This is a genomic window from Ruminococcus sp. (assembly GCF_024684275.1).
Genome location: NZ_JAIKXF010000055.1, coordinates 115,343 through 172,669, shown reverse-complemented (window position 1 = coordinate 172,669; position 57,327 = coordinate 115,343). Strand labels below are relative to the sequence as shown.

General features: G+C 45.5%; 59 protein-coding genes and 2 tRNA genes (1 of these 61 running past the window's edge). 53 read left to right on the top strand and 8 right to left on the bottom strand.

What is annotated here, in order from left to right:
• Positions 1–258 precede the first annotated feature (258 nt).
• On the bottom strand, positions 259–786 hold the full coding sequence (locus tag K5677_RS06705) for a hypothetical protein (RefSeq protein WP_296726080.1): 528 nt from the start codon (positions 784–786) through the stop codon (positions 259–261).
• Between the two features lie 375 nt (positions 787–1,161).
• On the opposite strand from K5677_RS06705, the gene K5677_RS06700 reads away from it, so the two are divergent.
• The 23 genes from K5677_RS06700 (at position 1,162) to K5677_RS06590 (ending at position 21,110) form a co-directional block, all read left to right on the top strand.
• A complete protein-coding gene (locus tag K5677_RS06700) occupies positions 1,162–1,410 on the top strand; it encodes a TM1266 family iron-only hydrogenase system putative regulator (protein ID WP_296726078.1) in 249 nt (82 codons plus the stop codon).
• 25 nt (positions 1,411–1,435) lie between these two features.
• Positions 1,436–1,861: an NUDIX domain-containing protein gene (locus K5677_RS06695; RefSeq protein ID WP_296726076.1), complete on the top strand. Its 426-nt coding sequence runs from the start codon at positions 1,436–1,438 to the stop codon at positions 1,859–1,861.
• Positions 1,862–1,876: 15 nt separating this feature from the next.
• Positions 1,877–2,347, top strand: coding sequence for a pyridoxamine 5'-phosphate oxidase family protein (locus K5677_RS06690; RefSeq protein ID WP_296726074.1), 471 nt, complete (start codon positions 1,877–1,879; stop codon positions 2,345–2,347).
• A gap of 15 nt (positions 2,348–2,362) precedes the next feature.
• A complete protein-coding gene (hydG, locus tag K5677_RS06685) occupies positions 2,363–3,814 on the top strand; it encodes a [FeFe] hydrogenase H-cluster radical SAM maturase HydG (RefSeq protein ID WP_366849063.1) in 1,452 nt (483 codons plus the stop codon).
• Positions 3,815–3,930: 116 nt separating this feature from the next.
• Positions 3,931–4,098, top strand: a complete 168-nt coding sequence (locus K5677_RS06680; RefSeq protein ID WP_296726070.1) for a hypothetical protein — start codon at positions 3,931–3,933, stop codon at positions 4,096–4,098.
• A 139-nt stretch (positions 4,099–4,237) separates the two neighbouring features.
• Positions 4,238–5,773, top strand: coding sequence for a hypothetical protein (locus tag K5677_RS06675; RefSeq protein ID WP_296726068.1), 1,536 nt, complete (start codon positions 4,238–4,240; stop codon positions 5,771–5,773).
• An 18-nt stretch (positions 5,774–5,791) separates the two neighbouring features.
• Positions 5,792–6,091, top strand: a complete 300-nt coding sequence (locus K5677_RS06670; RefSeq protein WP_296726066.1) for a YlmC/YmxH family sporulation protein — start codon at positions 5,792–5,794, stop codon at positions 6,089–6,091.
• 159 nt (positions 6,092–6,250) lie between these two features.
• A complete protein-coding gene (gene rpsB / locus K5677_RS06665) occupies positions 6,251–7,000 on the top strand; it encodes a 30S ribosomal protein S2 (protein WP_296726065.1) in 750 nt (249 codons plus the stop codon).
• An 83-nt stretch (positions 7,001–7,083) separates the two neighbouring features.
• Entirely contained in the window at positions 7,084–8,001 is a 918-nt protein-coding gene (tsf, locus tag K5677_RS06660) for a translation elongation factor Ts (RefSeq protein WP_296726063.1), read from the top strand.
• Positions 8,002–8,066: 65 nt separating this feature from the next.
• The gene (locus K5677_RS06655) at positions 8,067–8,741 is read left to right on the top strand and encodes a hypothetical protein (protein WP_296726062.1); all 675 of its coding nucleotides are present in this window, start codon (positions 8,067–8,069) and stop codon (positions 8,739–8,741) included.
• A gap of 215 nt (positions 8,742–8,956) precedes the next feature.
• Positions 8,957–9,892: a MoxR family ATPase gene (locus K5677_RS06650; RefSeq protein ID WP_296726059.1), complete on the top strand. Its 936-nt coding sequence runs from the start codon at positions 8,957–8,959 to the stop codon at positions 9,890–9,892.
• 2 nt (positions 9,893–9,894) lie between these two features.
• Entirely contained in the window at positions 9,895–11,064 is a 1,170-nt protein-coding gene (locus K5677_RS06645) for a DUF58 domain-containing protein (RefSeq protein ID WP_296726056.1), read from the top strand.
• 2 nt (positions 11,065–11,066) lie between these two features.
• Positions 11,067–13,379, top strand: a complete 2,313-nt coding sequence (locus K5677_RS06640; RefSeq protein WP_296726053.1) for a transglutaminase-like domain-containing protein — start codon at positions 11,067–11,069, stop codon at positions 13,377–13,379.
• 21 nt (positions 13,380–13,400) lie between these two features.
• Positions 13,401–14,600 (top strand): dockerin type I repeat-containing protein, encoded by a 1,200-nt coding sequence (locus tag K5677_RS06635; RefSeq protein WP_296726050.1) that lies wholly within the window; start codon positions 13,401–13,403, stop codon positions 14,598–14,600.
• Between the two features lie 15 nt (positions 14,601–14,615).
• Positions 14,616–15,581 carry a 50S ribosomal protein L11 methyltransferase gene (gene prmA / locus K5677_RS06630; RefSeq protein ID WP_296726045.1) on the top strand — a complete coding sequence of 322 codons (966 nt, stop codon included), beginning with the start codon at positions 14,616–14,618 and terminating at the stop codon, positions 15,579–15,581.
• A 48-nt stretch (positions 15,582–15,629) separates the two neighbouring features.
• Positions 15,630–16,826 (top strand): DUF6348 family protein, encoded by a 1,197-nt coding sequence (locus tag K5677_RS06625; protein ID WP_296726044.1) that lies wholly within the window; start codon positions 15,630–15,632, stop codon positions 16,824–16,826.
• Between the two features lie 176 nt (positions 16,827–17,002).
• On the top strand, positions 17,003–17,314 hold the full coding sequence (gene rplU / locus K5677_RS06620) for a 50S ribosomal protein L21 (protein WP_028515978.1): 312 nt from the start codon (positions 17,003–17,005) through the stop codon (positions 17,312–17,314).
• Positions 17,315–17,316: 2 nt separating this feature from the next.
• Positions 17,317–17,628, top strand: a complete 312-nt coding sequence (locus K5677_RS06615) for a ribosomal-processing cysteine protease Prp (protein ID WP_296726041.1) — start codon at positions 17,317–17,319, stop codon at positions 17,626–17,628.
• A 2-nt stretch (positions 17,629–17,630) separates the two neighbouring features.
• Positions 17,631–17,915, top strand: coding sequence for a 50S ribosomal protein L27 (gene rpmA / locus K5677_RS06610; RefSeq protein ID WP_296726039.1), 285 nt, complete (start codon positions 17,631–17,633; stop codon positions 17,913–17,915).
• 67 nt (positions 17,916–17,982) lie between these two features.
• Positions 17,983–19,260 (top strand): GTPase ObgE, encoded by a 1,278-nt coding sequence (obgE, locus tag K5677_RS06605; protein ID WP_296726036.1) that lies wholly within the window; start codon positions 17,983–17,985, stop codon positions 19,258–19,260.
• 1 nt (position 19,261) lies between these two features.
• A complete protein-coding gene (locus tag K5677_RS06600; protein ID WP_296726035.1) occupies positions 19,262–19,684 on the top strand; it encodes a ribonuclease III domain-containing protein in 423 nt (140 codons plus the stop codon).
• A gap of 3 nt (positions 19,685–19,687) precedes the next feature.
• On the top strand, positions 19,688–20,422 hold the full coding sequence (locus K5677_RS06595; protein ID WP_296726034.1) for a YebC/PmpR family DNA-binding transcriptional regulator: 735 nt from the start codon (positions 19,688–19,690) through the stop codon (positions 20,420–20,422).
• Positions 20,423–20,540: 118 nt separating this feature from the next.
• Positions 20,541–21,110 carry a manganese efflux pump MntP family protein gene (locus K5677_RS06590; protein ID WP_296726032.1) on the top strand — a complete coding sequence of 190 codons (570 nt, stop codon included), beginning with the start codon at positions 20,541–20,543 and terminating at the stop codon, positions 21,108–21,110.
• A 40-nt stretch (positions 21,111–21,150) separates the two neighbouring features.
• Here K5677_RS06590 and K5677_RS06585 read toward each other — a convergent pair whose 3' ends face one another.
• Positions 21,151–23,244 carry an InlB B-repeat-containing protein gene (locus tag K5677_RS06585; protein ID WP_296726031.1) on the bottom strand — a complete coding sequence of 698 codons (2,094 nt, stop codon included), beginning with the start codon at positions 23,242–23,244 and terminating at the stop codon, positions 21,151–21,153.
• Positions 23,245–23,315: 71 nt separating this feature from the next.
• Entirely contained in the window at positions 23,316–23,492 is a 177-nt protein-coding gene (locus K5677_RS06580) for a DUF4250 domain-containing protein (RefSeq protein ID WP_296726029.1), read from the bottom strand.
• A gap of 678 nt (positions 23,493–24,170) precedes the next feature.
• Here K5677_RS06580 and K5677_RS06575 point away from each other — a divergent pair.
• The 5 genes from K5677_RS06575 to K5677_RS06555 all read left to right on the top strand — a co-directional run bounded on the left by K5677_RS06575 (position 24,171) and on the right by K5677_RS06555 (position 29,370).
• On the top strand, positions 24,171–24,665 hold the full coding sequence (locus tag K5677_RS06575) for an NAD(P)H-dependent oxidoreductase subunit E (protein WP_024859289.1): 495 nt from the start codon (positions 24,171–24,173) through the stop codon (positions 24,663–24,665).
• Positions 24,666–24,735: 70 nt separating this feature from the next.
• Positions 24,736–26,595: an NADH-quinone oxidoreductase subunit NuoF gene (locus K5677_RS06570; RefSeq protein ID WP_296726094.1), complete on the top strand. Its 1,860-nt coding sequence runs from the start codon at positions 24,736–24,738 to the stop codon at positions 26,593–26,595.
• A gap of 14 nt (positions 26,596–26,609) precedes the next feature.
• On the top strand, positions 26,610–28,358 hold the full coding sequence (locus tag K5677_RS06565; RefSeq protein ID WP_296726027.1) for an NADH-dependent [FeFe] hydrogenase, group A6: 1,749 nt from the start codon (positions 26,610–26,612) through the stop codon (positions 28,356–28,358).
• A 115-nt stretch (positions 28,359–28,473) separates the two neighbouring features.
• Positions 28,474–28,695 carry a hypothetical protein gene (locus K5677_RS06560; RefSeq protein ID WP_296726024.1) on the top strand — a complete coding sequence of 74 codons (222 nt, stop codon included), beginning with the start codon at positions 28,474–28,476 and terminating at the stop codon, positions 28,693–28,695.
• Positions 28,696–28,752: 57 nt separating this feature from the next.
• The gene (locus K5677_RS06555; RefSeq protein ID WP_296726021.1) at positions 28,753–29,370 is read left to right on the top strand and encodes a rubrerythrin family protein; all 618 of its coding nucleotides are present in this window, start codon (positions 28,753–28,755) and stop codon (positions 29,368–29,370) included.
• Between the two features lie 43 nt (positions 29,371–29,413).
• Here K5677_RS06555 and K5677_RS06550 read toward each other — a convergent pair whose 3' ends face one another.
• Both K5677_RS06550 and K5677_RS06545 read right to left on the bottom strand, forming a co-directional pair.
• Positions 29,414–30,784: an MATE family efflux transporter gene (locus tag K5677_RS06550; RefSeq protein WP_296726019.1), complete on the bottom strand. Its 1,371-nt coding sequence runs from the start codon at positions 30,782–30,784 to the stop codon at positions 29,414–29,416.
• Between the two features lie 85 nt (positions 30,785–30,869).
• Positions 30,870–31,505, bottom strand: a complete 636-nt coding sequence (locus K5677_RS06545) for a glycerol-3-phosphate acyltransferase (RefSeq protein WP_296726018.1) — start codon at positions 31,503–31,505, stop codon at positions 30,870–30,872.
• A 241-nt stretch (positions 31,506–31,746) separates the two neighbouring features.
• Between K5677_RS06545 and K5677_RS06540 the strand changes: the two genes are divergently transcribed.
• On the top strand, positions 31,747–32,307 hold the full coding sequence (locus K5677_RS06540; protein WP_296726016.1) for a sigma-70 family RNA polymerase sigma factor: 561 nt from the start codon (positions 31,747–31,749) through the stop codon (positions 32,305–32,307).
• Between the two features lie 11 nt (positions 32,308–32,318).
• Positions 32,319–34,286, top strand: a complete 1,968-nt coding sequence (locus K5677_RS06535) for a hypothetical protein (RefSeq protein ID WP_296726014.1) — start codon at positions 32,319–32,321, stop codon at positions 34,284–34,286.
• Between the two features lie 260 nt (positions 34,287–34,546).
• Here K5677_RS06535 and K5677_RS06530 read toward each other — a convergent pair whose 3' ends face one another.
• From K5677_RS06530 to K5677_RS06520, 3 genes are all read right to left on the bottom strand, one after another.
• Positions 34,547–35,500 (bottom strand): glycoside hydrolase family 5 protein, encoded by a 954-nt coding sequence (locus K5677_RS06530; RefSeq protein ID WP_296726012.1) that lies wholly within the window; start codon positions 35,498–35,500, stop codon positions 34,547–34,549.
• Between the two features lie 136 nt (positions 35,501–35,636).
• Positions 35,637–35,726: transfer RNA gene (locus tag K5677_RS06525), tRNA-Ser, on the bottom strand.
• Between the two features lie 36 nt (positions 35,727–35,762).
• Positions 35,763–35,851 (bottom strand) — tRNA-Ser (locus tag K5677_RS06520).
• A gap of 267 nt (positions 35,852–36,118) precedes the next feature.
• On the opposite strand from K5677_RS06520, the gene pyrH reads away from it, so the two are divergent.
• The 23 genes from pyrH to hisI form a co-directional block, all read left to right on the top strand.
• A complete protein-coding gene (gene pyrH / locus K5677_RS06515) occupies positions 36,119–36,829 on the top strand; it encodes a UMP kinase (RefSeq protein WP_296726010.1) in 711 nt (236 codons plus the stop codon).
• 21 nt (positions 36,830–36,850) lie between these two features.
• A complete protein-coding gene (gene frr, locus K5677_RS06510) occupies positions 36,851–37,405 on the top strand; it encodes a ribosome recycling factor (RefSeq protein WP_296726008.1) in 555 nt (184 codons plus the stop codon).
• 10 nt (positions 37,406–37,415) lie between these two features.
• Positions 37,416–38,165 carry a polyprenyl diphosphate synthase gene (gene uppS, locus K5677_RS06505; RefSeq protein ID WP_296726005.1) on the top strand — a complete coding sequence of 250 codons (750 nt, stop codon included), beginning with the start codon at positions 37,416–37,418 and terminating at the stop codon, positions 38,163–38,165.
• Positions 38,165–39,043, top strand: coding sequence for a phosphatidate cytidylyltransferase (locus tag K5677_RS06500; RefSeq protein ID WP_296726003.1), 879 nt, complete (start codon positions 38,165–38,167; stop codon positions 39,041–39,043). The genes uppS and K5677_RS06500 overlap by 1 nt, the downstream gene beginning before the upstream one ends.
• Before the next feature lie 104 nt (positions 39,044–39,147).
• A complete protein-coding gene (locus K5677_RS06495; RefSeq protein WP_296726000.1) occupies positions 39,148–40,299 on the top strand; it encodes a 1-deoxy-D-xylulose-5-phosphate reductoisomerase in 1,152 nt (383 codons plus the stop codon).
• Between the two features lie 26 nt (positions 40,300–40,325).
• Positions 40,326–41,390, top strand: a complete 1,065-nt coding sequence (locus tag K5677_RS06490) for a site-2 protease family protein (RefSeq protein ID WP_296725997.1) — start codon at positions 40,326–40,328, stop codon at positions 41,388–41,390.
• Position 41,391: 1 nt separating this feature from the next.
• Positions 41,392–42,306 (top strand): ribonuclease Z, encoded by a 915-nt coding sequence (locus K5677_RS06485; RefSeq protein ID WP_296725995.1) that lies wholly within the window; start codon positions 41,392–41,394, stop codon positions 42,304–42,306.
• Between the two features lie 13 nt (positions 42,307–42,319).
• Complete coding sequence (gene ispG / locus K5677_RS06480) at positions 42,320–43,357, top strand: flavodoxin-dependent (E)-4-hydroxy-3-methylbut-2-enyl-diphosphate synthase (RefSeq protein WP_296725994.1); 1,038 nt, start codon at positions 42,320–42,322, stop codon at positions 43,355–43,357.
• A gap of 37 nt (positions 43,358–43,394) precedes the next feature.
• Positions 43,395–47,720, top strand: a complete 4,326-nt coding sequence (locus K5677_RS06475; protein WP_296725990.1) for a PolC-type DNA polymerase III — start codon at positions 43,395–43,397, stop codon at positions 47,718–47,720.
• A 73-nt stretch (positions 47,721–47,793) separates the two neighbouring features.
• Positions 47,794–48,990, top strand: a complete 1,197-nt coding sequence (gene hisZ, locus K5677_RS06470) for an ATP phosphoribosyltransferase regulatory subunit (protein ID WP_296725987.1) — start codon at positions 47,794–47,796, stop codon at positions 48,988–48,990.
• A complete protein-coding gene (gene hisG, locus K5677_RS06465) occupies positions 48,987–49,616 on the top strand; it encodes an ATP phosphoribosyltransferase (RefSeq protein WP_019678602.1) in 630 nt (209 codons plus the stop codon). The genes hisZ and hisG overlap by 4 nt, the downstream gene beginning before the upstream one ends.
• Complete coding sequence (gene hisD / locus K5677_RS06460; RefSeq protein ID WP_296725986.1) at positions 49,616–50,902, top strand: histidinol dehydrogenase; 1,287 nt, start codon at positions 49,616–49,618, stop codon at positions 50,900–50,902. Before hisG ends, hisD begins: the two co-directional genes overlap by 1 nt.
• Positions 50,903–50,967: 65 nt before the next feature.
• Positions 50,968–52,026, top strand: a complete 1,059-nt coding sequence (locus K5677_RS06455; protein ID WP_296725985.1) for a histidinol-phosphate transaminase — start codon at positions 50,968–50,970, stop codon at positions 52,024–52,026.
• 14 nt (positions 52,027–52,040) lie between these two features.
• Positions 52,041–52,622, top strand: coding sequence for an imidazoleglycerol-phosphate dehydratase HisB (gene hisB / locus K5677_RS06450; RefSeq protein WP_296725982.1), 582 nt, complete (start codon positions 52,041–52,043; stop codon positions 52,620–52,622).
• A complete protein-coding gene (gene hisH, locus K5677_RS06445; RefSeq protein ID WP_296725980.1) occupies positions 52,622–53,224 on the top strand; it encodes an imidazole glycerol phosphate synthase subunit HisH in 603 nt (200 codons plus the stop codon). The genes hisB and hisH overlap by 1 nt, the downstream gene beginning before the upstream one ends.
• Positions 53,221–53,910 (top strand): tyrosine-protein phosphatase, encoded by a 690-nt coding sequence (locus K5677_RS06440; protein ID WP_296725978.1) that lies wholly within the window; start codon positions 53,221–53,223, stop codon positions 53,908–53,910. Before hisH ends, K5677_RS06440 begins: the two co-directional genes overlap by 4 nt.
• Before the next feature lie 4 nt (positions 53,911–53,914).
• Positions 53,915–54,448, top strand: a complete 534-nt coding sequence (locus K5677_RS06435; RefSeq protein ID WP_296725975.1) for a flavodoxin domain-containing protein — start codon at positions 53,915–53,917, stop codon at positions 54,446–54,448.
• Between the two features lie 2 nt (positions 54,449–54,450).
• Positions 54,451–55,176, top strand: coding sequence for a 1-(5-phosphoribosyl)-5-[(5-phosphoribosylamino)methylideneamino]imidazole-4-carboxamide isomerase (hisA, locus tag K5677_RS06430; RefSeq protein WP_296725974.1), 726 nt, complete (start codon positions 54,451–54,453; stop codon positions 55,174–55,176).
• Position 55,177: 1 nt separating this feature from the next.
• A complete protein-coding gene (locus K5677_RS06425; RefSeq protein ID WP_296725971.1) occupies positions 55,178–55,381 on the top strand; it encodes a hypothetical protein in 204 nt (67 codons plus the stop codon).
• Between the two features lie 14 nt (positions 55,382–55,395).
• On the top strand, positions 55,396–56,151 hold the full coding sequence (gene hisF, locus K5677_RS06420) for an imidazole glycerol phosphate synthase subunit HisF (RefSeq protein WP_296725968.1): 756 nt from the start codon (positions 55,396–55,398) through the stop codon (positions 56,149–56,151).
• A 23-nt stretch (positions 56,152–56,174) separates the two neighbouring features.
• Positions 56,175–56,561: an SdpI family protein gene (locus K5677_RS06415; RefSeq protein WP_296725965.1), complete on the top strand. Its 387-nt coding sequence runs from the start codon at positions 56,175–56,177 to the stop codon at positions 56,559–56,561.
• A 3-nt stretch (positions 56,562–56,564) separates the two neighbouring features.
• A complete protein-coding gene (locus K5677_RS06410; protein ID WP_296725963.1) occupies positions 56,565–56,963 on the top strand; it encodes a cytidine deaminase in 399 nt (132 codons plus the stop codon).
• A 17-nt stretch (positions 56,964–56,980) separates the two neighbouring features.
• A protein-coding gene (gene hisI, locus K5677_RS06405; protein WP_072951279.1) for a phosphoribosyl-AMP cyclohydrolase crosses the window boundary here: on the top strand, positions 56,981–57,327 show its 5' portion. Its footprint extends 4 nt past the window's final position; the window shows 347 of its 351 coding nt (coding positions 1–347); the start codon lies at positions 56,981–56,983; its stop codon lies beyond the right edge, outside the window.

The window sequence follows — 57,327 nt, the reverse complement described above, 5'->3', positions numbered from 1 at the left end:
CGTATCGTGAACGAAATCTGGTGCGTATGCCAATTTCGCCATACCCGCATATTAAATTAAGACTGTCGAATTGAACTGCCGACAGGGAGCAGTTTTATAAACCAATGACGTAGCGCGAACGAAATCTGGTGGGTATGCCAATTTCGCCATACCCACATGAATCAACAAATGTAATTATACTCTAAAATATATATTTTGTCAAGAGAAAAAATGAGGAGCTTAAATAGCTCCTCATGTATTTTATTAAATTCAAGCCTTTTAGGTGTTTTCCGCTTTTGCAGCTGTCTCTGCAGCAGAAGCATTTTCAGTATTATCATTAGCTTCGTTTTCGGCAGTCTTTTGTTCCTTCGGCTGTTCAGGTTTATCAGCCTCATCTGCCTGTGGGGCAGGAGTGTTCTGAACAGGCTGAGCGTTCTGAGCAGGCTGTTCAGCAGGAGCGGCAGGAGCTGACGGTGCAGGAGCCGATGGCTTAGATTCAGTTTTTTTGTTCTTAGCTGAAGTCTTATTTTCAGCCTCTTCCTTTTCTGTACGGTCGCCCTTTGACTCGATATAGAGGTCATCATCAGCAATACTGCCAACAAATCTGAGCTGTTTTACAGGAATTCTCTTTAATGGAGAATATATAAAAGCTTTACATGAATAATTTTGTTCAACGAGGCCTCTTTTTTCGCAAAGAACTCTGTTACCGTCCTTTGTCCTCTTACCGTACATACAGTAATCGCACTTAGGCTCTATTTTTTTATCAAAATATTTAGCCCCGCCCTGGAAAAATGAGAATAAACCCATTAATAATCACCTCAAAAATAAATCTAACAATAGTATATCACAAATAAAAGATTTTGTCCAGTGATTTTTGAAAAATTATATAAATTCTTTAAAAAACGGGTATGGCATTGTATAAGCTGAACAAAATGAGACCAACACAGTTTTATTATGCTAACAATTATAGATTGACAAATGTATATCAAAGTGTTACAATAATTACAGCGAAGGTCAGGATTTATTCTGATTTCGGCTCTTAAAATTTATTGTTTTCGGGCAGCAGGGTGCAGAACCTTGTTATCGGATAGCAGTTATGCAATATATTTTTGCGCAGATACTATCCGTCCGTCTATGGGCGGATTTTTTATTGGCTGCTTTTCTGCCTGCAAAGGAGGAATAATGGAAAACAAACGAATCGCTGTGACGGCTATAGTTATTGATGAGCAGTCTGCGGCAGTAGAGGTGAACAATGTGCTTCATGACTACAGCGATATAATCATCGGAAGAATGGGGATACCTTACAAAGAAAGGGGAATATCGCTCATTTCAGTTGCACTTGACGCAGAACCCGATGTGATAAGCAGTCTTACGGGCAGACTCGGGCAGATACAGGGGGTATCCGTTAAAGCTGCGATATCGAAGAAGTAACCGCGTGATGCAAGGAGATGATATCATGCACAAAGTCTTTGGAACAAAGGAAGATCATGTATACACTGACAGAGAGGGAGCATATCTTATCCTTGTCTGCGGTGATAAGGTAGGTGTGATACGCACTCCAAAAGGGTATTTTTTAGTCGGCGGCGGAATAGAAGACGGTGAATCACATATTGCCTGTATTGAAAGGGAATGTACAGAAGAAACAGGCTATGCGGTTACGGTCAAAGGCGAAGTGTGCTCTGCGGAAACTTACTGTTTCCATAATGAAATAGGCTTCTTTCACCCGATACAGACCTATTATGTCGGGAAAATGGTATCAAAGACAGCTGATCCTACAGAAAAAGACCATGAATTCCTGTGGGTAAAATACAGTGATATCAAGGGTAAAATGTACTGGGAGATGCAGAGCTGGGCTTTAGAGATGATTTTTGAGAAACGATAACGATAGGAGGAGTTTATGCGCAGGAATGATCGTGAAATAACGGATAAAGCTGAAATAGAGCGCTTTATCTCAGGTGAGAAGATACTTCGTGTGGGCTTCTGTGATAATGGAGAGGTATATATAGTACCTGTCAATTACGGATATACTGTTGATGATGAGAAATACACGTTTTATTTTCACGGTGCGAAAGCAGGAAGAAAGTACGAGCTTGCAAAGGCGTGTCCGTCAGTCGGATTTGAGATAGACGGCAGATATGAGCTGGTCGAAGCTGAAAAAGCCTGCGGACATTCTGCGAAATATCAGAGTGTTATCGGAAACGGCACAATTTCAGTCATAAACGGAACTGATGAGAAGAGAAATGCTTTCAGCTGTATTATGAAGCAGGCGACAGGCAGAGCAGAGTGGGAGTACGATGATGCTGTACTCGAACGAACTGCTTTATTCAAAATTGAAGTGAAAACAATGTCTTGTAAGGCAAGATCATAAAGGAGAAAAATGAATATGTATGATGTAAAATCCCTTAAAGCAGAAGAATTTATCAATGATGAGGAGATACTGGCTACACTGGAATATGCTGAACAGAACAAGCATAACCGCCAGCTTATCGAGCAGATACTCGAAAAGGCAAAGCCGAGAAAAACAGGAAGGGGAGTTGAGTGCGCAGGGCTTACTCACCGTGAGGCAAGTGTGCTTCTTGCCTGTGATATCCCGGAGATGACAGAGAAGATGTACGAGCTTGCAAAGGAGATAAAGCAGGCATTTTACGGCAACAGAATAGTTATGTTTGCTCCGCTTTATCTTTCAAATTATTGCGTAAACAAGTGCGTATACTGTCCATATCATATGCAGAATAAGGAAATACCGCGCAAGAAGCTGACTCAGGAGGAGGTCCGTCAGGAGGTCATTGCTCTTCAGGATATGGGACACAAGCGCCTTGCGATCGAATCGGGCGAGGATCCTGTAAACAATCCTATCGAGTATATCCTTGAATGTATCAATACTATCTACTCCATAAAGCACAAAAACGGAGCTATCCGCCGTGTAAACGTTAATATCGCCGCAACAACCGTTGAAAACTACCGCAAGCTCAAGGAAGCAGGTATTGGCACATATATCCTGTTCCAGGAGACCTACCACAAGGAGAGCTATGAGAAGCTTCACCCGGCAGGACCAAAGCATAACTACGCATATCACACAGAGGCTATGGACAGAGCTATGGAGGGCGGTATTGACGACGTAGGTCTTGGTGTTCTCTTCGGACTTGACAAGTACAAGTACGAATTCGCAGGACTTCTCATGCATGCAGAGCACCTTGAAGCTGTTCACGGCGTAGGACCGCACACTATCAGTGTTCCGCGAATCAGAAGAGCCTCGGATATTGACCCTTCCGTATTTGACAACGGCATCGACGATGATACATTTGCAAAGCTTGTTGCTTGTATAAGGATAGCAGTTCCTTACACAGGCATGATAATCTCAACACGTGAGAGCGAAGCCTGCCGTGAAAAGGTGCTCGGACTTGGAGTATCCCAGATATCAGGCGGTTCAAGAACCTCTGTAGGCGGCTATGCAGGCTATACTCCCGAGGACAGACCTCATGATACAGAGCAGTTCGATGTATCCGACCAGCGTTCACTTGATGAAGTAGTAAAGTGGCTCATGGATGGCGGCTATATCCCGTCGTTCTGCACAGCCTGCTATCGTGAGGGCAGAACAGGCGATCGTTTCATGGCGCTGTGCAAGGTGGGACAGATACAGAACTGCTGCCACCCAAATGCGCTTATGACATTGCAGGAGTACCTCTCTGACTATGCTTCGCCGGAAACAAAGGCAGTAGGTGAGACTCTTATCGCAAAGGAGATACAGAATGTTCCCGATGAAAAGCGCCGTCAGCGTGCTATCGAATACCTTGACAGCATAAAGAATGGCGGTCAGCGTGATTTCAGATTTTAATCTAAAGCCTGAGAGTGAAAAGCTCTCAGGCTTTTTTGCAAAAATATATTTGACAAATAAGATATATTATGCTAAAATAAACCATGATACATTTATAACATAAAGGAGACCTTATAATGTTTGCAGCATTAATGCTTTTAGCATCAAATGTACCACAAACGGGAGACAGATTCCCGAGAGGTGTACTGTTCATAATTATCGCAGCTGCGATTATTCTTGCAGTTGGAACTGCTATCTTTGCCAAGAAAAAAGGTGACGACAGCGACGATGATGAAGAAGAATGATCCCGCGGCAGCTGCATAAGCAGCTGCCCGATCTTTTATACGGGGTATCTGTGATGTAAAACAAAATTTTGCGAAGCCAAATTTTGATTCTTTTCAGCGGATGACGCTGCATATATTATAATGAAAGGAGGCGGAGCCTGTGGAGCTTTTATGCAGAATTTGCGGCGAAATATTACAGTCCGAGGACGATACGGGCGTATGCGAGTGCGAGAGCTGCGGTTCAAGACAGACATATCCTAAAAAATATGACAGTGAAAAACTCGGAATATTCAATAAAGCACGCAGACTTCGCCAGAAAACAGATTTTGAAGGTGCAGAAAAGCTTCTATCACATCTATGTGCAGAAGCTGACGATGAGCCCGAGGGCTTCTGGGAGCTTGCCATGTGCCGCTGCGGTATAGTATATGAGGACAACGGATCCGCTGTAAAGGTCCCTGTTTGCCGCAGAGTTTCCCTGACGCCTCTCACCGAAGATGTGAATTTTCTCACCGCTGTCGCTTATGCGACTGACGAGCAAAAGGCTGTATATTGCCGGGAAGCGGCAGCTATTGACGTTCTGCGCCGTGAATATGCTGAGCGAGTCGGAAACGGTGAGCGCTATGATGTGTTTATTTGCGGCGGTTCGTCTGAAAAAGGCAGAAATATAGCTGCTCAGATATACGATCAGCTCTGCGCGGAGGGCTTCATAGTTTTCTTTGCGCCTAAGTCGATTAAGGAGGTCAGCGGCAGAGCAGGTGAGCTCTACATAAGTGCTGCTGTAAATTCAGCAGATACTTTGCTTGTTGTCTGCACTGAGTCAGATGATTTTGCAGAGCTTCACATGAAAAGACAGTGGAGCAGATGTGCATCGGCTGTCCGTAAGGACGGAGATAAGCTGCTTATTACCTGTATCAGCGGCGTTTCTGAGGGAGATATACCTGATGAACTCTCGGATTATCCTGTTATGGATATGGAAAAGCTGGGCTTCGTGGCTGAGGTTATAAGGCTTATACGCCGTAAAGAAAGCGGTCACAGCGTTTCTGCACGGAATGCTCCCGAAAAGCTTATCCGCAGAATGAATATTTTCCTTGCAGACGAGGATTTTGAAGCTGCCGAGGAGTACTGCGGCATAATACTTGATGCTTCTCCTGAGTGCTGGCAGGCTCACTGGACTCGATTTCTTGCTTATAATGGTTGTCGGAACAGCGGCGACCTGCTGCTTGAAGAGGTGGTCGAGAGCTTTGCTTCCGATTATATAGAGCGTTTTGGCTTTGATTTTGCTGAGGACGATATATTCGTTGCACAGCTTTCACAGCTTTTAGGAGAATCGCCGCGAAAAGCTATCGAATATTCCGAGGGTGACGAAAAGCTCAATCTCGAAACGATGTATGATCGGTTTATTAATGCTGTCAGAGACGCAGTTTTTGCCCGTGAACAGGAAAACATCGAGGCTGAGGAAAAGCAGGAGTTAGCGGCTATCCGACGCCGTCATGATGAGGAGGAGGAGCGGAAAACTGCTGCTGAGATAAAAAAGCAGACTATACGGAACCGTTTCCTGACGTATGATGCTGTGATCTTTACCGTTCTTATCATTCTTTTTGTAAAATTTAAGTTCGTTTGGGCGGCTGTTCTTATAATAATAATGATATTTGTCACGATACTTGTTCTGGAAGGACTTAACCAAAAGGACAGATGACCGCTTGGGAGTGATGATATGCTTCTTGGATTTGAGGAATTATGCAGAAAGGAAGTTATAGAAATCTCTACGGGAGAGAGACTGGGCTTTATTGATGATATAGAGCTTGATATGGAAAGCGGTACTGTGAAGTCACTTATAATATACGGCGGAGCTCGGTTTTTAGGCTTTTTAGGCAGAGCTGAGGACACAGTGATAGCCTGCTCGGAGATAAAGGTAATTGGCGAAGATGTGGTGCTTGCTGAGCGTTCCCATGAGAATCAGCGTGTAAAATCACTAAAAAACAGAAAAAATAGTTTTTTAAGTTTGTTGAAATAAACATCGATAAAATGCTTGAAATATCTGCCTTGAAATGATATAATATTAAGGCAATTCGCACGGCTGTACTTTCAGCGGTTGGTGCGCAGGGACCTGCGTTGCTGTTGAGCTAAGTTGGTCGGAGGATTAATATTAACCAATTTTAAGGAGGACTACACCATGGGAGTAGTATCAATGAAGCAGCTTCTTGAGGCTGGCGTACACTTCGGACACCAGACAAGAAGATGGAACCCGAAAATGGCACCATACATTTTCACAGAAAGAAACGGAATCTACATCATCGACCTTCAGAAGACAGTTAAGAAGCTCGAGGACGCTTATATGTTCGTTCGCGACATCGCTTCACAGGGCGGCGAGGTACTTTTCGTAGGTACAAAGAAGCAGGCTGGCGATTCTGTTAAGGAAGAAGCTACAAGAGCCGGCGCACACTATGTAAACGCAAGATGGCTGGGCGGTATGCTCACAAACTTCAAGACTATCCAGACAAGAATCAAGAGACTTGAGCAGCTCCATACAATGGAAGAGGACGGCACATTCGCTCTTCTCCCTAAGAAGGAAGTTGTTAAGCTCAACCTTGAAATAGAAAAGCTTGAGAAGTTCCTCGGCGGTATCAAGACAATGAAGAAGCTCCCAGCAGCACTTTTCATCGTTGATCCCCGCAAGGAAAAGATCGCTGTTGCTGAGGCTAAGAAGCTCAATATCCCGATCGTTGCTATCGTAGATACAAACTGCGATCCTGATGAAGTTGATTACGTTATCCCAGGTAACGATGACGCTATCAGAGCTGTAAAGCTTATCGCAGGCACAATTGCTAACGCTGTTATCGAAGGCAGACAGGGCGATGACGCTGCAGCTGCACAGGAGGCTCCTGCTGAGGAAGCTGAGAGCGCTGAGGCTGACGCTGAATAATCATAAAACAATGAAAACAATCAAAAACCCGAACTAACCCTTCGGGTTTTTGCGGATTTAATATATAATAGGAGGTATTTACAATGGGTAAGGTATCCGTTGCTGAAATTAAAGAACTCATGAAGTCCACAGGCGTTGGTATGATGGACTGTAAAAAGGCTCTCGAAGAAAACGATGGCGATATGGACAAGGCTATCGAGTTCCTCAGAGAAAAAGGTCTTGCTACACAGGCTAAGAAGAGCGGCAGAGCTGCTGCTGAGGGCGTAGTTACAGCTGTTGTAAAGGGTGAGACAGGCGTTCTCCTCGAAGTAAACACAGAGACAGACTTCGCTGCTAATACAGACGATATCAGAAATTTCGTTGCAAATGTTGCAAACACTATCATCGAAAAGAACCCTGCTGATGTTGAGGCACTCAAGAATCTGCCTATCAGCGGCGGCAGTGGTACAGTAGGTGAGGCTCTTACAGAGCTGGCTGGCATGAAGATCAGAGAGAATATCGTTATCCGTCGTTTCGTAAGACTTGAGGGCAAGCTTGCTTCTTATATCCACAATGGCGGAAGCATCGGCGTTCTCGTAAAGATGGATACAGATCTTTCTGCTGATCAGGTAGCTGCTATCGGTAAGGACGTTGCTATGCAGTCCGCTGCTCTCAACGCTCCATACGTAAGAAGAGAGGACGTTCCTGCTGAGGTTATCGAGAATGAGAAGAAGATCATGCTCGCTCAGATGGCTGAAGATCCTAAGATGGCTTCCAAGCCCGAGCAGGTTCGCGTAAAGATCGTTGAAGGCAAGGTTGGCAAGTACTACAGCGAGAACTGCCTCCTTGAGCAGGCTTTCGTTAAGGATGACAAGCTTACAGTTCAGGGCTATGTTGATGCTGAGGCTAAGAAGCTCGGCGGTTCTATCAAGGTCGTTGACGTTGTTCGTTACGAGCGCGGCGAAGGCGTTGAGAAGAAGGAAGAGAACTTTGCTGACGAGATTGCTAACATGATCAAGTAATAAAAGCTTTTACAAACAGCGGTGGATTTTATTCTGCCGCTGTTTTTTGATATAGGGAGAAAATTATGTATCGTATAATTAGATCTGCGTATATGATACTGATAGTTGCAGCTGCTGCCATTTTTGTGCTGGGGATCATGGAAATAGCTATGTACTTCAAGGGGGAGCCTTATTATGTGCATATTGATGACCTGAAATACTGTAATGAGCAGAAGGCTATAGAGGGCAATGCCGGGCGTGTGTTCTGTATGTACAGAGTGGAGAAAGTAAGCACAGGCAGAAAAAAGTACTCCAAAAATGCTTACAAATACCTGAACTATTATATGCTGGATAATGCAAGCCCCGATGAAATTGAAAAAATTAGAGTCGATAAGAGCTACAGACCTGAGAATTACTGCGTATATTCATATTATACAAGTGATGAGACAAAAAAACAAAAGCTTGACGAGCTATGTATAAGTTGGGAAAACTATATGAATGGCAGAACGAATACTATGCCTGAAATATTTTACATAGATGGGCGGGTTTCGCCAAAGTCATTTTACGAATACGATGTTGCAGAGTTCAAAAATGCTGCAAGAAAGTACGGCTTTTCAGAAAATGAAATAACATCACTTCTGATATTTGACAGCCCTGTCGAAGAGATATGGCTGTTCCTGACGCCTTTATCGGGTTTGTTTCTGGTGGGAACAATAATTTACCTGTTAAGGAAGAAAAGAAGAAATATGGGGTACTATTGATATTATCTTTTGCTGATATTATGGTAAAAATCAGCGGCAACTGCTGTTGAAAACAATTAATTGGACAAATTTTCCACATTCCAACACCTGTATTATTGTAAGATGTTACAATAATACAGGCTTTTTTTCGTATGGATTTCCCTTGAAGTAATTTTGAAAATATGTTATAATAGTTTTAACTGGATAATATGCTCAAAAGTATGAGGTAAAATAATATGAATGAAAGAATAAGTAAACTCGCTGGTTCTGTCGGCAAAGTCATTGTAGGTAAAAAAGACACAGTAATCAAGCTGATAGCCGCACTGTTATGTGAAGGCCATGTTCTTCTTGAGGACGTTCCCGGCGTTGGCAAAACTCAGCTGATAACCGCTCTATCACGTTCAATAGGCGGAAAATTCAACCGTATCCAACTTACTCCTGATGTTATGCCGTCGGATATAGCGGGATTTACTATGCTTGATTCAAATAAGGGCGATTTTGTTTACCGTGACGGTGCGGTAATGTGTAATTTCCTTCTCGCGGACGAGATAAACCGTGCCTCGCCGAAGGTACAGTCGGCTCTCCTTGAGGCTATGGAGGAACGCCAGATAAGTCTTGACGGTGTTACACATAAGCTTCCTAAGCCGTTCCTTGTTATGGCAACTCAGAACCCTGTAGAGACCTATGGCACATTCCACCTTCCAGAGGCGCAGATGGACAGATTCTTTATGAAGCTGTCTATGGGCTATCCCTCACTGGAGGAGGAAGTCCAGATACTTGAAAGAACAGAACTCAACAATCCTATTGTTAATATAGAAGAGCCTGTAATGCACGTCGATGACATTATCGCTATGCAGCAGGAGGTAAAACAGGTACGTGTCAGCGATGCTGTCAAGGAGTATATCGTTGATATCGTTGCTGCGACAAGAGCAGACAGAAATACTGTTCTCGGCATAAGTCCCCGCGGAAGCATAGCGCTTTTCAAGGCTGCAAAGGCTTATGCGTACATCTATGAGAGAGACTATGTAACTCCCGATGATATTAAGAATACAGCGGTTTCCGTGCTTGCTCACAGGATAATACTTTCACCCCAGGGCAAGACAGCCTTTGGCACAGGTGAGGCATATGTTGAAAATGTCCTCAGAAACTGCGCCGTTCCTGCTATGAGCTGAGTATGAAGCATTTCAAGAGTATCATAAGCGTACTTGCAGTTGCTTTTCTGGTCTATATCTTCACTTTTTATATTGACGGCGAAATGGGTATCATTCTGCTGGCTTTTGTAGCATTTGCCCCTCTTGTGTCGCTTTTTATCACTCTTTATGCAAGAAAGCGCATAAAGGTCAGCTTCAGCTGTGACGCCTATGTCCCAAAGGGAAGCAAGCTCACCGTTGATGTAAAGGTTGAGAAAACAGGAGTATTTCCTCTTTCTATAGTGGAGATCAGTCCCTATGCTACAGAGATATTTGCTCAGAACATAAAAAAGCACAAGCTCAGTATGTTTAACGAAAACAAACGAAGCTTCAGGCTGGAGATAGACGCTCTTGTGGGCGGAAACGGCGAAATAGGCATAAATTCAGTTTATTCCTGCGGATTTCTCGGATTTATGAGGTTTAAGATCAAAACTCCGCTTCCTCAGCCTGTTTCTGTAGGTGTTATACCGCCTATTCCCGAGGTCAAGTCCTCGACTCAGCTTTTCCGTGCTATTGCGGACGTTGTGCTCACAAGCGACGATGATGAGGAAAACGATACGGCAATGCTGTTTTCAGCGAATACCTCTCCCGGTTATGAGCACCGTGAATACGAGCAGGGGGATCCGCTGAAGCGTATCAACTGGAAGCTTTCCTCAAAAAAACAGAAGCTCATGGTACGTCTGGACGAGGCTGCTGCTTCGGTGCAGCCTGTTCTGGTGCTTGATCTTTACCGCAACGGAGCGATACCGCCTGCAAATGCTGTGAGAGGCGAGGAACAGCTTATCCGCTCAGTGTTCGGATTGCTTGATCTGCTGGTAAAACAGGGCATTGCCTGCAATTTTGTATACCGTACAAGTACAGGTGAGGTCGCCTGCGAAAGTGTGGATAATCCTGATTATTCTAATCAGCTTTTGCTGAAAATACTGGCAATAAAGGTAGTTCCCGACAAGCGTATTGATCTTTCACATAATACAGGTTCATTTTGTGCCTGTGTGATCGCTACTACCGACGCAGGTCCCCGCTTTGCTGAGGTCACCCGTTTTATTGAGGAACCTGATAATGCAAGTATAATCGGGCTTTCCATTGCGTCTGTAAATTCCACACCTCTCAAGATGTGGTATCTTGATGAAGATAATAATTTCAAACTGGTATAAATATGAATGAGACCAAAAATAAAAATTTCGATCTGAAGGCGTTCCTGCTGAGAACGCTCACAGATCCTGTACTTTGGTACACGGTGCTGATAATGACAGCACTCATGTATCATTATCGTAACCGCGACACTACAAAGACCGATGATCAGGGCTATATCTATGCGCTGGGCTGGGGGCTGTGCAGCTTGTTCCTCGGCTGGATCATGTTCAGAATATTCGATTTCATGAAGAAGCATAATTTTCTTGGCTTCTTTATGTACGCGGCGCTCGTTGTCGTGTTCGGAGCGGGAGTTCGTGAAGCGATCAACATAGGCAAAAAGGATTATCAGATCATATGGGGACTCTGGTTCCTTACACCGCAGGATTCCGTGGACTTCAACTTCTGGTATGCGGCAGCTTTTTACCTTTTGTTTATGCTGTTCATGGGTTCGGTCATATACTATTTCACGCGAATAAGATACAGGATATTCATGAATTTCCTGATTTTCATCATTCCTTTCTCTATTTACGGTAAGGAATATGAAAAAATGCCTACGGTATTCATAATCCTGCTTGCTGTGGGATATATACTTCTCATGGTTTACTACAGGCAGCTCACAGATACCGAAAATACGGTGTTCATTGACAGAAGAAGCTCATGGAAGCCTATTGCGGTATACGCAGTTATCTTTGCTGCCGCAGCAGCTGTTTTCCCTAAGCCTGCTGTTGTTGCGGACAGAACTGTGCTGGAAACTCTCATCGCCGCCGATCAGTTCACTGATAAGCTCAATGCGATGATCGATATTTTCCGTGATACCACTACGGGAGATCAGTTCCGTTCAAATGACGATGATACTCTCATATATGAGGTAAGATCAAACGGACCACTGCGTATCAAGACTGCCACTCATTCCACCTATAGCTTTGAAGGTGACAAGTGGAGCGTCGAGGATATGGACAGCAGGTTCAGCACTAAGGCAGGAGATACTCCTGTTGATATAGGCTGTCATATGGGAATCGCAGGAGCTGTTCTTGAAGCGGCATCTATTGACAGTGATTTTGCCGAAAAATACGAACTTACCGAGTTTGTAAAAAACGGGCTTGATGAGCCTGATGTCCGAGAGGCTGAATTCTACAGCTTATTTGGACGCGCAGGTATAACTAAGGGTACTGACATGGCTCCTGTGCCTCAGTTTGCCATTGCAATGACCAATTCTACAAGAAAGCACGATGTAGTTCGTCTTCGCGGCGGCACGGTGTATGCTGTTGATAAGTATTTTGCCACAGATGAAGTGTTTTCCTTTGCTTATGATGAGGACACCTTCTTTATGAGCCCTAAAAATAACGAATTCATCAATAAGCTGGCGGAATGCGATTATGAGGAGCTTCTCCTTGACGCAAGCTATATCCTTGACGAGAATCTTACTGACGAAAGCTCAGAGGATTATGTTCAGAAATGCAGATATATCGATATAGACTATATGCTTTATGACGATTATCTGGAGTATCTTCTTGATTACGGCGGAAAGGCTGATATAAAGGCACTTTCCGATGAGATAACAAAGGACTGTGTTACAGAATACGAAAAGGCTAAGGCGATAGAGAGCTATTTTTACGATAATAACTACATCTATGACCTTAAATACAAAAAACAAAAGGGCGAAAACGCAGAGGATTTCCTGTTCAGAACAAAAACAGGCGTCTGCTACGAATACGCCACAGCTATGGTGCTTCTTGCACGTGCCGCAGGCATCCCCGCAAGATACTGCGAGGGCTATAATATGAATCACAATGAAGGCGGCAGGTTCATAGACAGTACCAATTATTCCATTCGTGCAAAGGATCTGCACGGCTTCCCCGAGCTTTATATTAAGGGCTACGGCTGGGCAAGCTTTGAGCCTACCGTTGCCGATGTATTTGAAAAGGGGGAGAAAAAAGCCTCGACTGCTACGGATATGCTCTCTTATGCAGGTCTGATGATACTGGCAGGTGCAATGCTGGTATTGCTGTGTGCATTCGTATATCCAATGCTGTCACATAAATGGTTCATTTTCAGAGGTGCAAAACGCAGCCCGAATGACGCTGTCAGAGCTGTTATGCACAGGATATGCAAGGTCTATGGTATCGAAAACGTCAATACCTCAAAAGAGGCGGCGGCTCTCGTACATGAGATGTCGGGCGCAGATATCAAGGATACTGCTGAGTTATTCGACAGAGCGGTCTACGGTGACGCAGCTCTGAGTGAACAAGAAAAAGAAAAAGCGATGAACGAATATATCAGAGCATATGATGAGTTCAGAGAATCCAAGAAAAGGAGACGCATAAAAAGCCGATAACGTTTGTTCGGAGGTTTGATTATGCGAACTGTAAAAGAAAAAGGAATATTTTCTTTCCTGCTTGCGTTTTTTATCCTTATCGGAATGCTGGCAGGATCATGTCAGACGAATATCAAGGCTCATGCAGCCGACGACTTCAGACTCTGGAGACAGAATGATGAGCGCTGGGGCAGCTATGCTATCGGCGGCTCTACAGTGCGCAGCTCAGGCTGCTACATAACCTCTATCGCAATGGCTGCGGTGGCTTCGGGAGCAAAGGATACCGAAAGCTTTGATCCGGGTGTATTTGCAAAGACTCTCAATGATTTGAAGGCTTTCAATCAATGGGGCGGACTCAGCGCGTGGGCTTCCGTCAACAAGGCTATCCCCGAGGTAAGCATCGCCACAGCAAATCTGAGCTTCAAGTCAGATACTCAGAGCGGAAAGGCTTCTGAGATAAAGGAATATCTCGACAAGGGACTTTACGTTATATGCAATGTAGGCGGACATTGGGTGTATATCGACGGTATCATCGGTGACGACGTGTATATGGCTGATCCTGCAAAGGACGAGATACTCATGTTTGAGGCATATGATAACAAGAATATCACAGTTTTTCAGGCTATAAAGGGCAAGAATCCTTACAGCGGGTTCACACCTCTTAAAATAGCTGAAAAAGACTCCACGGCTTCAGCAGTGGCTTCCTCTGTGACGACTGCATCTGCTGCGCTGACAACAACTGCACCGAAAGTGCAGACAACAGTAAAAACAACTGTCACAACTACAAAAGCTCAGACCACACCGCGCCTTGCTGTTACTACAGTTACTTATAAAGTAGGAGAGTATTACTGCTCAGATACCGTACCGGTCAAGGTATGGGCGGACGCTAAGACACAAAAGGAAACTATAGCTTCACTTAAATACGGAAACGTAGTTAAGGTGCTCAGCGTCAGCGGTACATTGGGTGAGGTGAATATTGACGGCAGGAGCGGATGTGTTGAGCTTACAAAGCTTAAATACGCAGGCGAGCCCGAGAAGCATGAAGCAGGTGACGTCAATAATGACGGCAGCTTCGATACCTATGACTTAGCGCTTATAAACGAGTACCTCAACAGCCTCGGCAAGCTGCCCGACGGTATCTCTGTGCTGACAAGCTCGGAGATAGCTGCTGCTGATATCAGCGGCGATGGCATTGTTGATAACAATGATGTGCTCTTATATCTAATGCTTATTTGCAATTAAGGAGTAATTTAACTAATGGAATGGACAGAAGTCAACATTTATACGACTACCGAGGGAATAGAGCTTCTATGCTCAAAGCTCGGAGACATCGGCATCAAGGGATTTTCTATAAAGGACTCAGAGGACTTTAAGGAGTTCCTTGAAAATAAGAACGGTCAGTGGGATTATATTGACGACGACCTTATGGGGCTGTCTGAGTGTGAGACCTGCGTTACGGTCTATATCCCTACAAACGGTCAGGGCGCTGAAATGCTCATCGCTATCAAGTCTATGCTTTCAGAGATGAAGGCGGCAGATACCGAGGGCGCTTACGGAAGGCTCGAAGCTGAGATGTCAAGTATCCGCGAGGAGGACTGGGCTAACAACTGGAAGCAGTATTTCAAGCCCTTCAAGGTGGGCGAGAAGCTTGTTATTAAGCCCTCGTGGGAGGAATATGACAATTCAGACGGAAGGATAATCCTTGAAATTGATCCTGCTTCAAGCTTCGGTACCGGCAAGCATCATACCACAAGGCTTTGTCTTGAGGTGCTTGAGAAATACCTGAACAAGGGAGATAAGCTTCTGGATATGGGCTGCGGAAGCGGTATACTATCTATCGGAGCTATGCTTTTAGGTGCAAAGAGTGCGGTGGCGGTTGATATTGAGGAGAATGCGTCGGCAACTGCTCTTGAAAATGCAGTCAAAAACCACATTTCGCCCGATGTCTACAAGACCTACTTCGGTAATATCCTCACCGACGAGAAGCTTGCCGACGAAATCGACGATAAGTACGACATAATCGCAGCAAATATAGTTGCGGACGTGCTCATTGCCATGAAGGAGAGCTTCTTGCGCTACCTGAAAAAAGGCGGTATACTCATTGTTTCGGGTATCATTGAGGAGCGCATGGACGAGGTCATAGACGCACTGAAGTCCGTTGGCTTTAAGGAGCCTGAGCCTGAGGTCCGCGAGGGCTGGGCAGCAGTTAAATTCACAGTTTAATATTATGCAGAGCATATATTGATATCATCAGATTAAGGAGAATAGAAAATGGGAATTTTCAAAAAGAAGAACAATCAGAAGACAGAGGAAGTTCAGACAACTGATATAAGAGCCGACATCAAGAGCACTGTGCTTGAAAGCCTCAATGATAAGCTCAAGGGCACTCTCTATGATGATTGTATCATTATGCCAAAGGGCTTTACTATCGATGTACAGGTAGGCAGGATCGAGGAAAGCGACGGCATAAAGATACTTCAGACTATCTTTATCGTAAAGCACGATGACTTTGACGAGCCCCTCATCGAGCCAGTTGACTCTCAGGGCAAGGACGAGGAAGAGGCTGCAAAAATGGCTGTAGAGATATTCTGCGGCGGCGTATGGCACCCCCTCGACCAGTCTATCAGCAAGAAGAATCCGCAGCACGTTCCTGTTGATTTTCTCAGACAGCACTACGATTTCGATATGTACTGCCAGTCTGTTGTAAGAATCGGCGTTAAGGACAAGCCTCCGACGATGCTGGTGAATTATCTGAGAACAGAGATACCAAAGTACCTCGGCTCAAAGAAGTACTACTGGCTGAGAATATACCTTGCAAAGTACAAGGAAAAGAAGATAATCGAAGTTCGTATGAACGGCTCTGTCCTTGTAGAGCTGCCTAAGTACTTCGAGGAATACGTTGAAAAGGAAATGTTCGCTGAGGAGACCTTTGTTTCCGAGAAGCAGTATGCTATCTTCGTACAGCGTGAGGACGACCAGTGCCCATTCAAGAAAGAGCTTGTAATGAACGCTGCAAAAGAGACTATCAGCATGATGGAGAAGATAAATAATCACGATGAGTATGTTGCTATGGCTGACAAGCTTGTAGAGCTGGTAGAGGGCGACAAGGGACTTGCAGGTGAGATAAGAGTATTTATCCCCGAGATATTTGCTAAGCTCACCCTGGGCTACCGTGAGGGCGACAGCCTCTTCCTTCTCGAGGGCGAGGGAGATGAACAGCAGAGCATTGAGTTTAAGAAGACTCAGCTCCGCACCTATTTCTACCTCCAGCAGGCTGTGCTCGAATACCTCAGCACAAATCCAAGTCAGGAGAACGTGACACGCATCGTTACAAACAGTGTTGCGTTCAGAGAGCTCAAGAGAGCTATCGATACCGCTAAGGAGAACGGTAAAGAGCTGAAGCCAAGCGATCTCTATGTGCCAGGTACCTCCTACAAGATAGGCGAGAGTGACTATAGAGTCTGGTAATGAAATCATACTTCCTCTGTGAAAAGCAGAGGAAGTTTTTTCGGAATATTGCAAAAAAATGCTTGACAAAGAAGATACTTTGTGATAAAATATTATTGCCGCTTGTAAACAGGCTTTAAAGTTGTGCGTTCACACGCCTGTAACAGCGAGTTTATTGAAAAGGCAGGTGCCACAATATGTACGCAGTTATCGAAACCGGCGGAAAGCAGTATCAGGTAAACGAGGGAGATATCATCTTCATCGAGAAGCTCGCAGCAGAGGCTGATGAGACAGTTACTTTCGACAAGGTAGTAGCTCTCGGAGCAGACGATGGTCTCAAGATCGGTACACCTTATGTTGACGGTGCAGCTGTAAGCGCAAAGGTTCTGAAGAACGGCAAGGCTAAGAAGATCACTGTTTTCACTTACAAGCCTAAGAAGGGTGAAAAGAGAAAGCAGGGACACAGACAGCCTTACACTCAGGTCAAGATCGAAGCTATCAAGGCTTGATCATGATCCGCGCAGAATTTTATGAAAAGCAGGGGCTACTTACAGGCTTCAGGTTCAGCGGTCACTCAGGCTATGCCGAGAGCGGCAGTGACGTTGTCTGTGCAGCTGTATCATCAGCGGTGCAGCTTACTGCAAATATACTCGATGAATTTGGTTTAAAGCCGCAGGTAACTGTGGGGGATAACGTCATCGAATGTATCTGTATGGACGGGGGAGAGATATCTCCGCGTCTGCTGAATGTTTTAAAACAGCATTTTGAGGCTATACTGGAAGAGTTCCCTAACACGATCAAAATCACAATTTCGGAGGTGTAAGTATGTTAAAGATCAGTATGCAGTTCTTTGCTCATAAGAAGGGCGGCGGTTCCACAAAGAACGGACGTGACTCTGAGGCTAAGAGACTTGGCGTTAAGAGAGCAGACGGTCAGTTTGTTAAGGCTGGCAACATTCTCGTTCGTCAGAGAGGAACACATATCCATCCCGGTAACGGTGTCGGCATCGGTTCAGATGATACATTATTCGCTACAGTAAGCGGTAAGGTAAAGTTTGAGCGTTACGGACGTGACCGTAAGAAGGTTTCTGTTTACGAGATTGAGCAGTAACAGCCATAACGTGACAATAAATCCCGAGCGTTTGCTTGGGATTTTTCTTTAGAAACGGAGGTCGGAAATGTTCGTTGATCAGGCGAAAATAAAGATCAAAGCAGGTGACGGCGGCGACGGCGCTGTATCGTTTCACCGCGAAAAGTATGTAGCGGCAGGCGGTCCCGACGGCGGCGACGGCGGACGCGGCGGAGATGTCATTTTTCAGGTCGATGATAATTTTTCGACTCTGATAGATTTCAGGTATAAGAGGAAATATGTGGCTGACCGCGGCGAAAACGGCAGCGGAAGAAACTGCACGGGAAAAAGTGCCCAGCCGCTTATTATAAAGGTACCGAGAGGTACTGTTATACGTGATGCAAAAAGCGGAAGGATAATGGCGGATATGTCCACGGACGAGCCGAAGGTCCTTGCAAGAGGCGGACAAGGCGGCAAGGGAAATGTACATTTTGCTACTTCCACCCGTCAGATACCTAAATTCGCAAAACCGGGTTATCCCGGAGAGGAATTTGAGGTCACTCTTGAGCTTAAACTCCTTGCGGACGTAGGTCTTGTGGGATATCCAAATGTCGGAAAATCCACACTTATCTCTGTTGTCAGCGCAGCAAAGCCAAAGATAGCAAATTACCATTTTACTACTCTCACTCCTGTTCTCGGAGTTGTAAGGGTAGAGGAGGAGAAGTCCTTCGTAATGGCTGATATACCGGGACTTATCGAGGGCGCAGGCGACGGTGTAGGCTTGGGACATGAGTTCCTCAGACACGTTGAACGCTGTAGGCTTATAGTTCATGTGGTCGATGTTTCGGGCATTGAAGGCCGTGATCCCTGTCAGGATTTCGACGTAATAAATTCAGAGCTTGCCAAGTTCAACGAGGAGCTTGCAGAGCGTCCTCAGATCGTAGCTGCCAACAAGTCGGATATGGCGTCAGAGGAGCAGATAGAAAAGTTCCGCAAGTACATTGAGGATAAGAATATACCATTTTTCTGTATATCGGCTGCAACCACTCAGGGCACATCAGAGCTTATCAAAAAGGTCTCTGAGGTGCTTGATACACTGCCGCCAATAAAGGAATTTGAGGCAGAGCCAATATCTCAGGAAGAGCTTGATGAGATGCTGGGCGTTGACAAGAAGTTCGAGATCACCGTTGAGGACGATATTTACTTCGTTGATGCGCCGTGGATACAGCCTATCATGCGTACTGTCGATCCTGATGACTATTCATCGCTTCAGTATTTCCAGCGTGTTCTTATCAACAGCGGCATTATCGCAAAACTTGAGGAAATGGGTATACAGGAGGGCGACACCGTAAGCCTTGAGGGCTTCGAGTTCGACTTTGTAAACTGATATGAGCACAGAAAAACTTACCGAGCGTGAAGCTAATTCATACAGTCCGCTGACTCTCGCTTTTTTAGGCGACAGCGTTTATGATACCCTTGTGAGAGAGCATCTGCTTCGTCAGGCAAATATGCCTGTTGCAAAGCTTCATTCTGCTAAAATAAAGCTTGTATGTGCAGAGTTCCAGTCGAAGGCATATGATATTGCGGCTGAGAAGCTCAGCGAACATGAGCTTGCAGTGCTGAAAAGGGGCAGGAATGCCACGGGAAACACAGTCCCCAAGCACGCGGACGCAGCAGAATACCGCAGAGCTACAGCTTTAGAGTGCCTTTTTGGCTATCTTTATCTCACAGGTGAAAATGAACGCATAAGAGAACTGTTTGAACTTATTATAAATTCAAATATAAATGAAAATGAACAAATAGGAGTGTAAACTATGTCAGGTCATTCAAAATGGAACAATATCAAGCGTAAAAAGGAAGCTACCGACGCTGCAAAGGGCAAGATCTTCACTAAGATCGGACGTGAGATCACTGTTGTGGTCAAGGAGGGCGGCCCCGATCCTAACAATAACAGCAAGCTCCGTGATCTTATTGCGAAGGCTAAGGCTAACAATGTGCCTAACGACAATATAGACCGTATAATTAAAAAGGCAGCAGGCGACGGTGACAAGAACAACTATGAGAATATCACATATGAGGGATACGGCCCTAACGGTGTAGCTGTTATCGTTGAGTGTCTTACAGACAACAGAAACCGTACAGCAGGCGAGGTTCGTCATTACTTTGATAAGTTCGGCGGAAACCTCGGTACTATCGGCTGTGTATCTTTCATGTTCACAAATAAGGGTATCGTTATCCTTGAGAACACAGGTCTTGATGAGGATAAGGTAATGGAGGATGTATTCGAGTTCGGCGGTGAGGACTTTGACATCAACGAGGAAACTGTTGAGATCGAGTGCGCTCCCGAGAACGTTCATGCTCTCCGCGAGGGACTTACAGAAAAGGGCTATAATGTAATTTCTGCTGAGTCTGAGATGATACCTTCTACTTATACAACTCTCACAGACGAGGATCATATCAAGAAAATGAATCTTCTCCTTGATCATCTTGAGGAGAACGACGACGTTCAGAACGTTTACCATAACTGGGAAATGCCTGACGAAGGATAATAAAACAGGGGGCAGTTCATTCTGTCCCCTTGATTTTTGAATTTTGACCGTCATATGCTGACAGACTCTGAAATACAATGTATAATAATCAATGTTATGTGAAAAAGAGGACGATCTTATGAGTATTGCTGAACTTATTCTTATCTCAGTCGGGCTTGCAATGGACGCTTTTTCTGTTTCGGTCTGTAAGGGACTGAGCATGAGAAAACTGAATCTGAAAGGCGGAGTCATTACAGCACTGTTTTTCGGTGTATTTCAGGGCGTAATGCCGGTTATAGGTTATTTCCTCGGCAGCCGCTTTGCAAGCGTCATCAGTTCTTTCAATCACTGGATCTCATTCGGACTTCTTGCTTTTATCGGCGGAAAGATGATATGGGAGGCTTTTAAAAGCGGTGAAGATGACGAAAAGACCAGGGAGTACAGGATAGATCTAAAGGAGCTGACACTGCTGGCTGTTGCTACAAGTATCGACGCGCTTGCATTGGGCATTGTATTTGCAGCAGAGAAGACTGACCTGCTTTTTTCTGTGACAATGATAGGCGCTATAACCTTTGTATTATCACTTGCGGGAGTATTGATCGGTCACAAATTCGGCAGCAAATATGAGAAAAAAGCCGAGACAGCAGGCGGAACTATACTTATACTCATAGGCTTGAAGCTTCTTCTCGAAGGTATTGGCGTTATATAAAAGAAAAAGGACTGCAAAAGCAGTCCTTTTTTTGTTATGTTTATTCAGGCTGAACACTTATCTCTGCCTTGCCTGTTATATCGCAGAGACCGAGGAGATACTTCTGAATGTGAAGGGCATCCTCAGTAGTGAGACCGTCGCCTGTGTTCCATACGTCGGCGTTTGCTCTGCCCTTTTCAGTGATATGGTTGTCATCTGTACCGTTTATATCAAACTTATTCGGGTTTGCAAGAGCCTGCATGATAAGAACTACATCTGACATATCAACACTGTCGTCGCTGTTGGCGTCACCGTAAGTTATCTCAGACTTTGTGAGGTAAACATTATGGTAGATGATGTGCTGAACGCCGTCGTCCTCGGTAGTGTAGTCCTCTTTGCTGAATGTGTAAGGAGAACCTTCCTTAACGCCGTTTATACTGAAGCTGCAAACCTTAGCGTCCTTGTACTTCTCATAGCTTATGATAGCAGGATTAGCTGCGGAGGTATCTATCTGTGAGATAGGACCTGTTACTCCGCCGTCCTCATATACGATATTCCATGCTCCCATAACGACAGCGTTGTTTACGAGTTCCTTTGTTGCCTTGTCGTAGACTCTTACAACGTGTGAAAAAGGTCTTACATCATCGGGATATACCTTTTTAGCGACCTTAACTGTGTAATAAGCAGTACCGTCCTTTACCTCGCTTGTGATATCGTCCTCATTGAGCTTATACGCAAATCCGTTGTAGATATTCTGAACTATCTGGAAATCGCTTATATTTGTAATGCCCTCAAAGTTTTTGATACCCTTGAAATCAACTTTCTTTGGGTTTTCTGATTTTGTATCCACAGGGAATTCGGATACTCTTGAAGAACCGTTTTCAATAATGGTATCCTTAGCGTTGAGGTAAACGTCGTTGATAAGCTTGCCTGACGCCTTGTCAACAACGCTTATCTCATAAGCCATTACAGCTGTTGTAGATGTTGTTGAAAGGATAGGAGCTGTAGTTGCAGACGTTGTTGTTGCAGATGCAGTAGTAGTTGTTGCTGTAGCAGAAGTAGTTGTAGTAGTTGTAGTCTCGCTGCCCTCAGCATTCCATACAGCCTTGAACGAGATACCAATGCCAGGCTGTGCACCCTCAATAAGGAAATCCTCTCCTGCCTGATATATCTTATCATCTCTCTGCCAGCCGCCGAATGTATAGCCGTCTCTCTTGACTGTACACTCCGGAACCTGTATTGTTGTATCTGTCTTGCCCTTTACTCTGATATCGTCTTTGCTTGAGCCTGTATTAGCAAAGAATACAATAGTGTAATTGATAGGGTTCCAGATAGGAGTCATAACAACATCGTTTGCAGGCATAACGAACTTCTGGTCGCATTTGTAATCCTGACCGTCAGTTTCGCAGTGCCAGCCGATGATATTGAATCCGCTTCTGGAGAAACGGTCGTTGCTCTGAAGATTTACCGCACCTGTTTCCATTACCTCATATTCCTGCTTTACAGCGCCGTTGATCCTGTCAGCATCGCCTACAGTATAGGTCAGCTTGTACTTCTTGCACCAGTTTGGCTCGAGGGTTATATCCTCGTCGTTGATGATTATGTACTCCTGACCGGCAAAGAGATGAGTTCCGTCTGTCCAGCCGCTTTGACTGTAGCCCGAGCGAGGGAAAGAATACATTGGTATCTCTACCAAATAACCTGCCGGACCTTTTACAGGGGGAACTAATTTTTCATAGTCCTCGCGCACCTCTCCGTCGATAACAACGCTGAATTTTACTGTGTGGTTGACGGTATCTCCTATTTTGTTCCAAACAGGGGTGATAGTAACATCGTGGTCGGGGATATGGTAAACTCTTCCGCCAAGATAGCCGTAAAGATTGTCAGCTGTCCAGCCTGTGAAGTAGTAGCCCTCTCTTTCGAGCTCGACGTTGGGAATAATAACAGAGGAATTAAATGTGCCCTCTTTGTCCTTTATTACCGGTACGTTTCCGTCGTCGTCGGGGACGATAGTAACATCATCGCCCAGTTCAAAATGTACCTTGTATGTCTTCTCTTCTGTGTCAGCTCCGAAGCTGTAATTGATGCCAACGGAGCATACGGCGATAACTGCGGAAGAAGCAGCAGCCGTCAGTTTTTTGATGATAGTGTTCATAAGCCCTCCCATTCGGCAAAAAGCCGACCAAGTATCCTCGTCAGGTCAAATGAAACAAGCGGGACGGGATACTATCTGAATGAATTTGTGTTTGGATCATATACATAACCTATCTTTTCGAGCTTTGAGGTGATATCGTCGGCAGAGGTGCAAAGACTTTTGCAGAGCTCCTCAAAGGACGGATATTCGTCACGAAGAAGTGTATTTATATAGCTTAATAAAATAACGGGATCATTCGGTAAACTCATAAGTTCCTCCTTGTCTGCGGCGGCGATGTCAAAATTTTCAGAATGCAGTGCAGGACATTCTGTGCAGTGCTGCCGTGTATCTGCCTGAGTGCAAGGTGCTTGTTTTTTTTTCTGTCTGTTATCAGGTGATAAAGGCATAGCATCAGCCGAAAAAACGTACGCTATGTATATAGTATAAATTTACTATACAATACTAAAATTGATTTGTCAATAAATAGAGGAGTTTAAGTTTTGTGAATTTTATGTAAATAAGTATGTTCTTGTAAATTAAGATCTTGGATGATTTTTAATAAGGTCAGGGAACGGCAGACAGAGGTTAAATACTTGATAAAAGGTAAAAAGCACTATACAGGATAAAAAGTTTACAAAATAATCCAATTAATATTTTTGAAAACTCTGACATTTGTACAAGTGAGAACGCTTTTTAACTAAACCTATCGGCACGCTAAAAGCCTTGACAGTTGTAAATGTTATTCCGTGCTGAATAAGTCACTTTGGCTATAATTGTGCAAAATAGACAGTAATTCTGATGCTAATTAGGCTAAAATGGCGATAGCAATTTTTTGAGCTTTATGATATAATATTTAGGATATGTGAGATATGATATTTTGTCTCATAAATTTTTTATGGTCGACATTGTTACATTTTTCACAGCTAATACACAAGGAGGTCCATTAAATGAATTCAGCTAAATCAACTGTTCCCTTCAAGGGTACTCCAGAGCAGGAGGCTGAGCTCCTCAAGGTCATCGAAGAAAAGAAGAACGACAAGGGTGCTCTTATGCCTATCCTTCAGAAGGCTCAGGAAATTTACGGCTACCTTCCGATCGAGGTCCAGGCAATTATTTCCGACAACACAGGTATCCCCCTCGAGAAGATCTACGGAGTTGTAACTTTCTACGCTCAGTTCTCACTGTATCCAAAGGGAGAGTACACAATCTCTGTCTGTCTCGGTACAGCTTGCTATGTTAAAGGTTCAGGAGATATCTACAATAAGCTTCAGGAAAAGCTTGGAATAGGCGGAGGCGAGTGCACTCCAGACGGTAAGTTCTCACTTGACGCCTGCCGCTGCATCGGTGCCTGCGGTCTTGCACCTGTCCTCACAGTAAATGAGGACGTTTACGGACGTCTTACTGTTGACGACGTAGATAAGATCATTGAAAAATACGCTTGATTCCAAACATTACCATTTAGGAGGTTAATTTATGAAAACTCTTGAAGAACTCAAGGTTGTCAGAGACAGCATGAAGGGCGAAGTTGCTCTCAGAACACATGGCAATGCTTCTTCAAAATATGAAAGACACGTCCTTGTCTGCGGCGGTACTGGCTGTACATCTTCAGGCTCACCAAAGATCATTGAGGAGCTCGAGAAGCAGTTCGCAGAAAAAGGACTTACAGATAAAGTTCAGATCGTTAAGACAGGCTGCTTCGGTCTCTGCGAGCGCGGTCCTATCATGATCGTATATCCTGAGGGATCTTTCTACTCACGTGTTAAGGTAGAAGAGATCCCACGCATCGTTGACGAGCACCTCATCGGCGGCAGCCCTGTTAAGGAGTTTCTCTATGAGGAAACTGTTGTAGGTGACGAGATCAAGTCTCTCGACGATACTTCATTCTACAAAAAGCAGCACCGTGTAGCACTCAGAAACTGCGGTGTTATCAATCCTGAGAATATCAACGAGTACATAGGACGCGACGGTTATGAGGCTCTCGGTAAGGTCCTCACAACTATGACTCCTGAAGACGTTATCCAGACTATCCTCGATTCAGGTCTCCGTGGACGCGGAGGCGGCGGATTCCCGACAGGTATGAAGTGGAAGCTCGCTCGCAACATCGTTCCAAACGCTGATCAGAAGTACGTTTGCTGTAACGCTGACGAGGGCGATCCGGGCGCATTCATGGACCGTTCAGTACTTGAGGGCGATCCCCATGTTGTACTTGAGGCTATGGCTATCGCAGGTTATGCTATCGGCGCAACACAGGGTTATATTTATGTCCGTGCAGAGTATCCTATCGCTGTTGAGCGTCTTAACATCGCTATCAAGCAGGCTCGCGAGAACGGTATGCTCGGCAAGAACATCTTCGGAACAGATTTCTGCTTCGATATTGATCTCCGTCTCGGCGCAGGCGCATTCGTTTGCGGTGAGGAGACAGCTCTTATGACATCTATCGAGGGCAACCGCGGTGAGCCCCGTCCAAGACCTCCTTTCCCAGCAGAAAAAGGTCTTTTCCAGAAGCCAACTATCCTCAACAATGTTGAGACATATGCTAATATCCCACAGATAATCCTCAACGGTGCAGAGTGGTTCGCATCAATGGGTACCGAGAAGTCAAAGGGTACTAAGGTATTCGCTCTCGGCGGAAAGATCAAGAACACTGGTCTCGTTGAAGTTCCTATGGGTACTACACTCCGCGAAGTTATCGAAGAGATCGGCGGCGGTATCCCTAACGGCAAGAAGTTCAAGGCTGCTCAGACAGGCGGTCCTTCAGGCGGATGTATCGATCCTTCAAACTTCGATATCCCGATCGACTACGATAACCTCATCGGTATCGGTTCAATGATGGGTTCAGGCGGACTTATCGTTATGGACGAGGATAACTGTATGGTCGATATAGCTAAGTTCTTCCTCGAGTTCACAGTTGACGAGTCCTGCGGTAAGTGTACACCATGCCGTATCGGTACCAAGAGAATGTGGGAGATCCTTGACAAGATCACAAAGGGCAAGGGAACTCTTGAAGACCTCGATAAGCTGGAAGAGCTTGCTTACCACATCAAGGCTAACTCTCTCTGCGGTCTCGGTCAGACAGCTCCTAACCCTGTTCTCTCCACACTCAGATGCTTCCGCGATGAGTATATCGCTCACGTTGTTGACAAGAAGTGTCCTGCAGGCGTATGTAAGGACCTCCTCAGCTTCGAGATCGAAAAGGATAAGTGTATCGGCTGCGGTATGTGTGCTAAGCAGTGTCCTGCTTCCGCTATCACAAGAACAGATTACATTGCTCCCGGCAAGAAGCTTGCTGCAATGGAGATCGACAAGAATAAGTGCGTGAAATGCGGTGCTTGTATCGCTACTTGTAAGTTTAAGGCAATCATCAAGAAGTAAGCGGAGGAATAGTAATGGAAAATATTACAGTAAAAATCAACGGTGTTGAATTAGAAGTCCCCAAGGGCACTACTGTTCTTGAAGCTGCTCACATGGCTGGATTTGAGATTCCTACACTTTGCTATATGAAGGAGATCAACGAGATCGGTGCCTGCCGTATCTGCGTTACTGAGGTAAACGAGGGAAGAGGCTTCCGTCTTGTTGCAGGCTGCGTATACCCATGCTCCAACAATATGGAGATTCTTACAAACTCTCCAAAGGTCATCGAGTCAAGAAAGAGAACTCTTGAGCTCATTCTTTCAACTCATGACAGAAAGTGCCTCTCATGTGTAAGAAGCGGCAACTGCGAGCTTCAGAAGCTTGCTAAGGACTACGGCGTTGAGGACGCTACAGTTTATGATGGCGTTAAGAACGAGTATGAGGTAGACAATTCTGCTCCTCATATGTACCGTGACAATAACAAGTGTATCCTTTGCCGCCGCTGCGTAGCAGTATGTGCAAAGACACAGGGCATCGGCGTTATCGGCGCTAACGAGCGTGGATTCAAGACATATATCGGCTCTGCTTTCGATATGGGACTTGGCGAGACAAGCTGCGTATCATGCGGACAGTGTATCGCAGTATGTCCTGTCGGCGCTCTCTCAGAGAAGGACTACACTAAGGAAGTACTGGCTGCTATCGCTGATCCTGAGAAGACAGTTCTCGTTCAGACAGCTCCTGCTGTTCGTGCAGGTCTCGGTGAGTGCTTCGGCAATCCTATCGGCACAAATGCTGAGGGTAAGATGGCAGCAGCTCTCAGAAGACTTGGCTTCGACAAGGTATTCGATACAGACTTCGCTGCTGACCTTACAATTATGGAAGAGGCTAACGAGTTCCTCGATCGTTTCACAAACGGCGGAACACTTCCTCTCATCACATCTTGCTCACCTGGTTGGGTTAAGTTCTGTGAGCACTATTATCCTGATCTTCTCGATCACCTTTCAACCTGTAAGTCGCCTCAGCAGATGTTCGGTGCAACTGCTAAGACATACTACGCTCAGAAAATGGGTATCGATCCAAAGAATATCGTTATGGTATCTATCATGCCATGTACAGCTAAGAAGTTCGAGATCGGCAGACCTGATCAGAGCGCTGCAGGTGTTCCTGATGTTGATTACGCTCTCACAACTCGTGAGCTGGGCAGAATGATCGAGCGTGCAGGTATCCTCTTCAACTCACTTCCTGATGAGAAGTTCGACGATCCGCTGGGAATCTCAACAGGTGCCGGCGTTATCTTCGGTGCTACAGGCGGAGTTATGGAAGCAGCTCTCAGAACTGCTGTATATACACTCACAGGCGACAACGTAACTGACCTTCCAGAGGTTCGTGGTACAAAGGACATCAAGGAAGCTACATACAATGTTGCAGGCAACAATGTAAAGGTTATCGTTACAAGCGGTCTTGCTAACGCAAGAAAGGTTCTTGATGATATCAGAGCAGGCAAGTGCGACGCTCAGTTCATCGAGATCATGGCTTGTCCCGGCGGCTGTGTAAACGGCGGCGGTCAGCCACAGGTTCCTATGGGCGTAAGAAACTTCGTTGACATCAGAGAAGAGAGAGCTAAGGTTCTCTACAACCTTGATAAGTCAATGCCTCTCAGACAGTCTCACGAGAACCCAGCTATCAAGAAGGTTTATGAGGAATTCTTCGAGAAGCCGGGCAGCCACAAGGCTCATGAGGTTCTCCATACATCTTATGTTAAGAGAAAAGTAAACGAGATATAAAAAACAGCTGAATTCATTAAAAGAGCGGACATTTAGTCCGCTCTTTTTGTTGACATAACAGGAAAAAAGTGGTATAATAATGTAGAGCTATTTTTTTCCTAAGGGGGGCGATTGAATGGATGATGTTTGTGAGTTTTGCGCGACTAAGGTCGTAAAGGGAACCCTTGTGACACCTTATGCAGTACAGTTTTATCCTGAGGGTGAAGAGATGAAGCTGAAGCCAAAGAGAAGCCAGGTCATTTGTGACGCCTGTCCGCAGTGTGGACATATCCAGAATATCAGATTAAAAAATCCGGAGAATATTATGAAATATCGGTATACGATACTTGATGATTGATTTTTCGGAATAATTTGAAAAAAATTGCAGATACTGTTTCCGAAAGGAAGTGGTTTCATGCAAACAGACCTTAACAAAAGCCAGACCCGCATGAATCTCATGCGGGCTTTTGCTGGTGAGTGCCAGTCGCGTCAGAGATACTATCAGGCAGCGCTGATAGCTCAGCAGCAGAAGCTTATCGGACTTGAGCGTATGTTCAGGTTCACAGCCGAGCAGGAGGAACGCCATGCAATGGTATTCTGGAAGCTTATGAAGGATTCCGCCGGACAGACAGTGGACCTTACAGCAGGCTATCCTGCTGATGTATTCGAGGATATAGGACAGCTCCTTGATGCCTCTCAAAAGGAAGAGGAGAAGGAGCATATCGTAGTCTATCCTGATTTTGCACGTATTGCCGATGATGAAGGCTTTACAGAGGCGGCAGGGAAGTTCCGCGCTATAGCTGAGATAGAAAACGAGCACAGTATCCGCTTTGCTTACTATGCCGGGCTTTATCGGGAAGATAGTCTCTTCCGCAGCGGCAACAGTCAGCAGCGATGGATATGCCTTAACTGCGGTCATATCCATGTAGGAAGCGAGCCGCCGCAGGAATGTCCTGTGTGCAGCTCTGATCAGGGATATTTTATCCGTGAGGAAGAGGCGGCGTTCACCTCATGCAATATCACAGGAAAATAGAAAAAAGGACGGCGAGAGCCGTCCTTTTTGATGTGTATAGTTGCTATTCTGTATGTTCTTTTTTGAGCTTGCGCATGATAAAGAGGAAAACTCCCAGCTCTACTAAGAATGTTGCAAGCCATGAAATAGCATATGAGAAATAAAGGCTTTCAAGGGTATGGTATTTCGGTATTCTGAATACACCGAATATCCAGCCGAGTCTTATTCCTACCACGCCGATAACGGTTATGAGCATTGGCAGCACCGAACGTCCAAGACCGCGGATAAGTCCGGTAGTTACGTCCATCAGACCGCAGAGGAAGTAGACTATCATGATATACTTCATTCTTATCATGCCAAAATTTATTGCTTCCTGTGAATCAGTGAGATATATGGAAAGGAGTGGTCTGCCGAAAAACAGTGCCGTAAGACCGAGAGCCATTCCCGTGCAGAATACAGCGATAAGACATATCCACATTATCTTTTTGATACGGTCAAGCTTGCCTGCACCGTAATTCTGACCGGTGAAGTTCAGAGATGTCTGACTGTAGGAGTTCATTGAGGTATAAACAAAGCCCTCGATATTCTGCGCGGAAGAGTTTCCTGAAAGTACAGCGTGACCTAAGAGGTTTCCGAATTCGTTTATAGAAGACTGTATAATTACATTGGAAATAGCAAATATAGAAGACTGAAGCCCTGCGGGAAAGCCTATCTGGATTATTCGCTTTAGCTGTCTTCCGTAAATCCTCATTTTTTTCAGCTCCAGCTTGCAGACGTCGTTTCGGCGCATAAGCTCGCGTACTATGAGAGCAGCCGACAGAGTCTGTGAAAGTGAGGTAGCAAGTGCTACACCTGAAACGTCCATATGGAATACCATGACAAATATCAGGTTCAGTATAACATTCAGTATGCCTGCGGCGGTGAGATAATACAGCGGACTTTTTGTGTCGCCTGCGGCGCGGAGTATTGCCGAGCCGAAGTTGTACAGCATACTCGGGATCGTTCCGCAGAAGTATATCTTCATGTATGCTGCCGAAAGAGGGAGTACATTTGCAGGAGTATCCATCATTTTCAGAAATGTTTCAGAAAAAAGCAACCCAACGATTGTAAGAAAGGCTCCGCTTATAAATGCCGCAGGTATAGCAGTATGAACTGTCCTGCGGACGTCCTCGGATCTGCCCGAGCCGATGCCGTGAGCCACAGTAACGCCTGCACCGACGGAGAGACCGATGAACAGGTTGACCATAAGGTTTATTAGAGCGCCTGTTGCTCCAACAGCGCCAACAGATATATCTCCGCAGCACCGTCCTACCACCACAAGGTCGGCGGCGTTGAAAAGAAGCTGCAAAACACCTGTGAGGATAATAGGAATAGTATAAAGAATTATTTTGCTGACCAGAGGTCCCTCGCACATATCCGAGGTCTTGCTCTGCATAAAAAAGACTCCTAACTGCCGCTGATTAACTGAGCGCTGCGGCTGATGCGCATGAGGTCACAAAAAAGCCCCCGAAGGGACTTTTTTAATCGTTTGTATTCTTTTTAATCCTTGCGATCTCCTGTTCCTTCTTCCACAGGAAGCTTATATGAGCTTCTGTGCCGTTCTGTATTCTCTTGAAATTCTCAATATGTTTAAAGAGAATGACCAGTGCAACAACGGAAAGTATAGCTGTACCAATGGGATCGCCCGTTATAAGAGCATATATCACAGTGAATATGACCGAACCTGTAACAGGAACAACGCAGACGTAATCCAGAGAGAAGCCCAGAATCATTTCAAAGCCGAGAAGCAGTATAAATACAACAGGATTGAATGCCAGGATAGTTCCGCCCAGAGAGGCCAGACCTTTACCGCCATGAAACTTCATAAGGACAGGAAAAATATGTCCGAGAATACAGCATGAGCCTGCAAGTATTTTTGCGAATCTGAGCTGCGGAAACAGATAAGCACCTAAAACTGATGCTGCAACAGCCTTGAATATATCGAAAAGAGCAACAAAGAGACCTGCTTTTTTTCCGACTGTAATAACGGTGTTAGAAGCTCCTGCATTGCCTGAGCCTCTCTGACGTATATCGAATCCTTTAAGCTTTGAGATAATGAAAGCAGGGTTGATATTGCCGAAGAGATAGCCAATAAGAGCACATAAAACAACCTGCATAACGCCCTCCCAGTTATAAGGCAGTATAGCTGCCTTGTTAAAAAAATGACTAACCACATCTATAATAATATTATAATACCATATTTCCTTCAAAAAGTAAATACCCGAAATAGATTTTTTTAAGGATATATAGTTAAATAATAAAAATATATTTTCCCTGTTTCGTTTTGTAAGGGGAAAACGATTAGTATTAATGAAAGGACAAATACTGATCATATAAATTTTGCAAGGAGTGAGACAAATGAATGAAAATGATCTGCGGCAGCTGATAAAAACTGCTCCCGAAAGAGGACAGCGGGCTTTTTATGATAAATATTTCAACTACGTCTATACTATAGTTTATGCAAAGCTTAAATGTTATGCCAAGCCTGAGGATATAGACGAATGTGTAGGGGACGTTTTTGCTCACTGTTTTTTCTATTTTGATAAGCAGGAGGAGATAAACGGCGACCTCAAAGCTTTTGCAGCGGCTGTTGCACGAAATAAGGCAGTAGATACATACAGAAAGGTATCACGGCATAAGGAACGAAATGTATCAATTGATGATACGGAGGAAATGGTCTCAGAGGAAAATGTTGCAGAGTCCGCAGAGACTATTGAAATGAGGCAGCTTTTGTATGATAAGGTCAGCGAGCTGGGCGAGCCCGACTCGACTATAATAATACAGAAGTATTACTACGGACGAAGCTCAAAGGAGATAGCAAGGATAGTTGAGCTTTCGTCTGATAATGTCAGGGCAAGATGCAGCCGTGCAGTGAAAAAGCTGCGTGAACTGCTTATGCAGGCAGGATTTGCGAGATAGGAGGTTATGACATGAAAGACGAGCTTGATATGATATTTAGCGGCAAGGATACGGATATAGAGAAGATATCTGCGAGGTATAAGGCAGTGGACGACAAGAGAAAAGAAAAGATATATGAAATAAGCAAAAGAAAGTATGATATATTAAAGGCAGGCGAGGGCGAGAGCTCCGATGACGGCTTTATAGTAAGCGCACAGGGCGTTGAGCGCTACAGCCGTCCGAAGTTTTACAGGTATTTCTCTGCGGCAGCGGCAGCTGTGGTGCTGTTCGGAGGTATATGCGGCGGTGTAATGCTGTCACGTTCTTCAAGGGTGCAGCCTATGAATTCAAGCAGTGATCCTGAGGTGACTGCAACTACAGTTGCACCTGCATCATCTGAAGTGATCTTCAGCGATAACGAGGCCGTGGATAAGCTTGTAAGTAACCTTGAGATGCTCGAAAAGCCGCAGTATCCCGATGGAGGCAGCACTGATATTTCGGAAGCAATATATTTCAATAAGGACGACTACGCTCCCGAGGTCGATAAAATAATGAACCTTACAAAGTATTATTATGCTGTTACAGACGAGAGGATAGATACTGTTGAGGAGATAGAAGCTCTCCTTGATGATACATTTATCTATGAATCCCGTAACAGATACATGGGCGGAGACCTGAGCGGCTTTGAAGTGGGCTATGACTTCAGGGACGATTCAATGGCAAATAAGTATGTAAAGACATTTATCAACTATAACGGCAAGATATATGCTCAGAGCCTGTGCGCACCTGCTGCATCTATTTCACATGGATTTGAAAGCTTGTATAATTTCAGCAATTACAAGCTTGTATCCTCTGAGTTTAAAGAGGGCGGTGAGCTGCTGGCTATGAACAGAATAATCTACGATGAGGAGCAGCAGCCTGTCCCCCTTGATAAGCTTGTTACCTGCGCAAGAGTATATGAAAGACCTGACGGAGAGAAGGTTAAAGCTGAGATAGAGCTCCTTCCGGAGGACGGTGTATGGAAGATCGCTGAATTCTGGATTTCTCTTGAAAATGAGGACGGCGAGGCAGTATACAATAATAATACTCTATTCCCAGTTCTCGAAGGCAAGGATTCCGCACAGGAGAATGCGGGCAAATTTGGCGAGCTTCAGCTCCACGAGCAGCTGGTATATCCAAATTTTGACGAAGCAGTCGCGGTTTGTGAAGAGATCGACAGAGTGAATAACAATGGCGGATATGAATTCAAGAGGGTAGATGTTGAGAAGTATACTGCAAAAATACTTGAAGCATCAGACTATAATGAAAGGAATACTCTTGAAAACAAGAGCTATATCTATCACCTTATGCTGAATTCATCAAGATATTTCGATACAGCTGATCTGACATATTATTACAAAAGAGATTATGAGAACGAGATATTTGAAATGACAGGGCATTGTCTGGCAGACAATGCAGGAAGATATATCTATGTGGATTATAAAGACAATAACAGCGAACCGCGCTATGATACAACGATGTGTATGTATAATAATATGTGGATAAATTCGGATAATATCAAAAAGACATATATCGAATCCGAAGAAGACACATCATTTACGTCCAACAGCTTTATTCCCGATAATTACCGCGTTATAGATTATTACAATGAAAGCGGCGATGCAGAGAATTATGCATTCCTCGGAGATACAGTGTTTGGTCAGCTGGGCAGAGAGAGTCTTTATCCCTCGACTTTGGAGATGCACGATTTTGATGGCTGGCATATTGAGAGAACAGAGGATATACTCGGCAGACAGTGTGCGGTCATAGAGTTTGGCGGAGCAAATTATATAGCTGAAAAATATGTTGACCTGAGAACGGGTATAGTTCTGAAAAGTACAGAACATACTCTGGATATTAATGAGGCGTGTGAAGTTAGTGTAAAGAGTGTAGACATCGACAAACCGCTGGAATACATCTATTTTGATCCTACAGGTTATACAAAATCCCCAGAGCAGTAAAAAAATATCTCCCTTGTGAAAGGCTGATGCCCATATAGAAGTTTTGCCCCTGAGCATCTTAAAGTGCTCAGGGGCATTGTGCTTATTTATGCTGCTAAGATAAATAGTCAGATTCTGATTTATGCTATTAACAATTATATCATGGCATTGAAGCACTGTCAATAAAAACGCCATAGTACTTCTGACCTTACATCAGAAATACTATGGCAAAAAAGCTTCTTTATTAGTACCGACCTAAAAGCAGATGGGATAGCCTTTTATTAAAGCAGGCTGATAAGCTGGTCGTGAACTACGCTGAGTCTTTCGTCGGAAAGACCAAAGTCCATAGCTTTATAGTTCCACGCGGCTCTGCCGATATTATGTTTTCTGAAAACGGCGTTGATAGTTCTGTACCATTTCAGCGTATCCTCGGGAGAAACAACGTCGATACAGCCATATTCTCCGCAGTAAAGACCTGTGCCGTGCTTCTCAGCCTTAGCGATAGCGGTGGAGAACAGCTCCTCGAAGTATTCCTCTGAAGTAACACTATCCTCAAAAGCCATGCGCTCCTCAGGAATGATAGCGTCTGTCCAGTAAGCACCCTGATGTGTGAATTTAAGTGGCTCGTAGCAGTGCATATTGTAGAAAACGTTGTCATCATAGGGCTCGTCCAGATACTGAACAGTGCTTGCGCTGTTGTTGTAATAGCTTCCCACAAGTATGATCACATCGGGAGCTATAGCTCTGATGCGGCGGATACATTCCTTTGCTATCCTGTTCCATGCGTCGATGAATGAAGCGTCCGTTACCTCGTTGAGAAGCTCGAAAGCAACATTTGGCGTTAAACTGCCATAGCGCCTTGCGACCTCCTCCCACAGACGGTAGAAGCGCTCCTGATACTCCTCGCTGTCGAAGAATCCGTGTTCGTCCTCGCCGTAGTAGTCGAAAGAAAAGCCTGCGGTCTTGTGAAGGTCAAGTATAATATTAAGTCCGTTTGCCTTGCAGGCATTGACAGCCATAGTAAGGTAAGCGAAGCCCTCATCGTTGAAAGAGCCGTCATTGTTCTCGATAATATTATAGTCAAATGGGACACGGATATGGTCTATGCCCCATGAAGCTGCGATTTTAAAGTCGTTTTCGGTAATAAAGGAGTCAAGATGCTCCTTTTCATAATTGCACTGTGATAGCCAGCCGCCGAAGTTTACTCCCTTATTGAATCCGATCATTTTTTTCATACTGATCGCCTCCTTTGAAAAAAGTATAGCATATTTATAAAGAAAACTATACTTGTTTTATGTGAAAAATAATAAATTCATGATATATGAGTGGTGATCAAGGTAATAAAAAACCTGCATTCAAAGAATGCAGGTTTGGCGCGGATTGAGAGATTTGAACTCTCGCGCCGGTTTCCCGACCTACTCCCTTAGCAGGGGAGCCCCTTCACCACTTGGGTAAATCCGCAAACCGACGAGCGAGAAACTCACCGATAAAAAATAATGGCGGAGAGGGTGGGATTCGAACCCACGTGACCGTTAAGTCAAACGGTTTTCAAGACCGCCTCGTTATGACCGCTTCGATACCTCTCCATTTTTACTGCCGAATTAATCAGCTTTTATATTATACCACGGTGAGCGGCAGTTGTCAAGAAAAAATAAAAAATATTAGTGACGATAAATTTTCAACATTTTGGTGCATAATATACAATCGAAGATGTTGAGAAATAATACTGCGCTGAAAATGAAAAATTCCTGTAAATTTTTTCGGTAAAAATGTTTTTTTTGAAGGAATATACTTTACATTATTACAAAATTAGTGTAAAATATACTATAGATAATTTTTTGTGAGGTGCTTATATGGAACCAAAGTATAAAAGAATATTATTAAAGGTCAGCGGTGAGGCTCTGGCAGGTGACAAGAAGACAGGTCTAAACTATGACGTAGTTACAGAGATATGTCAGAGCATAAAGAAGTGTGCTGACGCAGGCGCTCAGGTAGCAGTGGTCGTCGGCGGGGGCAACTTCTGGAGAGGACGTTCAAGCGGAGCTATGGACAGAACTCGTGCAGACCATATCGGTATGCTTGCTACAACAATGAACGCACTTGCACTTGCAGATGTACTTGAATCACTTGGCTGTGTAGTAAGAGTACAGACTGCTCTCCAGATGTCAGCTATCGCAGAACCCTATATACGCAACAGAGCTGTAAGACATCTTGACAAGGGCAGGATCGTTATCTTCGGCTGCGGCACAGGAAACCCATTCTTCTCAACAGATACAGCTGCTGCACTCCGCTCTGTAGAAATTGATGCAGATATACTTCTCAAGGCTACTCTCGTTGACGGAGTATATGATAAGGACCCCCATAAGTTTGACGACGCTAAGAAATACGAAACACTTACATTCTCACAGGTCATCGGCGAGGGACTTGCAGTTATGGACAGCACAGCTGCTGCTATGTGCCGTGACAACAACATGAAGATGCTGGTATTTGACCTTAGCCGTCCCGACAATATCTACGACGCCGTAATGGGCGCAAATATCGGAACAGTAGTATCCGAGGACTGATCAACGAAAGGAATCACTATCATGAAAGAACAGCTTAATATCGCTAAGGAAAAAATGAACAAGAGCCTCAATGCCCTCGGAAACGAGTTTGCTTCTATCCGTGCCGGTAGAGCTAACCCCGGAGTTCTCGACAAGGTTATGGTGGATTATTACGGAGCTCCCACACCTGTGAACCAGATGGCAGCAGTATCCGTATCAGAGGCAAGAATACTGGTTATCCAGCCCTGGGATAAGTCTACACTGAAGCTTATCGAGAAGGCAATACAGGCTTCTGATATAGGCATCCAGCCTGTAAACGACGGAAACGTTATCCGCCTTGCTTTCCCTCAGCTCACTGAGGATCGCCGTAAGGAGCTCTGCAAGAGCATAAAGAAGTACGGCGAGGAGTGTAAGGTAACTGTTCGTTCTATCAGACGTGACACAATGGAAAAGTACAAGGCAATGAAGAAAAACTCCGAGATCACAGAGGACGACCTCAAGGACTGTGAAAAGAAGGTTCAGGATCTTACAGATAAGATGTGTGCTGACATTGATAAAATGGTAGCAGAAAAAGAAAAAGAGATCATGACTGTTTGATTGGTGGAATATGGCATTATTTGGTAAGAAAGATAAAACAGGATCATCTGAGCTGGTGCTCCCCGAAAAGCTTCCCGAGCACGTAGCTTTTATTATGGACGGAAATGGCAGATGGGCTAAGAAGCGCGGTCTGCCCCGTTCACTGGGACACCGTGAGGGAGCTAAGAACTTCCGTACTATTGTACGTCACTGCAAGGACATCGGACTCAAGGCCATAAGCTTCTATGCATTCTCAACAGAGAACTGGAAGCGCTCACAGGAAGAGGTAGGCGCTCTTATGAACCTTTTCCGTGATTACCTTGCTGACGTAAGAAACTTCCTCAGCGAGAATACAAGAATGGTCTTTCTCGGCGACAAGAGCGCCTTTGCTGATGATATTCGTGAGAAAATGGAAAAGCTGGAGGCTGATTCAGCCGATTATGATGAGATGACCATTCTCATGGCAGTAAATTACGGAGGACGTGACGAGATAACTCATGCGGCAAAGCTTCTTGCTGAAAGGGCTGCAAAGGGCGAGATACGCCCCGAGGATATAACAGAGCAGACTATCTCCGATAACCTATATACAGCAGGCTATCCTGATGTTGACCTGCTTATCCGACCAAGCGGTGAGCAGAGAATATCAAACTTCCTCATCTGGCAGAGTGCATATGCGGAGTTCTATTATACAGACGTTCTCTGGCCTGATTTCACTCCCGAGGAGCTTGACAAGGCTCTTATCGAGTACGCTCACAGAAACCGCCGCTTCGGAGGTGTGTGATGCTTACACGAATCATTTCGGGAGCAGTAGGCGTTGTACTTCTCGGTGCAGTACTGTTTTTTCATGATACGATAGTACTGCCCATAGCAGTTGCGGCTATCATCGCAGTAATGCTCTTTGAGCTTATCCGTGCAGTGAAGCTCCACAAGTGCCTGCCCATACTCATTGCGGCGGAGGCTTGCGGAATTGCCGTACCGATACTGTATGGCGTGCTGACAACGATCAATGTTATAGGAGTGGGATATCCCGGACATTTTGAGTTTAAGTCATGGCGCTATGCGGACAAATACAATTTATATGTATTCGGTATAATACTGCTCTGTGCCTTTGTTGTGTTCATTACATGGCTCAGGAAGCATAAGGAGATACGCTACGAGCAGGTATTTTTCGTACTTGCTGTAATGGTACTTGTGCCTCAGGCTATGACCACTATGGTGCGCATAGAGCGCTGTGACCATGAAAGCGGACTTTTCCTGCTTATCATGGGACTCTGCGGTGCATGGATAGCAGATACGGGAGCGTACTTCACAGGCGTTGCCATAGGTAAGCACAAGCTCTGCCCCGAGATAAGCCCCAAGAAGACTATCGAGGGACTTGTTGGCGGTATCCTTACAACGGCTGTCGTTTACGCTATTGCGTTTTCTGTCTACTACGGCTTTACTGCAAAGAGAGCTGTTATTGCCTGCATTACGGGTGCAGTATGCGCCATTATCGGTACAGTTGGCGACCTTTCTGCATCTATGGTAAAGCGCCAGATAGGCTTCAAGGACTACGGAAAGATAATGCCCGGTCACGGCGGACTTATGGACCGCTTTGACAGCGTTCTTTTCGTGCTGCCTACATTTTATGCATTTATCGCCATATTCGGCGTACAGTGATATTGCTGAAACGGACTATTCACGGATAGTCCCTTTCGCATTTTATAAAGGACTTTGTCAAAATAACCATTCGGAAGTTATTTCCGCGAAAAGGGGAAAATATAATGAATAAAACGGTGTCGATACTCGGTTCGACAGGTTCCATAGGTACTCAGTCGCTGGAGGTCTGTGAGAAGCACGGACTCAAAGTCGCTGCCCTTGCCGCTCACAGCAGTGTTGAGGCATTAGAGCAGCAGATAAGGAAATTCCGACCTGCATACGCCTGCATTTATAACGAGGAGAAGTACGGCGAGCTGAAAAGCCGTATCGCTGACCTTGATGTAAAGCTCTACAGCGGCATGGAGGGACTTTGCAAGCTGGCTTCTCTTGAAGAAGCTGATATCGTCCTCAATTCAGTTGTGGGTATGGTGGGACTTCTTCCCACACTTACTGCCATAGACGCAGGCAAGGACCTTGCTCTTGCCAATAAGGAGACTCTTGTGGCTGGCGGCGAGCTTGTAATGAAGGCTGCTGCTGACAAGGGAGTAAGGATATATCCCGTGGACAGCGAGCATTCGGCTATATTCCAGTGCTTGCAGGGCAACAAGCGCTCTCAGCTCAGCAAGATAATCCTGACTGCTTCGGGCGGACCATTCTTCGGCAGAAGCTATGAGGAGCTGAAAAGCGTAACAAAGGCTCAGGCGCTCCACCACCCAAATTGGGAAATGGGTAATAAAATAACCATCGACTCTGCTACACTTATGAATAAAGGACTTGAATTCATCGAGGCAAAATGGCTCTTTGACCTCACACCCGACCAGATAGAGATAGTGGTACACCGCCAGAGCGTTGTCCACTCTGCTGTTGAGTACAACGATTACTCGGTAATAGCGCAAATGGGCGTTCCCGATATGAAGATACCGATACAGTATGCCCTTCTTTATCCTGACAGAATGAGCTGTCCTACGGGACGCCTTTCACTGACGGATTACGGAAAGCTCACCTTTGAAAAGCCCGACTATGACACCTTCAAGTGTCTGTCCGCAGCTATCGAAGCCATAAAGCGCGGCGGAGCTTATCCCTGCCTTGTAAATTCTGCTAACGAAGAAGCAGTAAAGGCATTTCTCCATGACGAGATACGTTTTATAGAGATAGGCGAAATGGTATCATCGGTGCTTGAAAGGTTCAAGCCCGCTGAAATAAAGAGCTATGATGATGTAATGAAAGCCGATACTGCGGCAAGGTCATACGTAAGGGAGCGTATCGCGGCTGAATAAGCTGCATTAAGAAAGGAAAAGGCAACATGGGTATTATTATTGCGATACTTATATTCGGACTAATAGTGACAGTTCACGAATTCGGACATTTTATATGTGCTAAGCTAAGCGGCATAAAGGTGCTGGAGTTTTCAGTCGGTATGGGACCCAAGCTTCTCCAGAAGCAGAAGGGTGAGACAAAATATTCTCTGAGAGCCCTGCCCATAGGCGGTTACTGTGCTATGGAGGGAGAGGATTCCACCAACGTCGATCCGAGAAGCTTCCGCAATGCAAAGCTGTGGAAGCGTATGATAGTTCTTGTGGCAGGTGCAGCAATGAATTTCGTGCTTGGTATAGTCATGCTTATGATACTTGTATGCATGATGGATCAGGTGCCTACAACTGCTATCAAGGGATTCAGCGGTCAGCGCAACGATGACGGTACTGTAACTTATTATGCCGAGAGCTACGAAACAGGACTGCGCCACGGTGATAAGCTCATATCCATTGACGGCACAAGAATATACAGCACTCTTGACCTCAATTACATCTTTGATTCCATATCCAGCAGCGAGGGACACAAGGTAGTTGTAAAGCGTGACGGAAAAAGGCTCACACTTAACGATGTATTCTTTGAGGATAAGGCAGAGGGCGGCGGAGTTATCGACTTCGGCGTTGTTTACAAGGATAAGACTCCGCTTACCGTGATAAAGGGCTCGGGAGACATCTTCATGTCCATGAGCCATATCGTCGGACTTTCACTGAAGCAGATGCTGACGGGACAGCTCCACAAGGAGGACGTTTCGGGACCTGTAGGCGTTGTAACAGCTATCAGCGAGCAGACCAAGAATAACGAGTCTATAGCTGACGCTATCTACAAGCTTATATATATGACAGCCCTTATAACCATAAACGTTGGTATATTCAATCTTCTTCCTGTTCCGGGACTTGACGGCGGACGCCTTCTTTTCTGCTTCATAGAGCTCATACGCCGCAAGCCTGTAAAGCCAGAGCATGAGGGCTACGTACACCTTGCAGGCATGGTCCTTCTTTTCGGAGTGATGATATTCGCAACCTATAACGATATTGCAAGACTTATTACAGGAGGATAAAATGCCTGAAATATGCTTATTGGGAACAGGCGGAATGCTGCCCTTAAAGGATAGGTTCCTTACAAGCCTCTATGCCGAATACAACGGAAAGGCTGTCCTTATCGACTGCGGTGAGGGGACACAGGTCGCCATTGCAAAGCATGGACTAAAATTGAGCAGGATAGAGCTCCTGCTCATTACTCACTGCCATGCAGACCATGTTACGGGACTTCCCGGGCTTCTGCTCTCTATCGGCAACAGCTCACGAACCGAGCCCCTCGATATAGCAGCTCCCGAGAGCTGTCTGCCTGTGCTGAGGAATCTCATGACCGTCTGCGGAGCTCTGCCCTATGAGGTAAGACTTCACGGACTTCCCGAAAATTCGTCCTGTGAGTTTTCGGCTGATATGATAGACTCAATGCTGACCATAAAAACGCTGCCCCTTTCACACAGAGTGAGCTGTCTGGGGTACAGCCTTTTATTAAGCCGCAAGCCGCCATTCCTTCCCGAAAATGCTAAGGCTCTCAATATACCTGTGGAATACTGGAAAAGGCTTCACGCAGGTGAAGCTGTCACCCTTGATGACGGCAGGAGCATAGCTCCAGATGCGGTAACGGGTGAAAAACGGGCTCCTATAAAGATAACCTATACTACGGATACTCTTCCCATCGCGGAGCTGGCAGGCTTTGCCGAGAGCTCCGACCTTTTCATATGTGAGGGTATGTACGGGCTGCCTGAAAAAAAGGAGTCAATGAATGAAAAGTGCCATATGCTAATGCAGGACGCCTGTGATATTGCAGTAAAAGCCAACGTTAAGAGGCTGTGGCTGACACATTACAGCCCTGCGGAAAAGGAACCTGCAATATACGCGGAGGAACTGAGACAAATATTCCCCGAAGCTGTAATAACAGCAGACGGAGCGAAAATAACTCTATAATAGGAGAGATTTTATGAGAAATGTTAGACCAGTAAAGGTAGGGGACTGCGTCCTCGACGGAAAGCATATATATATCCAGTCCATGCTCAATATGCGTTCGGACGACATCGAGGGCAGTGTAAGGCAGGCTGTAGAGCTTGAAAAGGCAGGCTGTGAGATAATCCGCGCAGCTATACCAAATATGGAGGCTGTAAGGCTTATCCCTGCTATCAAGGAGGCTGTGAACATCCCACTTGTGGCGGATATACACTTTGATTATAAGCTGGCTATCGAGTCCGCAGCAGCAGGTGTTGACAAGATACGCATAAACCCCGGTAATATCGGCGGAATGGACAGAGTCAAGGCGGTAGTTGACGCCTGCCGTGCAAGAAACCTCCCTATACGTATCGGAGTAAATTCAGGTTCTCTTGAAAAAGAGATACTGGCTAAGTACGGCTCGCCGACACCCGAGGCTCTTGTTGAGAGTGCTATGGGACACGCTGCTATGTTGGAGCATTTCGACTTCAACGACATAGTTATCTCAATAAAGTCATCAGATGTAAACAAAATGATCGCTTCCTACAGATTAGCTGCACAGAAGTGCAGTTATCCGCTTCACCTCGGAGTTACCGAGGCTGGTACAGAGCGCATGGGACTTATCAAGTCCGCTATCGGTATAGGTTCGCTGCTCTGTGACGGCATTGGTGAGACTATCCGTGTATCTCTTACAGATGATCCTATCCGCGAGATAGCTGCCGCTAAGGATATACTCAAAAGTATCGGCAAGCGCGGCGGTGTAAGGATAGTTTCATGTCCTACCTGCGGAAGAACTCGTATCGACCTTGTCAAGGCTGCAAAAATGGTTGAGGAAGCAGTAAAGGACATGGAAAAGGATATAACAGTTGCTGTTATGGGCTGTATCGTAAACGGTCCGGGAGAAGCCCGTGAAGCTGACGTTGGTATCGCAGGCGGTGATGGCTGTGCTATCATCTTCAAAAAGGACGGTACTCAGCGCAAGATAAAGGAAGAGGACATAGTTCCGGAGCTTCTTGCAGAGATAGATAAACTTTAATTCTGAATTCTCAATTCATTTGGACGGGAGTTATAAAATGCAGGTCAAAATATCCGAATTTCTGAAGGAATATACATCGGAGCTGCCCGAAAGTGTGCTCAGCGGTGAGATATTCAAGCTTACATATACAGAAAACCTTGAATCTATCCGCTTTCATGCTCATTTTGACGAGGTCGTTCCCAGCGATGATATATTCGCGTTTGAAAAAGCAGTTGAGGCTGCCATAAAGGTAGAGCAGGTGAGGCTTGCCTGCCGTTATCCCTCCGGGAAATTCGGCATGGAATGCTACGGCGAGCTTATCAAGCTTTTAAAGCGTGATATACCTGTAGTCAACGGTTTTCTCGACGATGCCGATGTAAGTCTCGGAAACGGAGAGCTTCGTATAAAGATAGTTCACGGCGGAAGGGATATACTTGATAAGTTCAACTTCTGCACGGGCTTTTCCAGAATGATATACAATCAGTTCGGTGTAAGAGTTAAAGTGCTTCTTGACGGCGATACATCGGTAAGTGTACAGCAGTATGACGAGATGATAGAGCGCCTTGAAGCTGATATGCCTGACTACAGCAGTCAGCTGATCCCGGATAAAACTCCCGACGAAATCAAGGCTGAGGAAATGAAGTCTGTTATCCCTACGGCAACTCTTGACGTAACCGCTCTTGATAAGGACTTCGATGCGGAGTCTGCTGAGATAGTCAAGGGCAGAGCTATCCGCGAAAAGCCAATATCTATATGTGAGGCTGTTCAGCGTCTCGGCGAAAAGGTAGTGGTGGTAGGAGATGTCTTTGCGTCAGAGCTCAAGGAGGTCCGCAACGAAAAGACCGTTGTCACATATGACATCACGGACTACAGCGGCTCTCTTAAAATAAAGATATTTGCCAAAAATGAGGAAGTCGAGGAGATGAAGCTGGGCTCTATAAAGAGCGGAGCCACCCTGCTTGTTGCAGGTAAGCTTGATTATGACTCGTATGCAAGAGATATTGTTATATCCGCAAATTCTCTCATAAAGGTAAAGCGCATACCCAAAATGGACAACTATCCCGAGAAGCGGGTTGAGCTTCACTGCCATAGTAATATGTCCGCTATGGACGCTGTTACCGATCCTGTTACACTCATCAACAGAGCGGCAAGCTGGGGACATCAGGCTATGGCTATAACCGACCACGGCAATGTGCAGGCTTTCCCTGACTGTATGTATAATATGCCCAAGAACTTCAAGGTCATCTACGGCATGGAGGCATACGTGGTAAACGATATCGAGCGTGATATGGTCGTTTACGGCGGCGATGACCGCTCCTTTGACGACGAGATAATTGTTTTCGACGTTGAGACTACCGGACTCAGCTTCCGCAACGACCGTCTCACGGAAATAGGTGCTGTAAAGCTGAAAAACCTACAGGTGGTGGACAGCTTCAACACAAAGGTGAACCCGGGATTCCATATCCCCGAGAGGATAACCGAGCTTACGGGTATAAGCGATGCCGATGTTGCCAACGCTCCAGACGAGGCAGAGGCACTTCGTATGTTCATGGAGTTCTGCGGAGACAAGCCTGTGCTTGTAGCCCATAACGCCCGTTACGATACCAATATGATAAATCAGGTCTGCAAGCGGCAGAGCATTGATTTTGAATATACATGGGTGGACACGCTGGTAATGTGTCAGTCCATGCTCCCCGAAATGGGACGCCATAAGCTGAATCTTGTGGCAAAACAGCTTAAACTCGGAAAATTTGACCACCACAGAGCCTCAGATGACGCTCTTATGCTGGCAAAAATATATATTGAGCTTATTGGCAGACTGAAAAGCGAAAGAAGCTTCAAGTCAATACAGCAGCTGAATATACTTGTGGACGAGATAGAGACAAAGAAGCTGAAAAGCTATCACTTTATCATACTTGTCCGCAATCAGGCAGGTCTGAAGAACCTCTACAGACTTGTATCCCTGAGTAACCTTGAATACTTCTATAAAAAGCCTCTTATCCCGAAATCAAAGCTTATTGAGCACCGAGAGGGACTTATCTACGGAAGCGCCTGTGAAGCCGGTGAGATATTTCAGGCTATGCTGGATATACGAGAACAGGACTATATCGACAACCTTGCGAAATTCTACGACTATCTTGAAATACAGCCCATAGGCAACAACAGGTTCATGGTGCGTGACGGAGTTGCAAAGGACGACGAGGAGCTACGCGATTTCAACCGCTATATAGTCGATATGGGCGACAGGCTGGGACTCCCTACCTGCGCTACCTGTGACGTACACTTCATTGACCCAAAGGACGCTATCTACCGTAAGATAATCCTTGCAAGCATGGGCTTCAAGGACGCTGAGGAGCAGGCTCCGCTGTATCTGCGTACTACCGAGGAGATGATGGCGGAGTTTGAATATCTTGGTGAGGACAAGGCGAAGGAAGTAGTTATCACCAACACCAATGCCATCGCCGACCAGATAGAGGTAGTCCGCCCCATACCAAAGGGCACATTTACGCCTACTATCGAGGGTGCTGAAGAAGAACTGGTGAAGATAACCCACGACAAGGCACACGAGATATACGGTGATCCGCTTCCCGAACTGGTTGACAAGCGTCTTGACCGAGAGCTTTCGTCTATCATCAAGCACGGATTCTCGGTTCTCTACATCATCGCACAGAAGCTGGTATGGAACTCAGTTGAGAACGGCTATCTCGTTGGTTCGAGAGGTTCCGTTGGTTCTTCATTTGTGGCTTCAATGGCAGGTATCTCGGAGGTAAATCCGCTTCCTCCCCATTATGTTTGTCCTAACTGTAAGCACAGTGAATTTCTGCTGGACGGTGTTTACGGCTCAGGTTTTGACCTGCCGCCTAAGAAGTGTCCCGACTGCGGAAAGGATATGAACCGCGACGGTCACGATATACCATTCGAGACCTTCCTCGGCTTTGACGGCGACAAAGCACCTGATATCGACCTTAACTTCTCTGATGAGTACCAGTTCTGGGCTCACAGATATACAGAGAAGCTTTTCGGTAAATCCAATGTTTTCAAGGCAGGAACTATCTCAGTTGTTGCTGAAAAGACCGCATACGGCTACGTAAAGAAGTACTGCGAGGAGAACGGTATCACGCTGAACAATGCGGAAATGAACCGGCTTGCTATCGGCTGTACAGGTATCAAGAGGACCACAGGTCAGCACCCTGGCGGAATGGTCGTTGTGCCGTCGGATTACGATGTTTACGACTTCACTCCCGTTCAGCACCCTGCTGATACTGCCGATTCTGAGATAATAACCACCCATTTCACATTCAACTCTCTCCATGATACCATTCTGAAGCTTGATGAGCTGGGACACGTTGTTCCTACCCTGTACAAGCACCTTGAAGATCTTACTGGTATCAAGATAAAGGACGTACCCACCTCAGATCCTGATGTTATCCGTATGTGTACGAACTGTGATGTGCTTGGAGTTACCCCCGAGGAGATATACTGCAAGACGGGAAGTCTCGGTATACCTGAAATGGGTACGGGATTTACCATACAGATGCTTCTGGACGCAAAGCCTACAAAGTTCAGTGACTTTTTGCAGATTTCCGGACTTTCGCACGGTACCGATGTTTGGCTGGGCAATGCAAAGGACCTTATCGACAACGGCGTATGTACAATTTCAGACGTTATCGGAACCCGTGACTCCATTATGACCTACCTTTTATATAAAGGTGTCGAGCCGAAAATGGCTTTCCAGATAATGGAGTGGACACGAAAGGGAAAAGCTCCTAAGCAGTTCACACCCGAGATAATACAAATGCTTCGTGACCATAATGTTCCTGAATGGTATATCGAGAGCTGTCTTAAAATAAAGTATATGTTCCCTAAGGCTCATGCGGCAGCATATGTTATCGCAGCCATAAAGCTGGGCTGGTTCAAGCTCCATATGCCGCTGGAGTACTATGCTACATATTTCTCCGTAAGAGGCGAGGACTTTGACGCTGAGCTTGCCGTTAAGGGTATTGGGGCAGTACGCGCTAAAATCGAAGAGATAAAGGCGCTTGGCAATGACAAGACCAACAAGGACAGCGCCCTCTATGATATTCTTCTCATCACTAACGAGATGATGTCAAGAGGCTATGAGTTCCTGCCAATAGACCTTTTCAAGTCTCATGCTACTGATTATCTTGTTGAGGACGGCAAGCTGAGGATACCGTTTTCGGCTATGAGCGGTGTCGGAGACAACGCGGCTAAGGGTATTTACGAGGCTGTGCAGAAGGGCGGATTCATGTCGATAGAGGAATTCCAGTCCGAGAGCGGAGCGTCAAAAACGACAATCGATATGTTGAAAAGTATAGGTGCATTTGGTGATTTACCCGAATCCACACAGATGTCTTTCTTTTAACTTGACTTTTACTTAGTAATATGTTATCATATTATCATGTTAGCAGACTAAAGTGATCAACAAGGAGGTTACTATGAAAAATTATGACCTTATCACTCCAGAGGGCACAAAGGATCTGCTCTTTGGCGAGTGCATAGTTAGACGAAATATAGAGAATACTCTCATGGGGCTTTTCAGAAGCAGCGGCTACAGCGAGACCATTACCCCCGGTCTGGAGTTTTTTGATGTATTCAACCTTAATTCACGCTATTTTCCGCAGGAAAACCTGTACAAGCTCACAGACAGCAAGGGCAGACTTCTGGTAATGCGTCCGGATACCACAATGCCTATCGCAAGAATAGTTGCAACTCGTCTGAGAGATGCTGTTCTTCCGCTGAAGCTTTGCTACGCTCAGGCGGTATATACCACCGAGCCGTCATTAAAGGGCAGAAGCGACGAAGTAGTACAGGCAGGTATCGAGCTTATCGGCTCACAGCTGAAAATGGCTGACCTTGAGGTAATATCAACAGCTGTTGATTCACTCAGCTCATTTGGCATGGAGTTCTCACTGGAGCTCGGTCATATAGGAATTTTCAAGGAGCTTGTAAGCAAGCTTGACGCCTCCGAAAAGGACAAGGAAAACATCAGAAAGCTCATCGAAAATAAGAATTTCCCTGCACTTAACGACCTGCTGGACAGCTTCGGAAATTCTCCTGTAACTACAGCTCTCAAAAAGCTCCCTGCACTCTTTGGCGGCGAGGAGGTATTCGAGAAGGCTGAGGAGCTCATGCCTGACGACAATATCAAGCGTATCCTCGACGAGCTCAAGGAGATATACGCAGATGCTTCCGAGCTCTGCGGCGGCGACGGTTCAATAACCGTTGACCTCGGACTGGTAAATAAGACCGATTACTATACAGGTCTTATCATAAAGGGCTATTTACAGGGCCACGGCGAGGAAGTTCTCTCGGGCGGACGATATGACAAGCTTATCTCAGAATTCGGCTACGACGTACCTGCTATAGGCTTTGCTGTAAACATCAACGCTGTTGCAAAGCTCATGGAAAAGAGCGACGTTCTTCCCGCTGAGCCAAAGGCTGACGTTATCGTATACGCTGAGGAAGGCTGCGAGGTTGCTGCGCTTAAAGCTGCAAAGGAGCTCCGCGAGCAGGGACTTATCGTTGAAAACGCTCTCTTTGATGACCTTGAAAGTGTCCGCGAATACGCTATGGAGAAAAAGATAGCAAAGGTAGTCGTTATTGACGGCGAGAGCAAGGAGGTAAATATATGAACAAGCCTATAAGAATGGCTCTTACAAAGGGCAGACTGGAAAAGGATACAGTTGGTCTCCTTGAAAAGCTTGGCTTTGACTGCACAGCTGTACGCGAAAAGGGCAGAAAGCTTATACTTCCCGTACCTGATGCAAATCTTGAAGTAGTTCTCGCAAAGGCAAACGACGTTATCACCTATGTTGAGCATGGCGTGTGCGATATGGGTGTTGTGGGCAAGGACACGATCATGGAAATGAAGGGCAAGTTCTATGAGCTTGTTGACCTGGGTTTCGGAAAGTGCAAGTTTGCTCTTGCCACAAAGAAGGGCTATGATTTTTACAGTGGCTACGGCATAAAGACTATAGCTACCAAGTACCCCAATGTAGCAAGAAGCTTCTTTGAGAAGAAAGGCATGGACACTGAGATAATCAAGATAGAGGGTTCTGTTGAGCTTGCACCTCTCCTTGAGCTTGCTGACGGTATCGTTGATATTGTTGAGACAGGTACTACCCTCAAAGAGAACGGACTTGAAGTCATCGAGGACGTTGCACCTATCTCTGCAAGGCTTATCGCAAACACCGTAAGTCTCAAAATGAGACACGCTGAAATAGACAGACTTATTACACTTATAGAGGAGAATCTCTGATGAAAAAAATATTTGCAAACGGCACTGATGAGGTCGCTTTCCTCAGTGACCTTAAAAAGAGAAGCGGTGAGACCAACAAGAAGGTCACAGAGGTCGTTTCCGAGATAATCGAGAACGTCAAGGAGAATGGTGATGAGGCTGTAAAGGGCTACACTCTCAAATTTGACGGCAATCTTCCACAGTATTATGAGGTGCCTCGTGAGGTCATCAATGATGCTCTTACAGAAGCAGATCAGGAGTTCGTTGACGCACTCCTCAATGCACAGGAGAATATTGCCGATTTCCACCAGAGACAGCTGGAGCAGAGCTTCATCTCTGCTAAGGAAAACGGCGTTATAATGGGACAGCGTATCCGCGGTCTCCACAGAGTAGGACTTTACGTTCCCGGCGGCACAGCTGCATATCCTTCAAGCGTACTCATGAACGCTATCCCTGCAAAGATAGCAGGCGTCAAGGAAATAATCATGGTAACTCCGCCTCTTAAAGACGGCACTCCCAACAAGGATATACTTGTTGCAGCAGCTATCTGCGGCGTGGACAGAGTATTCCTCTCAGGCGGTGCACAGGCAATTGCGGCTCTTGCATACGGCACAGAAGAGATACCGAAGTGCGATAAGATAGTTGGTCCCGGAAACATCTATGTTGCCACAGCCAAGAAGCTGCTTTACGGCGTTGTTGACATCGACATGATAGCAGGTCCCAGCGAGATACTTGTTATCGCTGATGACACAGCCAACCCTAAGTTTGCAGCTGCCGATCTTATGTCACAGGCTGAGCACGATGTGCTTGCTTCTGCAATTATGGTAACTACAAGCGAGAAGCTTGCAGACGAGACTATAAAGGAGATAGACCGTCAGAAGGAATATCTCTCAAGAAAGAGCATAATTGAAAAGTCGCTTGAGGATTACGGCGCAGTTATCATTGCCGACAGCCGTGAAAAGTGCGTAGAGCTGGCAAACGAGATAGCTCCCGAGCACCTTGAGGTACTTATGGAGAATCCGTTTGAGCTTCTTGGAAGCCTTGACAATGCAGGCTCAATATTCCTCGGTCACTATGCTTCAGAGCCTCTGGGCGACTACTATGCAGGTCCTAACCACGTCCTCCCCACAAGCGGCACAGCACGTTTCTTCTCGCCGCTCGGTGTTGCAAGCTTCACAAAGCGTACTGCTTACACCTATTATACTGAGGACGCACTCAGAAAGGCTAAGGACGACATTGTTCTTATCGCAGAGCGCGAGGGACTTACCGCTCACGCAAACGCTATCAAGGTAAGATTTGAAGACTAATTCAACGCAATGGGGCGGCTTGGAATACAGCTGCCCTATAGGTGTTTATTTGGAAAGGATAAATTATGAGTTACAAACTGAATAAAAAGCTGGTAAACTTAGTGCCCTATGATCCTATCACGGGACACTACGACATAAGACTTGACGCTAACGAGAGCTTCTTCAATCTTAATGACAGCTTAAAGTCAAAGATAGCAAAAAGCATTTCCCAGATAGATTTCAACCGCTATCCCGACTGTCTTGCAAAGGCTCCCATAAAGGCATTTTCAGAGCTTTATAACGTTCCTGAGGAGCTTATCAGCGCGGGAAACGGCTCAGATGAGCTTATCAGCATTATTGAGGGCTGCTTTTTTGAGGCAGGGGACACAGTGGTGAATGTATCCTACGATTTTTCAATGTATCAGTTCTACGCACAGCTTTACGAGGTAAATGTTGAGACCTACCAGAAGGAAGCAGATCTGACAATTGATCCTGACAAGCTCATTGCCTTCTGCAAGGAAAAAGGCGCAAAGGGACTTATTTTCTCAAATCCCTGTAACCCAACATCACTCGGTCTTGACAGAGCTGCTGTAAGAAAGATAATAGAGTCTCTTGAAGATGTACTCATTATCCTTGATGAAGCATATATGGATTTCTGGGATCAGTCAATTCTTGACGAGGTCAATAATTACAGCAATCTCATTATCTTAAAGACCTGCTCAAAGGCTATCGGTATGGCAGCTGTAAGATTCGGCTTCGCAGTTGCAAACAAGACCATAACCAATGCTATACGTGCAGCTAAATCTCCGTATAACAACGACAGTGTAGCGCAGACCATAGTTGCGGATATACTCAGCGAGAAGCAGTACCTTGCAGACTGCCGCGCCGCTATCATCGCAAACACAAAGAAGCTCCACAGCGATATTACGGCTCTCAACGAGAAATACAGCTGCTTTGAAAAGGTATACGATACCTGCACTAACTTTGTGTTCATAAAAACTGATGAGGCTGAGAAGATATATCAGTTCATGCTTGATAATTCCATTGCAATAAGAAAAATCAATGGCGCGATCCGTATCACATCGGGAAGTGCTGAGGAGAATGCACGTTTTATGGAAGTGCTTGAAAACTACTTCAGAAAATAAAGGAGGCGGCTGCAATGCGCAAGGCTGAAATAGAAAGAGTTACAAAGGAAACTCAGATAAAGGTATCAGTTTCTCTTGACGAAAAGGGAAAGGCTGATATAGATACAAGCATAGGCTTTTTCGACCATATGCTGACTGCTCTGTCGGTACACAGCGGAATAAGTATGTCCGTTAAGGTAAAGGGCGACCTCCACGTTGACTGTCACCACACCATTGAAGACACAGGTATCGCTCTGGGACAGGCACTGGGACAGGCTCTCGGCGCAAAGTCGGGTATAGTCCGCTATGGCACTGCATATATCCCTATGGACGAGTCACTTGCAATGGCAAGTCTTGACCTGAGCAACAGACCGTTTCTTGTATTCAACTGTGAATTTACAAATCAGAGCTGCGGCGGCTATGATCTCTGCATGACAGAGGAGTTTTTCCGTGCTTTTGCTTTTAATTCGGGCATGACACTGCACATCAACCTGCTTTACGGCAGCAACGACCACCACAAGGCAGAGGCTGTGTATAAGGCGGTTGCTCACGCTCTGAAAACAGCCGTTACCGAGAATAAGGACGGCTCAACTCTCTCCACGAAAGGAGTTCTCTGATGATCGCAATAATCGACTACGGCGCAGGAAATATTTTCAGCGTAAAGAATGCTCTTGACTATCTCGGACTTGAAAGCAGACTTGTCAGCGACAAGGAGTCGGTAAAGGCAGCTGACGCGGTGATACTTCCCGGTGTCGGTGCATTTCCTGCGGCTATGAAAAAGCTTGAAGCTACAGGACTTGTGGACACTATCAAGGAAGAAGCCGCAAGAAAGCCGTTTCTCGGCATCTGTCTCGGTATGCAGCTCATATTCGACAAGGGCTATGAGTTTGAGGAGTGTGACGGTCTCGGACTTATCGGCGGCAGCGTCCGCAAAATGGAAGAGCCTGAGCTTATAATCCCTCACATGGGCTGGAACAAGCTTGAAAAGCTCAATGACTGTCCGCTCCTTGCAAATGTTGGCGATAATGAGTACGTTTACTTCGTTCACTCCTACAAGGCACACTGCGCGGATAAGAATATTGCCGCATATGTTGAGTACGGCGGATGTGTCCCTGCTCTTGTTTACGACGGAAAGTACGTTTACGGAGCACAGTTTCACCCTGAAAAGAGCGGCGAAACAGGTCTGAAGATACTTCGCAGCTTCGGAGAGCTTATATGACATATAAGAGCCTGCTTTCATGTTCATACAATACCCGAGAGCTTGGAGGGATAAAGACATCTGACGGAAGAACTACGAAGAACAGCGTATTCTGGCGCAGTGATGTTACATCTGTTCCGTCTGAGGAGGATATTGATAAGCTTCTTTCGGCTCATATCACTACAATAATAGATATGCGCACAGATAGTGAAGTGCAGAAATCTCCAAACGGACTTGCAGGTATTGCTGGATTTGAGTATCATCATTTCCCCATAACAGAGGGCAGCGGAGTGCCCGAAAGCCTTGAAGCTGTTCCGCGTTCATATATGGATATAGCTCTTGCGGAGAATATGCCGAATGTTATGAAAACGATGGCAGAAGCAATGGGCGGAGTTCTTTTTCACTGCACAGCAGGCAAGGACAGAACAGGTGTTGTAAGTGCAATAGTACTAATGCTTTGCGGCGCTGACAGAGAGGATATAGTCAGCAATTATGTGGTCAGCCGTGAGTACAATCACAAAAGGCTTGAAGCTTTTCTGGCAGCCCACCCGCAGGTAGACAGAAATATCGTACTCGCAAACGAAAGGAGCATGAACGGCTTTATTGACCTTTTCACAGAGCGCTTCGGCAGCGTTGAGAACTATTTTGAAGCTGTCGGACTTCCGTCAGAGTACGCAGAAGTAATAAGAAATAAACTAATGAGGTAAGAAAATGAATGGAATAATACTCTGTCGTTCCAAATACGGATCCTCTGCAAGGTATGCACAGTGGCTCTCGCAGGAGACAGGCTTTAAGGTAATAGATACAAAGAAAGCTGATATAAAAGAGGTCGAAAAATACGATACAATAATCCTCGGCGGCGGTATTTATGCCTCATCTATAGCAGGAATAGCGTTCTTGAAAAAGAATATCACAGCACTGAAGGGCAAGAGAATATTCGTTTACTGCTGCGGACTTGCTCCCTACAGCGATGAGGTAATTGGGATACTGAAAAACAAGAACCTCAGCGGCGAGCTCTCAGACATACCTTTGTTTTACTATCGCGGTTCATGGAATATGGACGATCTCAGCTTTCCCGACAAAGCGATGATGAAGCTTTACATCAAAATGCTTGAAAAGAAGGATCAGGCAGAGCTTAAAGATTACGACCGCCCAATGCTGGAGGTCAAGGACAAAAAGGTCGACTGGACAGACAAGAAAAATCTTGAGTCTCTTCTCGGGCTTATCAAGGCAAAAGGAGAATAATAATGATAATTTTACCTGCAATAGATATAAAGGACGGAAATTGTGTGCGCTTGTTCAAGGGCGACTTTTCCACAGTTGAAAAGGTAGCCTCCGACTATCTCGAAACCGCAAGGAGCTTTGAGGCAGCAGGCGCTCAGTGGATACATATGGTAGACCTTGACGGTGCAAAAGAGGGCAGACCTGTCAACACTAAGATATATACAGACGTTGCCGAAAAGACAAATCTAAAAGTAGAGCTTGGCGGCGGGATCCGCAGTATACAGACCATTCAGGAGTACCTTGATATGGGTATCACAAGAGTTATTCTCGGCTCTGTTGCTCTTAAAAACCCAAAGCTTGTCTGCGAAGCTGTCGAGAAATTCGGCAGTGAGAAAATAGTCGTAGGGATAGACGCTGTGAACGAAATGGTGGCTACAGAGGGCTGGCTCGAAAGCTCTGACGTACACTACATCGACCTTGCGGATAAGATGATAGAATCAGGCGTTAAGTACTTCATTTTCACCGATATATCTAAGGACGGCACTCTCTCGGGCGTAAACTGCGAGCAGCTGAAAAAGCTTGCTGACGCTACAGAGGGCAGAGCAAATATCGTTGCAAGCGGCGGAGTCCACACTATGGACGACATCATCGCCTGCAAGGAAATGGGACTGTACGGTACTATCTGCGGAAAGTCGATTTATAAAGGCACTCTCAATCTGAGAGAAGCCGTTGAATATGCGGAGAAGTAATATGAATGATGTAAAACCTACAAAACCATGGATAATATCATTATTGTCAGGCAGTATATGCTCAGTTATTATCATATTAATGAGGTTAGCCGGCATTGAGATGAATGACTGGGTAAAGCGTATTTTAGGTGTGATCATTCTCATATCTCTGCCTGTAATGGTGTATTCATCTATTAAAATGTACAAAAAAGCTAAGAACGGATAAAAGGAAGTGAAATAATGCTTGCAAAGAGAATAATCCCTTGTCTTGACGTAAGAAACGGCAAGGTAGTAAAGGGCGTAAATTTTGAGGGAGTCCGCGATGTAGGCGACCCGGTTGAGTGCGCAGAGGAGTACAACAAGCAGGGCGCCGATGAGATAGTTTTCTATGACATTACGGCTTCATTTGAGGGGCGCGGAGTATTCCTCGACGTTGTAAGAGACACAGCGAAAAAGGTATTCGTACCTCTTACAGTAGGCGGCGGTATCAAGACCGTTGACGATATCCGCGAGGCTCTCAGAGCAGGTGCAGACAAGGTCTCGGTAAACTCACAGGCTGTACAGAACCCTCAGCTTATTAAGGACGGTGCGGACATTTTCGGCAGTCAGTGTATCTGCGTAGGCATCGACGCAAAGAAGTTAGCCGATAACAAGTGGACAGTATATATCAACGGCGGACGCAAGGACATGGGCATAGACCTTATCGACTGGGTCCACACTATTGAAAAGCTGGGTGCAGGCGAGATATGCCTGAACTCAATAGACGCAGACGGCACTAAGGAGGGATTTGACATTCCTATGCTGAAGGCTGTATGTGACAACTGCTCCATACCTGTTATCGCCAGCGGCGGAGCAGGAAAGATAAACGACTTCTATGAGGTTTTTGAGAAAACAGGAGCAACAGCGGCACTTGCAGCTTCATTATTCCACTTCAAGGAGCTGACAGTCGGCGAGGTTAAGGACTACTGCCGCGGTAAGGGCGTAATAGTCAGATAAGCTTTGTACGTGAGGTGAGAGCTATGCTTTGGTTTTTTCTGATATTGGACATTATTTTTTCAGCGGCAGCTATTTTTGGCGGCTATTATATGAAATTCCGTGCTCCCGAGGATACGGAAATGAAAATGGGAGTGCTTACAGGAAGTGCCAAAAAGAGCAGGGACACTTGGGAATACGCCAACAAGACCTGCGGTAAGTACTGGATAAGAGCAGGTATTGCGGGTATAGTGCTGACAACTCTCGCGGTGAATGCAGCCTTTATCACAAGCGAAAAAAAAGCAGCCATAGTTGCGCTTGCTGCTGCTGTTGTGATCGTGCTTATGATGAGCTGCTCCATGACCACAGTTATGATGAAGCTCCGCGCAAATTTTGACGAAAACGGTAAACCTGTCGAAAAGGAGGAGCAATGAACCATGGACAAGATATGGCAGGAGATGTATGCAGCTGCAAAAGCTGTTCTTGCGCCGCGCCGCATATCCGAATATGTTACAGCAGGCGAGGTCTCGGCAGCTGTGCTGAGCAAATCGGGGAAAATATATACGGGAGTATGTATTGATACCTGTTCCTCACTTGGTATATGCGCTGAGAGAAATGCCATATTCAGCATGATAACTAATGGCGAAAACGAGATAGACAAGGTGCTTTGCATACCACCCTTTGAAGGCAAGGGCGCTCCATGCGGAGCCTGCCGTGAGCTTATGGTGCAGCTTATGCCTGAAAGCTATAAGGATATCGAGATAATGCTCGATTACAGCAAGGACAAGGTCATAAAGCTCGGCGATATAACTCCCGAGTGGTGGATAGATTATTGAAACGAAAGGTAAAAACAATGATAAAGATAGACTTGAACGACCTTGACAAATTTTTCGTAAAGGGAGAGCTTATCCCTGCGATATGCTATGAGGTCAATACAAAAACTGTTCTTATGCTTGCATATATGAACAAGGAGAGCCTTAAAAAGACTCTCGAAACAGGCTATACATGGTTCTGGAGCCGCTCTCGTCAGGAGTACTGGAACAAGGGCGCAACAAGCGGTCATTTACAGAAGGTCGTATCCATATACGGAGACTGCGACAACGACACACTGCTTGTAAATGTTGAGCAGACGGGAGTTGCCTGTCACACAGGAAGCTACAGCTGCTTTTTCAACGAAATATATAATAATGAGGAGAATGA

Excerpts from the sequence above, each read along its gene's own strand:
- K5677_RS06670 (WP_296726066.1), top strand. The coding sequence starts at position 5,792 with ATGCTTCTTGGATTTGAGGAATTATGCAGAAAGGAAGTTATAGAAATC.
- hisH (WP_296725980.1), top strand. The coding sequence starts at position 52,622 with ATGATCGCAATAATCGACTACGGCGCAGGAAATATTTTCAGCGTAAAG.
- K5677_RS06435 (WP_296725975.1), top strand. The coding sequence starts at position 53,915 with ATGAATGGAATAATACTCTGTCGTTCCAAATACGGATCCTCTGCAAGG.
- K5677_RS06415 (WP_296725965.1), top strand. The coding sequence starts at position 56,175 with ATGCTTTGGTTTTTTCTGATATTGGACATTATTTTTTCAGCGGCAGCT.
- K5677_RS06650 (WP_296726059.1), top strand. The coding sequence starts at position 8,957 with ATGAATGAAAGAATAAGTAAACTCGCTGGTTCTGTCGGCAAAGTCATT.
- K5677_RS06500 (WP_296726003.1), top strand. The coding sequence starts at position 38,165 with ATGCTTACACGAATCATTTCGGGAGCAGTAGGCGTTGTACTTCTCGGT.
- K5677_RS06700 (WP_296726078.1), top strand. The coding sequence starts at position 1,162 with ATGGAAAACAAACGAATCGCTGTGACGGCTATAGTTATTGATGAGCAG.
- K5677_RS06425 (WP_296725971.1), top strand. The coding sequence starts at position 55,178 with ATGAATGATGTAAAACCTACAAAACCATGGATAATATCATTATTGTCA.
- obgE (WP_296726036.1), top strand. The coding sequence starts at position 17,983 with ATGTTCGTTGATCAGGCGAAAATAAAGATCAAAGCAGGTGACGGCGGC.
- K5677_RS06680 (WP_296726070.1), top strand. The coding sequence starts at position 3,931 with ATGTTTGCAGCATTAATGCTTTTAGCATCAAATGTACCACAAACGGGA.
- hisZ (WP_296725987.1), top strand. The coding sequence starts at position 47,794 with ATGAAAAATTATGACCTTATCACTCCAGAGGGCACAAAGGATCTGCTC.
- K5677_RS06485 (WP_296725995.1), top strand. The coding sequence starts at position 41,392 with ATGCCTGAAATATGCTTATTGGGAACAGGCGGAATGCTGCCCTTAAAG.
- hisA (WP_296725974.1), top strand. The coding sequence starts at position 54,451 with ATGATAATTTTACCTGCAATAGATATAAAGGACGGAAATTGTGTGCGC.
- prmA (WP_296726045.1), top strand. The coding sequence starts at position 14,616 with ATGGAATGGACAGAAGTCAACATTTATACGACTACCGAGGGAATAGAG.
- K5677_RS06560 (WP_296726024.1), top strand. The coding sequence starts at position 28,474 with ATGGATGATGTTTGTGAGTTTTGCGCGACTAAGGTCGTAAAGGGAACC.
- rpmA (WP_296726039.1), top strand. The coding sequence starts at position 17,631 with ATGTTAAAGATCAGTATGCAGTTCTTTGCTCATAAGAAGGGCGGCGGT.
- K5677_RS06705 (WP_296726080.1), bottom strand. The coding sequence starts at position 786 with ATGGGTTTATTCTCATTTTTCCAGGGCGGGGCTAAATATTTTGATAAA.
- K5677_RS06555 (WP_296726021.1), top strand. The coding sequence starts at position 28,753 with ATGCAAACAGACCTTAACAAAAGCCAGACCCGCATGAATCTCATGCGG.
- K5677_RS06655 (WP_296726062.1), top strand. The coding sequence starts at position 8,067 with ATGTATCGTATAATTAGATCTGCGTATATGATACTGATAGTTGCAGCT.
- hisD (WP_296725986.1), top strand. The coding sequence starts at position 49,616 with ATGAAAAAAATATTTGCAAACGGCACTGATGAGGTCGCTTTCCTCAGT.
- K5677_RS06690 (WP_296726074.1), top strand. The coding sequence starts at position 1,877 with ATGCGCAGGAATGATCGTGAAATAACGGATAAAGCTGAAATAGAGCGC.
- K5677_RS06440 (WP_296725978.1), top strand. The coding sequence starts at position 53,221 with ATGACATATAAGAGCCTGCTTTCATGTTCATACAATACCCGAGAGCTT.
- K5677_RS06575 (WP_024859289.1), top strand. The coding sequence starts at position 24,171 with ATGAATTCAGCTAAATCAACTGTTCCCTTCAAGGGTACTCCAGAGCAG.
- ispG (WP_296725994.1), top strand. The coding sequence starts at position 42,320 with ATGAGAAATGTTAGACCAGTAAAGGTAGGGGACTGCGTCCTCGACGGA.
- tsf (WP_296726063.1), top strand. The coding sequence starts at position 7,084 with ATGGGTAAGGTATCCGTTGCTGAAATTAAAGAACTCATGAAGTCCACA.
- pyrH (WP_296726010.1), top strand. The coding sequence starts at position 36,119 with ATGGAACCAAAGTATAAAAGAATATTATTAAAGGTCAGCGGTGAGGCT.
- K5677_RS06635 (WP_296726050.1), top strand. The coding sequence starts at position 13,401 with ATGCGAACTGTAAAAGAAAAAGGAATATTTTCTTTCCTGCTTGCGTTT.
- K5677_RS06595 (WP_296726034.1), top strand. The coding sequence starts at position 19,688 with ATGTCAGGTCATTCAAAATGGAACAATATCAAGCGTAAAAAGGAAGCT.
- K5677_RS06495 (WP_296726000.1), top strand. The coding sequence starts at position 39,148 with ATGAATAAAACGGTGTCGATACTCGGTTCGACAGGTTCCATAGGTACT.
- hydG (WP_366849063.1), top strand. The coding sequence starts at position 2,363 with ATGTATGATGTAAAATCCCTTAAAGCAGAAGAATTTATCAATGATGAG.
- K5677_RS06695 (WP_296726076.1), top strand. The coding sequence starts at position 1,436 with ATGCACAAAGTCTTTGGAACAAAGGAAGATCATGTATACACTGACAGA.
- K5677_RS06455 (WP_296725985.1), top strand. The coding sequence starts at position 50,968 with ATGAGTTACAAACTGAATAAAAAGCTGGTAAACTTAGTGCCCTATGAT.
- K5677_RS06645 (WP_296726056.1), top strand. The coding sequence starts at position 9,895 with ATGAAGCATTTCAAGAGTATCATAAGCGTACTTGCAGTTGCTTTTCTG.
- K5677_RS06625 (WP_296726044.1), top strand. The coding sequence starts at position 15,630 with ATGGGAATTTTCAAAAAGAAGAACAATCAGAAGACAGAGGAAGTTCAG.
- K5677_RS06590 (WP_296726032.1), top strand. The coding sequence starts at position 20,541 with ATGAGTATTGCTGAACTTATTCTTATCTCAGTCGGGCTTGCAATGGAC.
- uppS (WP_296726005.1), top strand. The coding sequence starts at position 37,416 with ATGGCATTATTTGGTAAGAAAGATAAAACAGGATCATCTGAGCTGGTG.
- K5677_RS06600 (WP_296726035.1), top strand. The coding sequence starts at position 19,262 with ATGAGCACAGAAAAACTTACCGAGCGTGAAGCTAATTCATACAGTCCG.
- K5677_RS06550 (WP_296726019.1), bottom strand. The coding sequence starts at position 30,784 with ATGCAGAGCAAGACCTCGGATATGTGCGAGGGACCTCTGGTCAGCAAA.
- hisF (WP_296725968.1), top strand. The coding sequence starts at position 55,396 with ATGCTTGCAAAGAGAATAATCCCTTGTCTTGACGTAAGAAACGGCAAG.
- K5677_RS06565 (WP_296726027.1), top strand. The coding sequence starts at position 26,610 with ATGGAAAATATTACAGTAAAAATCAACGGTGTTGAATTAGAAGTCCCC.
- K5677_RS06530 (WP_296726012.1), bottom strand. The coding sequence starts at position 35,500 with ATGAAAAAAATGATCGGATTCAATAAGGGAGTAAACTTCGGCGGCTGG.
- K5677_RS06580 (WP_296726029.1), bottom strand. The coding sequence starts at position 23,492 with ATGAGTTTACCGAATGATCCCGTTATTTTATTAAGCTATATAAATACA.
- K5677_RS06570 (WP_296726094.1), top strand. The coding sequence starts at position 24,736 with ATGAAGGGCGAAGTTGCTCTCAGAACACATGGCAATGCTTCTTCAAAA.
- K5677_RS06615 (WP_296726041.1), top strand. The coding sequence starts at position 17,317 with ATGATCCGCGCAGAATTTTATGAAAAGCAGGGGCTACTTACAGGCTTC.
- rpsB (WP_296726065.1), top strand. The coding sequence starts at position 6,251 with ATGGGAGTAGTATCAATGAAGCAGCTTCTTGAGGCTGGCGTACACTTC.
- rplU (WP_028515978.1), top strand. The coding sequence starts at position 17,003 with ATGTACGCAGTTATCGAAACCGGCGGAAAGCAGTATCAGGTAAACGAG.
- K5677_RS06410 (WP_296725963.1), top strand. The coding sequence starts at position 56,565 with ATGGACAAGATATGGCAGGAGATGTATGCAGCTGCAAAAGCTGTTCTT.
- hisG (WP_019678602.1), top strand. The coding sequence starts at position 48,987 with ATGAACAAGCCTATAAGAATGGCTCTTACAAAGGGCAGACTGGAAAAG.
- K5677_RS06545 (WP_296726018.1), bottom strand. The coding sequence starts at position 31,505 with ATGCAGGTTGTTTTATGTGCTCTTATTGGCTATCTCTTCGGCAATATC.
- K5677_RS06540 (WP_296726016.1), top strand. The coding sequence starts at position 31,747 with ATGAATGAAAATGATCTGCGGCAGCTGATAAAAACTGCTCCCGAAAGA.
- K5677_RS06585 (WP_296726031.1), bottom strand. The coding sequence starts at position 23,244 with ATGAACACTATCATCAAAAAACTGACGGCTGCTGCTTCTTCCGCAGTT.
- K5677_RS06535 (WP_296726014.1), top strand. The coding sequence starts at position 32,319 with ATGAAAGACGAGCTTGATATGATATTTAGCGGCAAGGATACGGATATA.
- K5677_RS06490 (WP_296725997.1), top strand. The coding sequence starts at position 40,326 with ATGGGTATTATTATTGCGATACTTATATTCGGACTAATAGTGACAGTT.
- hisB (WP_296725982.1), top strand. The coding sequence starts at position 52,041 with ATGCGCAAGGCTGAAATAGAAAGAGTTACAAAGGAAACTCAGATAAAG.
- frr (WP_296726008.1), top strand. The coding sequence starts at position 36,851 with ATGAAAGAACAGCTTAATATCGCTAAGGAAAAAATGAACAAGAGCCTC.
- K5677_RS06640 (WP_296726053.1), top strand. The coding sequence starts at position 11,067 with ATGAATGAGACCAAAAATAAAAATTTCGATCTGAAGGCGTTCCTGCTG.
- K5677_RS06475 (WP_296725990.1), top strand. The coding sequence starts at position 43,395 with ATGCAGGTCAAAATATCCGAATTTCTGAAGGAATATACATCGGAGCTG.